Consider the following 57,391-nt stretch of genomic DNA (forward strand, 5'->3'; position numbering starts at 1 on the left):
CCCACCAGGGAGACGTCTGCCTCCACTTGACCTGTAGCCAGACAGAAAATGGTGTCCCCATCATTGGCGGTATGGACGGGAAAGATACTTCTTGCATAGCCATTGTGGGCCATGCCGGCGATTTTTTGGCATTGGGCCTTGTTAAACTTGCCGTTGGTGGCCAGGCAGGCAATGGTTGTATTGCCCCCGATGAAATTTCGCCCCTCTTGGTTAAAGAGGGCCTGGCGGGTGTTGATAAAAGACTTCTTTTCCCGGTCATAGGCTCCGGCAATTTTTTCATTGTTTCTGGCATCGTAGATGTCTCCAAAGGCATTGGTAATAACAAGAGCTCCCACAACTAGGTCGCCTACCTTCATGGAAGCTGTTCCCAGACCGCTTTTCATGGCATAGTCCAGGCCCTTATATTTTCCCACGCTGGCCCCTAGGCCGGCACCAACCAGGCCTTGGGCTGTTTCTTCCTTGGCATTGACTACGGCTTGGTAGCCTTCCTTGGCGCCCGGTCGAATTTTTGGGTCACCAGTGGTCAAGTCAAAAATAACAGCGCCAGCCACAATGGGCACTTGGGCTACGACAACATCCAGACCAATCCCTCTTTCTTCCAGGGCCTTCATAATTCCGTCCCCCACGGCAAGACCATAGGCTGATCCCCCAGATAGGAAGATGGCATTGACTCCCTGGACCGTATTTTCCGGTTTTAAAAGGTCTGTTTCCCGGGTCCCCGGGGCAGCTCCACGCACATCAACACCGGCTACTGTCCCTTCTGGAGGAAGGATAACTGTAACCCCTGTAAGGCCTTCTTTGATTTCGCTGTGGCCTACCTTGATGCCTGGAACATCTGTGATTGATCCTTTAAACATGTCTTTGACTCCTTTTTCTATCTTTTGCTATTATAGCACACTTCTTTTCCATTACAAGCTTTAAATCTAAATTTTAACAAAATATGGCCCTTATTTTGCCCCTGGCTCCCAGTCCCCTTCTTATAAGGAAGAAAAGAATTTTTTTAAGACTTTCCTAATTTTTATAAAATCTCACCAAATCAAGGAATCCATGCTATAATAGAAATGGTATTCTAGATAAATACACCATGAAAGGAAGGTTTCTATGAGTCAACGACCACGCTCAAGGTCAAAATCCCACAAGGGATTTGGATTCCTAGGCGCTTTAAAGGTATTATTTTTATTGGGTTGCATCCTCCTGGTTAGCCTAGGTGGGATCCTGGCAACCTATACCATTTCAACCCTCAAAGATTCTCCGGACATCGACCCCAAGAACTATCGAAAAGTCCTCTCTGAAACCAGTGGAGTTTACGATAAAGACGACCAGCTTGTGGAAAGACTTGTCCAAAACGAATACTTAGAATTCGTCCCCTTGTCCCAAATTCCTGAGTCCATGCAAAAGGCTGCTGTGGCCATTGAGGACGAGCGGTTTTATAAGCACTCCGGTGTGGACTTCCGCCGGGTGGTTTCAGCCATGATCTACGATTTAAAGACCCGGTCCCTGGACCAAGGGGCTTCAACCATTACCATGCAGCTGGCAAAGAACCTCTATACCAGCCACGACAAGACCTTTGGCCGGAAGTTAAAGGATATTTACAATGCCTACCGCTTGGAAAATGAACTTTCTAAACCAGAAATTTTAGAGGGCTACTTAAATTCAGCCTCCTATTCCAAGGGGACTGTAGGTGTTCAAGCGGCCGCCAAGACCTTTTTCAACAAGGACGTATCTGAATTGACCCTGGCGGAATCGGCCCTAATTGCCGGTATTACCCAATACCCTACAAAATACACTCCCTTTACTGTGGAAGCCATTGGTCCAGAAGATGACCTGTCCACTGTTGAATTGAACTTGACCCCCCAAAAGGAACCCCACGATGTCACAGACGAAGAAGCAAGATGGGCCAAGTATTTCTACGAAAATGGAAAGATTGACATCTACGACTATTCGCAAATTCTCTCGGGAGAATACACCATGGGCAAGGCGGTCTTTAATCCCAAGTCCAAGGACCGGCAGGAAGTGGTCCTCTACAAGATGAAGCAACTGGGCTTTATCAGCCCCCAAGAATATGACCAAGCCATGGCCCAACCCATTCAAATTGCCCTAGGAACTCGAAAGACCAAGGGACTTTCTTCCTATTATGTGGACGCTGTCAAGGATGAAGTTTTAGAAATCCTAAAGGCCCAAGGCCACACCAGCGAAGAGGCCAACAACCTCCTCTATAACGGAGGCCTCCACATTGCCACCTCCCTGGATTTGGACATGCAAAATAAACTCCAAGACGTAGTTAGTAAGGACCGCTACTTTGCCGGTAACCACACCGACAAGCACGGCCTTCCCCAACCCCAGGTTGGTTCGGTTATCTTGGACCAATCCACTGGTCAAGTCCGGGCCCTTATTGGCGGCCGGGGCATTGCCGGAAGCAACATCCTAAACCGGGCCAAGAACCCCCGACAACCGGGATCTTCCATCAAGCCCATTTCCGTCTATATGACGGCTTTAAACCATGGAATTACTGCCGGGGATGCCTACAATGACTCCCCCATTTCCAAGAGTCGCAAGACTCCCTATGCTCCTAAAAACTCCACTGGTTACCAAGGTTGGACCACCGTTCGAAAATTGGTTATCAACTCTTCCAACGTAGGCTCCTACCTGGTAGGCCGCAGCATCGGTCGCAATGACGATGACTCTTGGCAAAAGATCGTGGACAATTTAGAAAACATTGGTATTAGCAGCCTGGTCCTTCCGGACAAGGATCCGAAATACAACGACTTTAACCCCTCGGCCCTTTGTCTGGGTGGGATGAAATACGGGATTAGTCCCCTGGAAATGGCTGGTGGCTTTTCCGCCATTGCCAACCAGGGCCAATACATCAAACCCACCTTTGTAGACTCCATTACTTCTAGTATTGGTGAAAAACTCTACGAGGCTGACCGGACTCCCAAGGAGGTTATGAGCAAGCAAAATGCCTATATCCTAACCAGCATCTTGCAAGATGTAGTCCGGCAGGGTACAGGAACCTACGCCAACCTTCCGGGCTTCCATGAAGCTGGAAAAACCGGGACCACCAACCGGAAACGGGACTCCTGGTTCGTGGGTTACACCCCCTACTACACCTGTAGCGTTTGGATTGGAAATGATGACAACACCCCCCTACGGGACTATTCCAGAATGGCTGCCCGGCTATGGAGGGCTATTATGACTGATGTCCACCAAGGTCTGGAGGACAAGGAATTTGAAAAACCCGATGGCCTCTATCGCAAGTACCTTTCCGGTGCCGGCTATACAGAAATCTTTGTTGAGGGAACCTCACCCAAAAACACCAACAAACTCTACCGGCCAAAACCGAAAACAGAAGACGAGGACGGCAATAAGAAGGACAACAACAACAACGACGACAAGAAGGACAGGAAAGAAAGAAAAAGACGGTCCGACAACAATAGCAATGACAACAACAAGGATTCCAGAAAGTCTTCAAAAAAATCTAAGTCTAAAAAAGACGACAACAACAATTAAAAGACAAAAGGCAAGACGCAAGTCTTGCCTTTTTTATGAGAAAAGCCCGGAAGGTCCGGGCTTTCTTTTATGAATTTATTTTTATTTATTTGAAGCTGTTGGCTGCCAAGACGACTTGGACATAGGCCCAGTAGCCTTCCTTGACATCCTTAAAGGTCTTCAGGTCCTTGGCCTCTTTTAGGAGGTCTTTTTGGTCCTTAATCCGACCATCATAGTGGTTGAGGATGGTTACAGCTTCTGCCCTTTGGATTTGACCATTGGGTTTAAAGCTGCCATCGGGATAGCCTACAATGTGGCCATTGCCATAGGCTTGGTTGATGGCTTCTTCAAATTCATGACCCTTGATGTCGGCAAAGGGGGCCTTTTTGTCTGACTTCTTGTCAATTCCTGCCAGGGCCCGGGCAAATTCTCCCCGGGTAATGGGGTCATTGGGGCGGAAATTGCCATCCTTGTCTGCCAGCATGAGGTCTTTTTTCACCATGGCATGGATGGCTGCATTGTACCAGGCGCTAGGGGTGTCCTTAAAGTTGGCCTTGGATTGGTCTGTCAGGTCCAAGCCTGCCAGGTGGGCAATCATGGATGCCGCCTCAGCCCGGCTAATTTTTCCTTCCGGACGGAAACTTTGGTCCTCATAGCCATAGATATATTTTTCATACTTGGCCTTTTCCGCCTTTTGGTCAGATTTTTCCAGACCGGCAAAGACCAGGTCCCCATTTTCAAAATAGGTCTTGTCGGCCAATTTTACCATGACAATGGGCTTGATAAACTTGCAGGCTTCTGGAAGCTTGTGGATGGTAATTTCATAGCCTTGGTCCACAGCCTTGACACTATAGTCCCCAATAGGAAGCTCTTGCTTCTTGTACTTGGGTGTAGAGGAAGATAGGGCGTCTATCTTTTGGTCCTTGTAGTCTTGGTCCTTTACATAGTTGAGCTTCAAGAAGACCTTGTCGCTTTCTCCCATCTTCTTGGCCTCTTTCAAGTTGGTTTTGATCCGGATCTTATTGTCCTTTAAGGTGGTATACTTCTTTTTATTATGGGGGTTTTCTTGGTCCCTGTCTCCTAAAACTTCAAAGTCCACCAGGGCCTTGTGGGTAAAGTCCCTGAAGAGACCGGACTTTTTCCCGTCGACATTCTTAAAGGGAATTTTTTCCATTTCTTCCAACTTGGCCTGGTCTATCTTATCATCAGCCAAGAGGTCCTTGGCCCTTTGAATCGCTGCCTTGACTTGGCCCTTGACCTGGTCATTTTCATAGTGGATGGCCGGGTTGTCCAAAACGGCAGGGTCCAGGGTGTCCATGTATTTTTTCAAGGCCTCCTTGGCCTCCTTGACCCGAACGTCAAAAGACTTCTTGTCTTCCTTGACCTCTGTCATCTTTGCTAAATCCGTCTTGGAACTTGCATAGGCCTGGCCTGGAACAAGACCTGCCACCAGGGTCAACCCTAAAAGACAAGAAACAAAACCAATGGATAATTTCCGCATCCCATACTTGGGCACTTGAGCATCTTTTTTCACTTCTACTCTCCTCCTTGGATTAAATATACTTGGACCCGGTTCAAACCTGGGTCCCAGCTTAAATCATTTCCATTATACCATTTTGGCATAGGCTCTCAATATCTTGAATTACCCTATATTTTTTGAAAATTTTCTCCAATAAAAAAACCACCCTCTTCCAGGATGGCTTCTTGTAAACTTTACTTGTGGAGAATGGGAGACACCCTCTTGTATAAAAGAAGGGTTACCAGGCCGGCCACCACTCCCTTAAATAGGTTAAAGGGAATCATACAGTAGACCATAAGTGACCAAAGGTCTGTCACCTTGTGGCTAACAGCACTTCCTGCTGCAATAATGGCGTCCATGGGCATGAACTTAGAATATAAGGGAAAGATAAAGAAATAATTGCTGATGGTGGAAAAGGCAGTCATCACCAGGATACTGACTAGAAGGCCTATAAGGGCACTCCGGTAGGACTTGTGGTGGTGGTAGATGAGGCTGGATGGGATGACAAAGGCACAACCAACTAGGAAGTTGGATAACTCCCCGACCCCGCCGGTGGTGGTTCCCTTAAAAATCATTTCCAAGATAACCTTGATGCCCTCGATAATCATTCCGGCAAAAGGTCCCATGGCAAAGCCGCCAATAAGGGCCGGGACATCTGAAATGTCCATCTTAATAAAACCCGGCGCCAAAAAGGTAATGGGAAAATCTACATACATTAAAATAAAGGCAATCACCGATAGGACACTGATCTTGGTCATGGTCCTGGTGGCTATTCTCGGTCTTACTGACTTGATGTTTACTTGATTCATTGTAACCTCCTTATATTTAGGCATAAAAAAATGCCCACAACTTCGGGGCTATAAGATCCTTCTTTCATCCGGACTATACCGTCGGTATCGGAATTACACCGATTCAGTCTTGCGACTCGTGGACTATCACCACCGGTGAGGAATTACACCTCGCCCTGAAGATTCTCTTCCTTTTCAGGATAGCAAAATCCCCCGGCCCTGTCAAGGCCTTTTGAGAATTACAATCAAGGCCAGGCATAAAATAAGAGGCCGGATGGCTTGGGAAAATCCCAGGCTACCGACCTCCTATGAGGGAAAGTAATTTATTTCCGATGGTTTACCTCTAAAATCTTCATCTTGGGCAATTTTTCCCGGACCAGGTCCTCAATGCCCCGAGCATCTTCCGGACTAAAGATAAATCGTCGGTTGATGGCCCCCTTGTTAAAGTGGACTTCCACTCTAGGGGCCGACTTCAAGCTGTCCTTGTGGATGGCCTGAATTTCTTCATAGGTCCAAAGGTTTTGAAAGCAATGACCCAAGACCCTGTACTCAATGTCCACACCTTGGTCTGATACCACTTGCTTTCTTTCTGAAAAGCTGGCCAGGATTACCACCAGGCCAAAGGGCATGAAAAACCAATTTTGGTGGACAAGGGCCTGGTAGCTGGATAAGACCCCTAAAATCAGGGCGGCTATTTTGACCCAAAGCTTCCGCTCCGGTAGAATTCCATAGTATTTCATCGCTTTCACTCACTTTTTCTTAAAGACTCTTATAGATTCCTGCTTTTCTTCTTTCAACCAGGGCCTTCATGGCAATTTCATGCGCTTCTTCCGGCGCTCCTGCAGGGCCGCGGCCCTTTTTCAGTTTTCCATAGAAGGTGGTTCTGGACCCATCTGCAAAGAGGATGTTTCCTCCCCAACTTGCCGTAACTAGGGCAAAGATTGGGTTGATTAGGTTCATAAAGCAATAGGGTAGGTAGGACAGGGTGGGGACTCCTAGAACGGATGTATGGTAGGATCCGCAAGAAGACCAGGGTACTAGGGGTGACCAGAGGGTTCCACCGTCTTCCAGGGTTCTGGACAACATGTTCCGGCCCAGGCCCATTTGGTCATAATTATCCTTGTACATAGAGGATGGGATAATTAAACCTAGATATTGGTCACACATGGTGGTAATACAGAAGATGGAAGTTGCAAGAGTGACAAAAACCAATTGGAAGGGGGTCTTGACCTTGTGGATCAAGTGACCCAGGATGGATTCAATGGCTCCAATTTTTTGTAGGATTCCACCAAAGGCCACAGCCACAATAACCAGGTTGTTGGTCCAAAGCATACTGTCCATTCCCCCGCGGTTGACCAGGTTGGAGAACAATTCGTTTTGAGATTCGGCAGAATAACCATAGTGGAGCATCCGGATACAATCGGCAATTCCGGCCCCTTGGAGGACAGCTGCAAAACCGCACCCTACCAAGGACAAGAGAACAATGGATGGAATGGCCGGCATCTTAATAACGGCAACGATGATAATCATCAAGATGGGGATCAAGAGCAAGGGGCTCATATAGTCATAGTGGTTTACAATTTCTGCAGAAAGTTGATTGGCTAGACTTGGGTCATAGCTATTGACACTGGAGAATGAGAAAAAGGCATAGAGGATAATGGCCATCACCAAACTTGGGAAGGTTGTGGTTACCATGGCCCCAACGTGGTCGAAAAGACCTGTTTGGGAGGCTCCAGCTGCCAGGTTGGTGGAGTCGGATAGGGGAGAAAATTTATCTCCACAGCAGGCTCCGGACAAGATGGCTCCGGCAATCAGGGCTGGGTTTAAGCCCATGGTCTTACCAATGGCCATAAAGGCAATTCCCAAAGTCGCCGATACTGTCCAGGCAGATCCCAGGGCAATCCCTACAACGGCACACATCAAGGTGATAAAGGGTAGGAAAATTCCCGGAGATAAGAGTTTCAAGCCATAGTAGACAACGGCGGGAATGGTTCCACAAGCGGTAAAGGACCCAATAAGGCAACCCACCAATAAAATGATGATAATGGCCTCCAGGGATTGGTTGACTGCTTCCAAGCCTGCAGCCAACATGTCCTTGTATGTATAGCCACAGCGGTAGCCGATGATCATGGCAACACCGCAAGACAGGGTTACCGGAATGTGGGGGTCTTGACCCCAGCCAAAGACGTAGTTGGAGATCATAACGGCCAATAAAAAGATAATGGGTATTAAGGCTTCAAGTTTATTTGGCAGCCTAGCTACTTTTGCATTTTCGTTCATGCTATTTCCTCCTTAAATTATTTTACTACTTTAAGGATAGTCTAGCAGGGTCCTTGTCAATGAAGTGTCAATACCGGTAGAAATTTTAAAAATAATATTTTTCCTGCTCCAGAAGTGAGTTCACTTCTTCGGCCCAGGAGTATTGGGCCATGTACTCTCCATGGTAGAGGTCTGCCCCGGCTTCTTTATCTTCCAGCCAGCTAAAGTAGTCGCACTGGATCCAGTCTGGATGAGCCAGGCTCATATAGCCCCTTTCCGTGTAGATTAGGTCCTGGCAGGCCAGGTCCTGGAGGCAGTCTCTCAGGTCTTTTTTCAGCATGCGAAAATAGGAATCGTGGCCCTCATCCTCCCAGAGGTGGGCCATAATTTCCCGGTTGCTAGTCCGGGCTCCCCGCCGGTGGACCAAAAAGGCCAGGAGCTCCTTGGTCTTGTCAAATTTAAACTTCACCGGCCTTCCGTCAATGAGGATGTCAAAATTTCCAAAACAGGTAATCTTGACTCGTTTTTCCGAATCTTCTTTTATGTCTTCCGGCTGGTATCTCAGGTTTTGAATAGCATGGCCCACCTGGTCCGAGCTGGCCGGCTTCATAATATAGTCGCTGGCATCCAGGTCAAAGGCATTTCTCATATAGTCGTCGTAGCCTGTAACAAAGATAAAATTGCTTCTGGGATAGATTTTTTTCAGCTCCTTGGCAAAGTCCACCCCATTGAGGCCAGGCATTTGGATGTCAATAAAGTAGACATGAAACTCTTCCCTCTTGGCCAGGTCCAGCCCCTTCAAGGGGTTGGTTTCCACCGTCACCTCTGCCTTGGGGTCATTTTCCCTAACCAGGTCTGCCAGGTAGTTGGCAGCCAAAGGCTCATCGTCCAATACTATGTATTTCACGACGTTCTCCCTCCAGTCTCTGTATTTTTTCCCTTTCTCCGGGAATCAGAATGCGAACCTTGGTGCCAAAACCCGGCATGGATTCAATGTCCATTTGGGCCTTGGCGGTATTTTTTAACCTTTCATAGGCATTGGCAATCCCTATGTGTTTTTTCCCATCCAGGTGGACCCTTTCCGGGTCAAAGCCCTCTCCGTCATCTATAATGGTGATGATGTGGTCCCGGCCAATCTTTTGACTCTTGATTTCCACCGTTCCCCCTTCCAACCTTTTGCAAATCCCATGCTTGACTGCATTTTCCACAATGGGCTGCAGGGTCAAAACAGGCACGTCAAAGTCCGTGGACTGGATGTCGTAGACAATGTTTAATCGGGAGCCAAACCTGAGTTTTTCAATATCTAGGTAGATCTTGATATGGTCCAACTCCTGGCTAAAGGGGTGGACCTCCCTGGAGTCTACCCCGTACATGTTCTCCCTGAGGTACTTGGAAAACTTCACAGTGGTTTCCTCTGCCAATTTGGGATTAGTCCGACAAAGGGCTGTAATGGTATTGAGGGTGTTGTATAAAAAGTGGGGCTGGATTTGAGACAGCATCATGGACAACCTTTGTTCCCTAAGCTTGATGTCCTTTTCCCTGTTGACTTGTTGGGAAATGTAGACGTGGATCATAAGATAGTAGAGCAAAAAGCTAATGGCATAGGTCTTGACTAAAATTCCCGGGCGAATCCCTGCAGAGTCCAAAATATTAGCTGTCATTAAAACAGAAATAAAGCAAAAGGCCCCTAGGGGGTTTTTGTTGGATACCTTGTATAATTTCATATTTAAGACAAAGAGGAAGATAATCCAATAGACCCACTCTGTAATGGTACAGGTGTATTGGGCCAAAAAGTCCGCCAGGTTTTGGCTCATGCCTAGGGCTCCTTGAAGCCTTTGGGAAAAACAGGTCAAGTAGACCAGGGCATTGAGCCCGGCAGGAATGTAGTTGGCCGCCTTTTTCTTGTCCACCATCCTAATCATGGCCACCATGGGCAGGGGCCTTAGGGCATAGAAGAAAAAGCTGGCCAGGACCCAGGCTACAGAAGAAATCCCCCGGTCATTTAAGTAGCCCAGATAAAAGGCGTTGATGGAAATAAGGAGCAGTAGGGTCATATTGATCGTCATCCTGACCTTGATGTCCCGGTCCACCGAGGACTTGACGGAAACGACAAAATAGGTGCTAAAGACGATAATTAGAAAAATAAAATTCTCCACCAGGTAGTTTTGGATTGGGTTCATGGGTCCCCTCCTTATAAAGAAAGGAGACAAGGCGCCCCCGTCTTGTCTCTTCCCTTCATGTTATTAGTCTACGAGTTTTTGAATGGCTGACTTGTAAATTTCCTTGGCCAGGACTAGGTCCTCAATAAGGATGTTTTCATCGGGCATGTGTTCTGTGGCTTCCCGACCCGGCAGCATGGGACCAAAGGCCACAATTCCGTCCATGGCCCGGGCATAGGTTCCTCCCCCAATGACCTTGGCGGGAGATTGGTCCCCTGTTTTTTCCCGGTAGGCTTCCAAGAGCTTGGTCATAACAGGTCCTTCTTGGTCCAAGTGGACAAAGGCTTCGTCCCGGATTAGGTCAATTTTTACAGCCCCTAGGCCCTTTTCTTCCAAGGCCTTCTCTATATTTTGGATAATGTCTTGGATTTTTCCTGTAATGGGATAGCGGATGTCCACATAGAGTCTGATTTGGTCCTGGTCACTTTCAATAATTCCATAATTGTAGGAAATTTCCCCACTTTCCTCATCGGACCAGTAGCCTCCCAGGCTCTTTCCATTGTTTTCTCCCTTGACACAGTCTTGGAAGAAACGAGTTAAGAGGCAATCTTCTTCCTCCACTTCCTTAAAGAGCTTGACAATGGCATTGTCCCCATCCCAGGGGGTAGACCCGTGGGCAGACTTTCCTTGGGCTTTAAGGGTCTTTCCGTTTTTCAGCTGGGCCTTACAGGAGTCCGCCACCATGTTGGTGGCATTGCCCCCTTGGATGCTATCAAAGGCCGTTTGGTCCTTGGGAAAGGAAATCTTTAAATTGGCAATGCCCTTTTCACAATAGATGGCAGGAAATTCTGCATCTGGTGTAAAACCATAGTCCACATGGTCTTCATGGGCCAGGTAGTAGTCCATGTCCTTCCAGTCTCCAGTTTCTTCAGCTTGGCCGAAAATCAAACGAACCCGGTGGTTAAAGGGAACTTTTTCTTCAATAAGCTCTTTCATGGCATGGATAGCCGCCATGGCCGGCCCCTTGTCGTCGGTAACCCCACGGCCGTAGATCTTGTCCCCCTTGATGGTGACCTTAAAAGGGTCTGAAGACCAGCCATCTCCTGCCGGTACCACATCCAGGTGGCAGAGGATACCAATGAGGTCCCCCTTGTCCCCATAGTCGGCATAGCCCACCATGTGGTTGCAATTTTTTGCCTTCATCCCATACTTTTCGCAAAGGGCCAGGGTTTTTTCCAGGGCCTCAGCGGCTCCCTTGCCAAAGGGGGCTTGGGGGTCATCCGATTCTATGGATACACTATTTATAGATACAATTTCATCTAAATCTTTTAATAAGTCTTGTGTTGCTTTGTCCATTTCCATATTTTCACAACCTTTCTTTCTTTCATTGTAGTGAAAAAGTCTTTTCCCGTCAATAAAAAGAGGTTCTATAATAAATGTTGGGGTCCCCCTAGACTCCAACATTTATTTTTTGCCATAAAAAATGCACTTATCTCTTTTTTCCTTTACAATAAAGTTACCACAACAAAATGAAAGGGTGAGATAAGTGCAAAACTATACTAACACAAATCTATTGAATTTAAAAGGTGTCTCTATTGACGAGGTGGTCTCTTTTGATGATCACATTGATGTAAAACTCCATTCTTTATACAAGGAGGGACTTTGTCCTGTTTGTGGGCATAAGACCTCTCGCATCCATGATTATCGTCTGCAAAGGATCCAACATACGCCCATTGGCTTGCGGAAGGTCTTTCTTTTTCTTCGGAAGAAGCGCTTTGTTTGTCCTCATTGTCAGAAGCGTTTTTATGAGTCTTTGGATTTCTTAGCTCCTTATTCTAGACGGACTAAGGATCTCCACTTCTTTATCCAAGACCAATTAAAACAGGTCCGGTCTTTATCTTCTATTGCCAAGGACTTGGGTTTATCTTCCTCTTGTCTCACAAGCTATCTAAAGTTGGCTCCAAGGAGGCGGCCAAATCTTCCTCGGGTCTTAAGTATGGATGAGTTTAAGGGAAATGCTGGTGGGGATAAATACCAATGTATTTTAGTGGATCCAATCCATCACCAGGTACTGGATATTTTACCCTCTCGACGAAAAAAGGCTTTAATGGACTACTTTTCTTCTTNAAAAGACCTCTTGGAATTTTTTTATAAAGGGTCCCAATAAAAATACCAGAGAAAATATAAATTCTCTCTGGTATTTGATCCAACTTTATGGGGTCACCACAATTCGAAGTCCTCTTTTTCTTATTCTCTATATTCTGTCCCATCCACTTTGTAGCCAATGGAGGATTGGCTACAGATAAAGTCTTTTTCCTCTTGGCTATAGTAGCTAAGTCCCTTAAAGAGTTCTTTTTCTTTGTCCTTTAAAATTTTTTCTCTTAGCTCTGTCAGTTCTTTTCCTTGTTTTCCTTGTAAGTCATCCATCTTTTCTAATTCATCTGTTAGTCGCCAAGAAAGAACCTCTGATTCTTCTATGGTAAATTCTGGGATTTTACTTTGAATTTTTTCAAAGGGGAAGTCTGCATAGACATGAAAGCCCTCTTCTTCTTTTTGGTCTTGGTCTGCCTTTTGTTCTTGGGCTCTTTGTAAATCTTCTTTACTGACTTCCAGTTTATGGTGGCCCTTTTCGGTATAGGAAACATTATCCATCACATAGCCCAAGTAAGATTCCTTGGCAATAGCATCCATCTCTTCTTGACTAAAGTTATAGCCCTTAAAAATTTCCTCTTGCTTTTCCTTAAAGAGTTCTTCTCTTATCTTGGTTAACTCTTTGCCCTCTTTGCTTTCTAGGTCTTTTACTTTAGAGGCTTCTTCTGTCAACCGACTCGAAATTAGGGCAGCATCTTGTGGTGTAAAATCAGGAATCGACTGTTTAATATAGTCTTGGTTTACTCCCGCAGAAACATAGGGCCCCGCTTCCTCTGATTTTTTATCTCCTCCCTTACAGGAAACAAGACCAAGCATTAAAAGAAAACAGAGAATCCATGAATATTTTTTCATATCAATCTTTCCTTTCAACTTCCACTCCATTTCATCTTTAGAATATAAATGATTTTTACAACAAGATCTCCTAAAGATATGCTATTACTTCTGTAAAAAGCCTTACTCCTAGCTAATGAATTTTTTGCTCTTATTCTCTTTTTGGCTAGTAATTTTCTCATTCAATATCAAAAGATATTCAATAAAATCAACCACCTCTCCTTTTCTAGCTATTGAAATATTAAAAAGAGAAAAGCAAAACTCCTATTAAGAAGGATTTTAACTTTATGAAACCTTCTCTAGCTTTTGATGCAAATGACATCTTTCTAGTTTTATTATAACCCCTTCCATATTAAAATCAACAATCAATCTTTTCTTGAAAAGGCCAGAAAAAAATACCAGAGAAAATATAAATTCTCTCTGGTATTTGATCCAACTTTATGGGGTCGCCACAATCAGGGATCTTTTCTTTAGGACTTGTAAACCACCACTGGGGTTCCATAGTCGATGTTTTCATACACTTTTGGCATATTCTTGGGGGGCGTATTGACACAGCCATGACTTCCCCCGACTTGGTAAATTTTACCCCCATAATTGGACCGCCAGGAGCTGTCGTGGATGCCCACACCTACCCAGGTGTAGGGGATCCAATAGTGGACATAGCTCTTGTAATTGTCCCCTGTTAAATAGCGGTCTCTTTCCTTGGACCAAACCCGACCAACCCCGGTTGGAGTGGCATTTCCCTTGCTGGGATTCCCCGTAACAATGGGGGTATCCACCATGAGTTGGGCGTTTTTATAGACCCACATGTGTTGCCGGGTCAGGTCAATTTCCACATAGTTGGACCCAATGTCGTTTTGGGTCCGGCTCATGGCCTCTTGGCTATAGACGGGTTTTAGGGTCTTGGATTGGCCTTCATTTAAAAGCTTCAGCAGTTCTTCCCCTGTCTTGGCCTGGTTTGTCCGCCAACCGTAGATACCCCCTTGGACGGTAACCGTTTGACCTCCTGTTGCGTAGAAGGTCCGGGTCCCCCGGTAGGTGTCGTATTTTTTGGCCAAGTCAGCTACATAGGCCTTGACTTTTTCTGGGTCTGGATTTAAGTTTCCTTGGCCATCATCTGTATAGAGGGCCAGGAGCTTTTCTCCATTTAATTCTTCCTTCCGGTCCTCAAAGTCATAGACCACATTGATGGAAGAAATCTTGGCCAGGGAGGCCAATTGGTTTTTTAAATAGGGAGAGTCCTTGGTGACCTTGGGGTCGTGGTAGACATTTTCCTTGTTTAAGTCCAACTTGGTCTTTTCATTTTTCAGGGCCCTTAAGACCTCATGTTTTAATTTTTCCGGAGCCACCTTAGTACCTTGGACTTCGGGTTCAATGACAAAGCCCTTGCCCTGCTTGTAGGTGACATAGGCATCCTTGGGGTCTGTGGCTGTGGGGTCTGTCATAAAGGGTGATGAAGCAATTCTTTGGTCTAGGACCTGGGCATTGTAAATGAGCTTGGACTCTAGCTTGTAGTCCTTGTGGGAAAAGAAGAGAATTGGCCAGGCCCAGGGGTTTTGTCCCAGGTCCACCTTGCCCCTTAATTCTTCATAGTAGCCAATATCTTGGGCCTTAAAGACATCTTTTAGGTCATGCCGGCCTTGGACGGTGACTTGGAGCTTTTTCATCTTTTCTTCGTATTGGTCTTTTATTTGGTCTTTTTTGACAAAGGAAAAATCTTTATTGTTGATATAGGTATTGGCCAGGGTGTATTGGTTAAAGACCCAAACCCCTGCAAAATAAAGGCCTGCAAAAATTACCAGCAGGACGATAAAAAATATCTTAAAAAACTTTCTCACTTCTGGTCCCCCTTTTTCTCGTTACCTTTTGTAGTATACCATAGTTTTCTACTTTACCCAAGGTCTTAGCAGGGGAATTCCTCTGAATTTTCATGGTCTTTTTGCCAGAAAAACTGGTATAATTGTATTTTAGGATAGAAAAGTTTTGAATGATTTTAGAAAGGACCCCTATGAAAAATAAGAAGGGCCGGTTTTTACTCTTTCCCGGCCATAAAATAGATTATCTTTTGCTGGCAACCATCCTGGGCCTCTGCATTTTTGGCCTGGTGGTCTTATCCTCTGCCACCCTAAATATTGACCCTGTGTCCTATGTGAGAAAGCAGGCCCTGGCCAGTGTTTTGGGTTTTGTCTGCCTCTTTATCCTCATGCGGATTGACTTTCGCATCTTTAAAAAATACTACCTGCTGATCTATATCTTGGGAAATATCCTCCTCTTAGCCACCCTGGTCTTTGGCCACGGGGATACATCCTGGGGGAGCCGGTCTTGGTTGAAGCTTGGTCCCATTAACTTTCAGCCTGCGGAATTTATCAAGCTTGGCCTGGTTTACTCCCTCAGTGTCTTTTTAGAAAAAAAAGACGACATCAACCAGCCCTTGCAACTCATCAGCGTCCTGGCCTTTGCCATGGTCCCCATTGGCTTGATTTTACTCCAACCGGACTTTGGAACGGCCATGGTCTTTATCTTTATCATCGCCTCTATGCTTTTTTTTGCCAATGTATCCTGGAAGTACATCCTGGGAGCCCTCTTGGCTGGGATCTTAATCCTCCCCATTTCCTATCCCTTTTTAGATGACTTTCAAAAGGACCGGATCTTGAATTTTTTAAATCCTTCTGCCAACACCCAGGGGTCGGGCTACCAGGCCAACGAGGCCCAAATCGCCATTGGGTCGGGAAAATTTATGGGCAAGGGCCTCTACCAAGGGTCCCAAACCCAGTATAATTTTATCCCCACCAAGCAAACCGACTCCATCTTCCCGGTTTTAGTAGAAGAATTGGGTTTTATTGGCGGTGCCGGCCTTTTAATCCTCTACGCCATCATGCTCTACCGGCTCATGGACATTGCCCGAACCAGCCGGGACCTCTGCGGTCGCTATTTAACCATTGGCTATACGGCCATGTTTTTCATCCATATTTGGGAAAATGTAGGCATGAACATGGGGCTTATGCCCATTACGGGAATCCCCCTGCCCTTCCTCTCCTATGGGGGGACCTTCCAGCTGGTCAACCTCATTGCCCTAGGCCTGGTCCTTAGTGTCCACTACCACAAGAGGGAGGCCCATTAAAATCCTTTAAAGAAAAAAATCCTTGGCCCAAGACTTTACCGTCTGGGGACCAAGGATTTTTTATTGGTCTTATTTATTTAATTTTGCCATTTGGCAGGCCACTTGGGCACCAATTTTTGCATTGTTTTCTACCAGGGCAATGTTGGCCTTGAGGCTGTTGCCACCAGTTACTTCCACAACCTTGGACAAGAGGAAGGGGGTTGCTTCTTTTCCGTGGATGCCTTTTTCCTTGGCTTCAACTAGGGCTTCTTCAATGGCCTTGTTGATGACTTTTTCATCCATGGCATCTTTTGCCGGAATGGGGTTGGTTAAAAGGACCCCGCCATCCAGGCCCAGGTTCCATTTTGCATGGACCAGGGAAGCCACTTCTTGGGGGCTTTCCATGGCATAGTCTACCTTGAAGCCTGAGCGTTCGGTAAAGAAGGCTGGCATGTCTTTTGTTTGGTAGCCCAAAACTGGAACTCCGAAAGTTTCCAGGTATTCCAGGGTCAATCCAATATCCAGGATGGACTTGCAACCTGCACAGACAACCACGATATCTGTTGTGGCTAATTCTTGAAGGTCTCTGGAAATATCAAATGTTTCTTGGGCTCCCCTATGGACCCCGCCGATTCCTCCAGTTACTAAAAGTTTAATCCCTGCCAGCTTGGCTGTCAGGATGGAGGTTGCTACAGTTGTGGCTCCGTTTAAGCCCTTGGCCACCATCATGGGGTAGTCCCGAGTAGAACACTTGATGATAGTCTTGTCTGTGGCCATGAATTCCAATTCTTCTTCTGTCAGGCCCACCTTGATCCGACCATTGATAATGGCTGTAGTGGCTGGAACGGCTCCATTTTCCCGGACAATTTCTTCACAGCGCTTGGCTGTTTCTAAATTTTGGGGATAGGGCATGCCGTGGCTGATAATGGTGGATTCCAAGGCCACAACAGCTTGGCCTTTTTCCAAGGCTTCTTTCACTTCTGGGCTGATGTCCATATGGACTTGTAAAAATTCTTTATTTAACATTCAAATACCTCCTCGATTTCTCTTTTGATTTTTTCCGTTGACATTTCTTCTGTATTGGTTTTTTCTGACTTTAAGGCCAGACGACTGGCTCCCATGGCAAAGTAAAGACTTTCCTTAAGAGACTTGTCTTGACCCAGGCCATGGGCCAGGCCTGCTGTAAAGGCATCTCCTGCCCCTGTAGCATTTTTTACCTCCAGGTCCTTGCCCTTTAAGTGGATGACTTGGTCCTTGTGGAAGGCCCAGGCTCCTTCCTTGCCGGCAGTAATGACCAGGTAGTCCAGGCCCCGGTCCAAAAGGGTCCGAGCCAGTTTTGGATAGTCTTTAGCCGATTGGACTTCCAAACCGGCCAAGGCTGCTGCCTCGTATTGGTTGACCTTTAAGAGGTAGACCTTGTCCAAATAATCCTGGATCTTCATAACCTTGATGCCGCTAACCCCGTCAATAATATATTTTTGGGGGACCTTTTTTAGCAAATAGGCCAAGCTTGCCTGGGGCAAGTTGGTGTCCAAGACCACATAGCTGGCATTTTCGATAAACTTCCTATGCTGGGTCAATTTTCGAACAGTGAGTTCCTCTACCAGGGCCATGTCGTTAATGGCTGTCAGCATGTCCTTGTTTTCATCCAAGATTTCCAAGTAGACGGGACTCTTCCGTCCCGGCATGATATAGGATTTTTCATAGGACAGCTGGCCTCCCAAGTGGCCTTGGTCCATGATGACCCGGCCCCAATGGTCGTCTCCCAACATGCAAATCATGTAGACCTGGTTGGATAGTCGGGCCAGGTTTTCAGCAATGTTGCGTCCGACTCCTCCGGGAGAAGACTGGATGAAGCCCAGGTTGGAATCCTTCATCTTTAAAACCGACTGGGGAATCCCCCTTAGGTCTATGTTGGCTCCTCCAATAACTACAATGTAGGGATCTTGGCGGAACAAGTAACCCCGTCCCAGGATATAGCCTTTTTTCATTAAATTGTTGATATGGGCAGCGACGGATGAACGTTCAATATTTAATCGCTGGGCAATTTCTTTTTGACTCATTCTGGGATTTTTTTTAATTAATTCCATGACTTCTTCTTCTCTTGGTGTCATTTGTCGCCTCCTTATAACTTATGTTTATATTATAATCTTTTGTTTAAACTAAGTCAAGAAAAATCCCCAACTTCTTGCACTGACCCCCAAAAGTTGGACCAAGAAATCCAACCTTTGGGGGTCTTTTAATGGCAAAATACAGTTACGAATTGAAGAAGAAAATCGTCGAGGAGTACTTGTGTGGTAAAACAAGTTATCAAGCCTTAGCAATGAAATACCAAATCGAGAAGTCCGTTCTCAGGCTATGGATTAGCAATTACAAAAATTATGGCGATGAAGGCTTAATGCGCTCTAGAAATAATCGTGCGTATAGTGTAGAGTTTAAGTTAGAAGCCATTACACGCTATGAAACGAGCGAATGCAGCTACCGACAACTTGCCCTCGAACTCGGTTTGACGAATCCGTCCATGATTGTCAATTGGCGAAGACAGTACCGAGAGAAGGGCATCGAGGGGCTGCTCCCGCACAAGCGAGGGAGACCTGTGACAAAGAAAAATGACCACAACCAACCACCAAAAACTGTAAAGAAAAGCGAATCCATCGACGCCTCCACACGCGAGGCATTGGAAAATCGCATCAAAGAATTAGAGGCAGAAAATCGGAAACTTACCATTCAAAAGATGTTCTGGGAACAGCTCAGGAGTTTGGAGAAAGAAGAAGCAATGAACAAAAGGCGAAGATTGTCTCCAAACTCCGAGAACAATTCCAACTAACAGAGATTCTTGCCGCCATCCATTTCCCAAAGTCCACCTTTATGTATTGGCAGAAAAAATGGTCCGAAGAAGACAAGAATCAATCCTTAAAAGACGAAATCCTTGCCATTCGGAGCCAACACAAAGACTATGGTTATCGCCGCATTCATCTGGAATTAAAGAACCAGGGTCGGGTGGTGAACAAAAAGAAAGTACAACGACTAGTTCAAATCATGGGCCTTCAAGTCCACTCCTATGGCAGGAAATACAAAAAATACAACTCCTACAAAGGAGTCGTGGGCAAAATCAAGAAGAACCGAATCAACCGCCGGTTCAATACCTGCATCCCCTTGCAAAAAATCACCACCGACACCACGGAATTCAAATACTATGAAGAAGATAAGACCGGGAAACTTCAAACAAAGAAACTCTATCTCGATCCCTACATGGACATGTACAACCTGGAAATCATCAGTTACGTCCTATCCGATCAGCCCAATGGAGTCACCATGCTGCAAGGTTTAGAAGTAGCCATTGAGCGAACAAAGGCCTGTCCTTATCGACGGACCTTTCACTCCGATCGTGGTTGGGGATACCAAATGACCACATACCAAGCCATGTTAGAAAAACATCATATTTTCCAAAGTATGTCAAGAAAAGGCAACTGCTATGACAATGCACCTATGGAAAACTTCTTTAGCTTATTGAAAAGAGAAATCTACTATGGCCACAATTACCGTAGTCGTAAAGAACTGGTGCAGGCAATTGAGCAATATATCCGTTATTACAACGAAGATCGAATCAAAGAAAAGTTAGGAGGTCTAAGTCCAAAACAATACCGTGAACGCATGCAATCCGCATAGAACGAATATTATGTAAAAACAAAATCGAGCAAGCGAAATGCTTACTCGATTAGGTCCAACTTTATGGGGTCACTCTATCTTATTGGGGATTTAAACTTTATTGCTTATGAACTTGGTCGTAGTTGTGGTAGCGCCGGTAGAGAAGGTGGGCCAGGCAAAATAGGATCCCTCCCACTAAAAGGGCACCAAGATATTCAATGCCCACCCGGGCAAAGGACATCATAAGAGGGGTCCGGATATGGGAGAAAGTGTTGGTAATGTCTACCATGCCAATGGCTGCCAGCATAAAGCAGATAAAGGCGTAGACCTTGCCCAGGTTCTTGTGGGCCCCATAAACCAAGAGGACAATGGCCGGGAAGCCAATAAAGACTGCCTTGGTTCTAGGCCGGGCATAAAAGAGATTTTCAAAGAGGTTTCTCACAAGCAATTCCACACCGGGCACCTTGGAAGAGGTATTGCCCCCTCTTAAGAGAAAGATGCCCAGGACAATAACTCCCATCCCTGCCAGGCAGGCCTGCCAAATTTTTACATCCGACAAGAGCAGGTCCCTGCACAGGGGGTAGCCCATTTTTTGACCCTTTTCCAGGTAGATTTTTCTAGCAAAAATCAATAGGGCCAGGGCCAGGGGTAGGACTTGGGAAATTTTTACCCCCCGGAAGATGTTGATTTCCATCATATAGTCTGTTGAGGCTAAAAAGACCACTTCATTTAGGGCCCCAATCATGGAAATACCTACAGCCAGGGCCAGGGTCCAGGCCCCTTGGCCGTAAATTTTTGCCAATCCATCTTGAGGTCTTGCCTCCTTAATCCGATCATAGGTCCCGGCTAAAAAGGCCAGGGCCAGGGAGGGGAAGACGATGATGTTGGCCAGGTTAAAAATCAAGTCTCCAAAAGAAGTGGCCTTGTTGAGGCCAAAAATTCCAAAGGCCAGGCCGGATCCCAGGATGAAAATTCCTATTTTCAAGAATTTTTTCAAGCCAAAAATTTGGTCTAGGAGGAGGATCCCCCCAAGAACAGTTAAGATAGAGGGTAAAATCTTATAGACCTCTGCCACCTTGAAATTATCCATGCCTTGGACTTGGCCCTTTTGGTAGTGCATATTTTCCAGGCGTTGGTTGAGAGACCCCAAGACATGGGCATAAACTTGGCTGTCAGGAAGGGTCAGGTTATTTTTCATAAAGGGCTTGGTCATGACCATGGCCATATTTCTTTCAGAAATGGCCCGGTAGTAGACATTGGTCAGCTCTTCCCCATGGTGGTGGAAGGGGATTTCATAGTCATAGTGCTTTTGTAAAAAGTCCCAGGTAATGAGGCAGCGGGCCTTTTTTACATCGCTACGCTTGATAAAATCCTCTCCCCCCTTCAGGGGCATGTTTCCTCTTTGGGTAATGTCTTCCATCAAGACTAGGGCCAGGTTTTTTTCAGCCAAAAATTGGGCAAAGCGGTCTTGGAGGTCTTGGGGTTTGTCCAGGCCGGCCCCATAGAGGGTGTTGCCGGGAAAGAGGACAAAGTGTTGGCCACGGCTTAAATCTTCCAGGCTGGCCATAAAGCGGTCCATGGATTTTTCATCATCTTGGACTCCGGCAATAAAGGTTGGGGTCAAGTTGACATTTAAATTTGGAATGGCCTTGAGGCTTTCCACCAGGTCCTTTTGGTAACCAAGACCTACATATTCTAGGATGGAAGTCTTTTCTCCCCGGTCCGACATCTTGTCCTTGATCAGGTTTGTGGCTTCTTTCCGGACTAGGACCAGGTCCTTGGCCTTGCCTTGGATTTCAATTTCTCCTGGACCCAGGTCCTTAATTTCCCTTTCCTCTTTCAGGCACTTGAGGCCCTCCTTGATAAAGGCCAATTCTTCATTGGACCCCTTGACCCGGAGATTGATTCCATTCATAGACGTTTCTATGGTGGATTCGGGGTCCACCTTAAGGGAGTTAATGGTGGCTTCCCCTACCGTTACTGTTGTTGCTCCGGCCTGGGCCAACTCCTTGAAATAGTCTTGAACAGACTGGCCCTGGGCAAAGGCCTGGGACTTAAAATCCTCGTAGTTCACCAGGGTTTCATAGGCCCTATAGTTTTTTTCCACAGCCATCCTCTGGCCCAGGATGGGTAAAACAAAAGCCAACCATAGGCACAAGAGCAAGGCTCCGGCTATTTTTTCTTTTTTCATGTCTTCTCCTTTTCACAAGTCACTTTAAACCTAAGTCCTATTATAGCAAAATCTCCAGGCTCTTGCTAAAAAACTTTCCCTTCCGGTCTTTTCCATAAAAAAACCCCGGTCCGGGGTTTTATTCCTTGGTCTTCATTTTTTCATAGCAGGCCCTGCAAAGGGGTTCGTATTCGTCAATGGCCCCCAGGACTACCCGGCTGGTCTTGCTGCTTTTCCGGTGGCTGACCCAGGCATCGGACCCGCAACAGGTACAAACGGCATGGTGCTTGTAGACGTAGTCGGCCCGGGGCATGAGTTCCTTGATAATTTCAAAGGGGACTTTTTGGTAGTCCATATCCAAGCCCGCTACAATAATGGTAATTCCCCGGTCCAGGATCTTGAATAAGACCTCCACCACCCTTTGGGGGTCCGGGTCTATAAATTGGATTTCGTCAATTCCCACGACATCCAGACCCTTTTCTTGGACCATGGCCTCTAGATCGTCAATGGTATCCAGGGGGTAAGCATGGGTGGCCTCTTGGTCGTGGCTCATAATCTCATTTTCCCCACAACGACTGTCCATCCTGGGTTTAAAAGCACAGACCTTGTAACCCGCTATGGAAAACCGCTTTAAGTCTTTTTCTAAACTTGATGTCTTTCCGGAAAACATAGATCCCGTATGGACGATTAACCTTCCCTTGTACTGGTGCATTCTAACCTCCCTGCAAGAAAAGACTTGCCCCTAAGGCAAGTCCTATTTCATATTTGCAAAACGTTCCACGGCCTTGGTGAATTTTTCCACCGTTAAATCCACATCTCCATGGGTCAAACCATCCTTGACGCAGTGTTTAATATGGCCTTCCAGGATGAGCTTCCCGGCCCCATGAAGGGCGGATTTAGCCGCATTAATTTGTGCCAAAATATCCTCACAAGGCACATCTTCATCCACCATCCGGTTGATGGCTTGCACTTGGCCTACAATCTTATTCAACCGCCGGTGTAAATTGTCCGAATCCATGCATTGCTTCATGACTTCCCTCCTAGCTCTTGTCTAATCTCCTCCAAGTCCTAATCAAGGACTATGGTAAAAAAGCTCTAAACACATGGCCTGCATTTAGAGCTTATCTTTGGTGCCGGAGGCGGGATTTGAACCCGCACGGTGTTGCCACCGCTGGATTTTGAGTCCAGTACGTCTGCCAATTCCATCACTCCGGCAAGTACCATAGTAGTATATCATACCACCATGGTCTTTGCAATATATTTATCTTTTCTGTGCCCTTAGAAAAAATGAATTATAATTTGTTAATTTCCTTCACCTTGAAACAGGCTACATAGTGGTTTTCTTTAACCTCTTCCATAACAGGGTCCTTGCCCCGACATTGGTCGTCACTGTAGGGACACCTGTCTACAAACCGGCAGCCCGGCTTGGGATCAATGGGACTGGGAACATCCCCATCCAGCTTAATTCTTTCCCTAGACCGTTGAAGTTCGGGGTCTGCCACAGGAATGGCAGAAAGTAAGGCCTTGGTATAGGGGTGGAGGGGACCTTCATAGAGGTCTTCACTGCTGGCCAACTCCATCATTTGTCCCAGGTACATTACCCCTACCCGGTCGGAAATATAGCGAACCATGGACAGGTCATGGGCAATGAATAAAAGAGTCAGGCCCAATTCCTTTTGCAGGTCCTTTAAGAGGTTGACAATTTGAGCCTGGATACTTACGTCCAGGGCGGAAATAGGTTCATCACAGATGATGAACTTGGGTCTCAAGGCAAGAGCCCGGGCAATCCCGATTCTTTGCCTTTGCCCACCGGAAAACTCATGAGGAAACCTTTGGGCGTGTTCTTCAGAAAGCCCAACCAGTTCCAAGAGGTCAACAATTCTTTGATAACGGTCCTTGCCCTTAAGGGTCCCATAGATATCCAGGGGTTCCCCAATAATGTCCTCTACAGTCATCCGAGGATCCAAAGAGGCATAGGGGTCTTGGAAAATCATCTGCATGTCCTTACGGACTTCATGGAGGTTCCTTCCCTTAAGCTCGTAGATGTTGACCCCGTTAAACTTAACCTCTCCCTCTGTAGGTTCATAGAGACGGAGGATGGTCCGGCCTGCTGTGGATTTCCCACAACCAGACTCCCCTACCAAGCCGAAGGTTTCCCCTTCATAGATAAAGAAGTTAATTCCATCCACTGCCTTGAGGTTTCCCCCGCCAACATGGAAGTATTTTTTTAAGTTTGAAATTTCAACAATCTTGTTATCCTTCAACTTTAGCACCTCCTTGTGGACAGTCCGGGTGGTTTAACCAACAGCGACTGCAGTGTTGTCCATAGTGGTTTTCAAGTTCAGGCAGTTGGTCCCGACAAATGACCATAGCTTGGTCACAGCGGTCGTAAAAAGAACAGCCCTTGGGTGGTTTATAAAGATCCGGAGGAGTCCCTTCAATGGAATGAAGAACTTCCGATTTTTCCATGTTAATCTTAGGAACAGCCGCCAACAATTTTCTTGTATAGGGGTGCTTGGGGTCTTTAAAGATTTCTTCCACAGTTCCCTTTTCCAAAATTTGGCCTGCATACATAACGATGACCTCATCCGCCATGTCTGCCACAACCCCCAGGTCGTGGGTAATGAGGATGATGGAAGTCCCGAGTTCATCGTTTAATTTTTTCATCAGGTCCAAAATTTGGGCTTGGACCGTTACGTCCAAGGCCGTTGTCGGTTCATCGGCAATTAAAAGTTCCGGTTTGGATGCCATGGCCAGGGCAATCATAACCCTTTGCCGCATCCCACCAGAGAATTCATGGGGATATTGTTGGATCCTCCGTTCCGGTTGGGGAACGGCAACAAGTTCCAACATTTCAATGGCCAACTTTTCTGCCTCCTTGGCAGAAATTTTCTTGTGGCGACGGACCCCTTCCACGATTTGCTTACCCACCTTCATGGTTGGGTTTAAAGAAGTCATGGGGTCTTGGAAGACCATGGAAATCTTATTTCCACGAATATCCATCATTTGCTTGTTGCTATACTTTAAAAGGTCTTCCCCCTTAAAGAGGATTTCCCCAGCCTTGTATAGGACCGGAGGCTTGGGTAAAAGTTGGACAATGGAGTTGGCCGTAACACTTTTCCCGCAGCCAGACTCCCCTACAATGGCCAGCTTAGAGCCTTTTTTCAAGTTAAAAGAAATATCTCGAACAGCCTCAACTTCTCCGAAAAAAGTTTGGAAAGAGACAGCCAAGTTTTTAACTTCTAAAATATTTTCGAAATTTTCCTTGTTTTCTACCATGGCAATCCTACTTTCTCAATCTTGGGTCTAAAGCATCTTGTAGACCGTCACCGAAGACGTTAAAACTAAACATAATCAGTGAAATAAACAGGGCTGGCAACAACATTTGATAGAAGAGGCCAATCCCCATTACTTCCAAACCATCTGTAGCCAAAACCCCTAGGGATGGTTGGGGTGGTTGCAGACCCAGACCCATAAAGGACAGGGTTGCTTCGGCAAAGATAGCCCGGGGAACACTTAGGGTGATGTTAACCAGGATGGGGCCCAGGGTATTGGGGATGATGTGCTTGGTTAAAATATGCTTTTTACTTCCCCCCAAGGACTGGCTGGCCAGGCAGTATTCATTTTCCCTTAATTGGAGAACCTGACCCCGGACCATAATGGCCATGGGAACCCAACCTGTAATGGACATGGCTAAAACCAGGGTGTACAAACTAGCCCCTTGGTCTTTCCCCATGGTTACAGAAATCAAAATAACAATCAACATATAGGGGATGGCATAGGCAATTTCAGCAATCCGCATCATAAGCGTATCGACTTTTGAAGAAGCCATACCGGCAATCCCACCGTAGCTAACCCCAATGACAAAGTCCATGGCAGCTGCCAGGATCCCAATTAAGAGGGAGTAGCGAATCCCGAAGCAAATCCGGGTAAAGAGGTCCCGACCCAGGGTATCTGTCCCAAACCAATATTGGCCGTTAGGCTCAATATTCATGTGGGTCAGCTCTTGTTGGAAGTAGCTGTAGCCGGAAATTTGTGGCCCTAAAAAGGCCATAATCAACATCACAACAATTAAGAAGAAGCCAAACATGGCCAGCTTGTTTTGTAAAAGGCGGCGCAAGACATCCTTCCAAAAACCAATGGTTGGACGGGTAATCTTGTCGGCGTCATCTTTGCGATCTGCCGGAGCAAAAAGTTCTGCAGGTATTGGTTTATTCGTCATCATGAACTTTTCCCTCCTAGCTTAATTCTCGGGTCTACCACAACATATAGAACATCCACAATTAACAGCATTAAGATTAAAATAGCTGAATAGAAGATTGTGGTCCCCATAATCAGGGTGTAGTCCCGGTTGATAATAGAGGTAACAAAGAAGTTACCAAGGCCGGGAATCCCAAAAATCTTTTCAATAACAAAAGATCCTGTCAAGAGGCCGGAAATAGTGGTCCCCATTTGAGAGACAATGGGTAAAATGGCATTACGAACAGCGTGTCCCATAATGACACGGAAGTTGTGCAGACCTTTTGACTTGGCCGTTTTAATATAGTCTTGACCCAGAACCTCCAACATGGATGACCGCATCATCCGGGCGGAAGAAGCCATGGGCATAAAGGACAGGGCTATACTGGGTAGGATGGTATGGGCCCAGGTCCCCCAGCCTGCAATGGGCAAGAAAGAAACCTTAGACGCCACAAACTGGATAAAGAGGGTCCCTAAAACAAAAGAGGGTACACTAATCCCGATAATAGCCAAAATCATCATCAAATAGTCTGGAAACTTATTTTGGTAGAGGGCCGCAATAGAACCCAGGGCCGGTCCAATAATAATGGAAATGACAAAGGCCTGAAGGCCCAATTGTCCCGATACCGGAGCCCCTCTGGCAATCATTTGATTTACATTTTCTGCCTTGGACTTCATGGATTCCCCAAAGTCTAATTTACAGACATTCTTTAAGTAAATTACATACTGTTCACTTAGGGGGCGATCAAGTCCGTACCGTGCACGCAAGTTGTTATAAACCGTTACAGGCATCCGACCGTCCTTGGCAAAGGGGTCGCCTGGAATGGTGTGCATCAGTAAAAAAGTAATGGTGATAATCACCCACAGTGTTACAAGAGAGATTAAAAACCTCTTCAACACAAATTTCTTCATTATCTATCCTTTCTCTAAGGGCTTGTGTGTCAACTTTAAATGTAAAGTAGAGAATCGGTAAGCGATTCTCTACTTTATCTTTACAATGAAATTCGGATTTTATTTTGCGTCCGTTATTTCTGCATAAGTTAAGAATGGTTGATTCATCATGGTCGTGTAGATTCCCTTAACATTTGGTTTTGTTACATATGGTGCAGTATAGAAGTATACTGGAATAACCGGTTTGTCTCTCATTAAGATTTTTTCAGCTTCCTTCATGGAATCCATACGTTCCTTAGAATCAAGAGCTGTCTTTGCAGTCTTGATTAACTTGTCAAATTCAGGATCTCCCCATCTGGAGTTGTTTTGTGGGTTTCCTGTAGTGAATAAGTCAAGCATAGTCATTGGGTCTGCATAGTCTCCAACCCAACCTGCACGAGCAATTGTGAAGTCTCCTTGACGACGACGGTCAATTAGAGTTTGGAATTCCATGTTTTCAAGTTTCATAGAAATACCAAGTTTGGAGTTCCACATTTCTTGAATTGCTTGGGCGATTTTCTTGTGGTTTTCATCGGTGTTGTAAACAATAACCAGACCATTCAAGTCGTCCTTGGTCATATTTTCTTCTGCCAGACCTTCTTCAAGAAGTTTTACTGCTTCTTTGTCATCCATCTTAATTAGGTTGCCGTTGGCTTCACGGAAGTCCTTGTCAGCATCATCTTTTAAACCATAGGGTACCATTCCTTCAGCAGGAACTTGGCCAGATTGGGTGATGTTTTCAACAATGGACTTACGGTCAATAGCTAGAGATAGAGCTTCACGAACCTTTGCATTGTTCAAGGGTTTTTTCTCTGTATTGATTTCATAGTAGTAGGTTGCCAATTGGTCTGCAATTGTTAATTCAGGATTCTTTTCTTGTTTTAACTTATGAACAATGGTAGTTGGCGGATTGTATAGGAAGTCATATTCGCCACCTTCATATCTTTGCCAAGCTGTGTTTTGGTCTTCAATGACATCAAAGTGGATTCCAGCTAACTTAACCTTGTCTGCATCGTAGTATTGGTCGTTTTTAACAAGTTCAATGGCTTCGTTATGTTTCCAATCAACACACTTGAAGGCACCATTGGATACCAATAAACCGTTCTTGGGATCTTTTGCCCAATCCGGATTTGCTTCAACTGTTTTCTTTTGTACTGGATAGTAGGTGTAGAAAGCAGTTAGGCTTGGGAAGTATTCAGTTGGTGATTCAAGAGTTACTTCCAGGGTCTTGTCGTCAAGAGCCTTAACCCCAACTTGGTCAACAGTAGCTTTTCCATTGTTGTAGGCTTCCCCATTCTTTAAATAATAAAGTTGGTAGGAATATTCACTAGCTGTTTCTGGATTTAAAACCCTCTTCCAAGCAAATTCAAAGTCTTGGGCAGTTACAGGGTCTCCATCGGACCATTTTGCATCGTCCCGAAGGGTAAAGGTGTAAGTTAAACCGTCGTCAGAAACCTTCATTTCTTTGGCAACGCCTTGAACAATTTCACCTTTTTCGTTGTACTTCATAAGACCTTCATACATATGTTGCATTGGGAAGGAGTCGTGAGTACCTGTTGCTAAAGCCGGGTCTAGGGTTCCCGGTTCAGAAGAGTTGTTTGTACGTAAAATTTTTCCTTCTGCAGCCTTATCGCCTGCAGCTTCTCCACCTGCGTTGTTGGCTTTACCGCCGCCTCCGCAAGCTGTTACAAGCATTACTAGTGCCAATAACATGGTGACAATTCTCAAATTGCGTTTCTTCATAGTTTTCCCCCTTTTTTCTTTAACATACTAAAAGATCTATCTTCTAGTAGGTGTTTTTACTATTATACCTAAATTCTAAAATTAAGTAAAGACTTTTCAAGGATTTCTGGGATACTTTTTTCTGTTATTCTGATAAAGCGTTGTCATCCTTGAAAAATCATCTTTTCCAGGGCATCAATGTCTAGGGCTTCCTCTAAACCATCCGCTAATTTGTCGAATTGTTCCTCCTTATAGGCGGCAAAATCGAAACTTTCTTTGCCGGGATCTAAATTTTTTTCCTTTAAAAGGGCTTCCACCAAGTTTTGAATAATTTCTCCTTGGTCTAAAAATCCATGGACATAGGTTCCTGCAACGGCCCCTTGGCAGGCCCCCTGACTTTCTGAAGAATTTGTATGGAGGCTTTGGCCCTCCCTTAAATCCGATTGGCCCATGTGGATTTCATAGCCCTTAAAGTCCAGTCCCGACCAGCAGGAGTAAAAACCTTCCAGGTCCTTGATCCTTCCATGGCATTGGACGGTGGTTTTTTCCTTGGAAAAAACAGTGGTCATGGGCAAGAGGCCCAGGCCTCTTAATTGACCTCCAGATTCCACCCCATAGGGGTCTTCCATCCAATCTCCCAGCATTTGATAGCCTCCACAGATGCCAAAAATCGGCACCCCTGCTGTCTTTCTTTGGAGGATCTTGCTATCCAATCCCCTTTCCTTCATCCACTTGAAGTCATCCATGGTGGACTTGGATCCCGGAATGATAATCATGTCTGCCTCTTCCAATTCTTGGGGGCTGGTTACATAGGTCAGGTCCACATCTGGGTGGAGAGACAGGGCGTGAAAGTCTGTAGCATTGGATATTCTTGGAATCCGAACCACGGCAATTTGGACCCGGCCCCTTTTTCTAAAGCGGTTCATGTGGTCTGAAAGAGAATCTTCATCTTCAATATCAATGTCTAAATAGGGCAGGACTCCCAAAACCGGCACCTTGGTAATATCCTCCAACTGTCTCAGGCCCGGTTCTAAAATCGATGGATCTCCCCGAAACTTATTGATGATAAAGCCCCGGGTCAGGTCTCTTTCCTCCTGGTCAAATAAGAGCATGGTCCCTGCCAGGGAGGCAAAGACTCCCCCTCGGTCAATGTCCCCTACAATGACAAAGGGGGTTTGGGTCTTTTTGGCAAAACCCGTGTTGACCATGTCTTGGTCTTTTAAGTTGATTTCCGACGGACTCCCGGCCCCCTCGCAAAGGATGAGGTCGTAGTCTTCTTTTAAGGATTCAAAGGCCTCTATAATTTTTGGAAAGAGCTTGTCCTTTTCCTTATAGTAGTCTCGAGCCGCCAGGGTCTTGTAGACCTTGCCCATGACAATGACCTGGCTCTTACGGTCGCTGGAGGGTTTTAAGAGGACGGGGTTCATCCGGACATCCGGCTCAATGCCTGCAGCTTCAGCCTGGACCACCTGGGCCCGGCCCATTTCAAATCCGTCCTTGGTTATAAAAGAATTTAGGGCCATGTTTTGGGCCTTAAAGGGGGCCACCCTGTAGCCCCTTCTCTTAAAAACCCTAGCCAGGCCGGCGGTTACAATACTCTTTCCTGCATTGGATGTGGTTCCTAAAATCATCAGTGCCTTGGTCATTGCTTCATCTCCTTATATTTTTCCATGGCTTCCACAAAGCGGTGGGCCGCCTTGGGGTTGGCCATCAAGTGGATATGGGGGTAGCCTGCGCAGAGGTTGCCATCTTGGACCATGGCGGACCAGCCCCTTTGACTTTGGGGCTTTTTGCCCTGGAAGACTTCCCCAGGATTGGTGGATTTGGAATAGTGAAATTCATGGGCCCGGATGTGGTCTCCCTTTTGGGCCAGGAGGTTGTCTTCCTGGGCCACCAGGTCAATATAACCAAAATTTTGTAGCTTGCCCGTCATTTGACTGGTGCCCGGAATTAGGCCGGCCAGTTGGTAGGTCCGGTCTCCCTCTTGAAAACCCTCCAAGAGGGTCATGTAACCACCACACTCTGCAAAAATCGGCATCCCCTTCTTGTGGCAGTCTCGAAGACTTTCTAAAAAGACTTGGTTTTTTTCCAAGTCCTCCATATAGAGTTCCGGATAACCTCCCCCTAGGTAGATTCCCTGGACATCTTGGGGGACGGCTTGGTTGGCCAGGGGAGAAAATTCTACAATATCCGCCCCCAGGTCTCTCAAGTAGTCTAGGGCGTCATTATAATAGAAGGAAAAGGCCCGGTCTCGAGCCAGGGCCAAGCGAACTTGGCCTATTTTTTTTACTTCCGGATAGGTGTCTGTTAAGTCTCCAGCCCCTTGACCCAGGGCCATAAGACCTTCCAGGTCTATACTTTCCAAGGCCTGGTCCCCGTAAGTTCCCACCAGGTCTTGGAGGTTTTCAATTTCATCAGCTGTAATGAGGCCCAGGTGGCGACTTTCCAAGCCCTCTTCAAAAAGGGGCAGGTAGCCGTAAACCCGGATGCCTGTATTGTCTTCTACAATCTTCTTATAATAGGCCGCCATCATGGGAGACACTCCATTGAGTAAAACCCCCTGGATGTTGGCATCCTTGCGAAAATTTTGCACCCCTTGGACCAGGGCTGCCAGGGTGGCTGCCAGGCCCTTGGGCTTGACCACCAAAACCACAGGAGTCTTGGTCCTCCGGGCCAGGTCGTAGGATGAAGAGGAAAACCCGGTTGAAATTCCATCATAATAGCCCATGACCCCTTCAATAATGGACAGGTCTCCGGCATTTTTGGTCAAGAGGTGGATCAAAAGATCGTCTTCCATCATATAGGGGTCCAGGTTGCTGGAAGTCAAGCCCAAGATCTTTTCATGGAACATGGGGTCAATGTAGTCCGGACCGGTTTTAAAGCTTCGAATATCCACCTGCATTTTTTTATAGGCTGCCAAAAGGGCCATGGTCATGGTGGTTTTTCCACTGTTTGAATTCATGGCCGCCAACATAAATCGACTCATCTTTACCTCAATTCTTTTTCAAATCCGTCCCGGTCCGTTCCATCAGCTACTTGGATGACGCCGGCATAGCGGTAGTTTCTTTTCTTCAATATCCTCTGCATGGCCTTGTTTTCCCTATGGGTATCAATCCGAACCAGGGACAACTTTTGGGCAAAATAGGATTCAATATCCTGGAAGATGCCATTGGAAAGTCCCCGGCCCTGGCCGGCATCTCCAATGGCCAGCCGGTGGATGGTGACATAGGACCCTTTAAAAGTCCAGGCCCCTTGAATTTTTTCATAATTTTTTTCTTGGCCCAGGACACAGGCCACCACGGCAATAACTTGGCCCCCATCCTCCCAGACATAGGCTTGGTCCTCTTCCAGGTCCTTCAAAAAATCAAGACCAGAAGGATAGGCCCCCTGCCACTGGTCCAGGCCTTCTGCCGCCATCCGGGCCTTGGCCTCTTGGTAAATTTTTTCTACAGCTTCCAAGTCTTGGATCTTTCCCTTACGCATAAAAATCAACTCCTAGCTGGATGGGCACTTCCCTATTTAAATGGATTTCCCCAGGACCGACCTTGCAGTCATAGGCGTGGACCCCCAGGCCCTTATCCATGGCCTCTTCCAGGGTCTTGGCGAAAAAGGGATCCATGGCCTGGTTGGGACTAAAGAGGTCAACTCCTTCCATTTGGATGACAAAAATCAAGTGGGCCTTCTTGCCCAGGTCTAGGGCCCGGACCAATTCTTGGATGTGGCGAGCCCCTCTTTCTGTTACGGCATCGGGAAAGGCCGCCCGGTTTTTTCGCTCCAGGGTCACCCCCTTGACTTCAAAGTAACTGTCCTTGTCAGCAAAGTCTAAACGACTATGGCCGAAAGTCACCTCACTTTTTAGGCTGGCCGGGTCCATAAAGGGAATTTTCCCGGCCAGGCCTGCCTCCTTAACCAGCTTGTTGGGGGCTCCCGAATCCAGGTTAATGAGGCGACCAGCCTTGTTAATGGCAATAAGGCTGTACTTGGTTTTCCGCTTAGAGTTTTGACTTTCCAAGAGGTAACAAGTCTCCCCCTTAAGCAACAATTCCTGGCAGCGACCAGTGTTGGGTACATGGACCACCACCTCCTGGCCTCCTAAAAGGCAGCGGGCAATAAAGCGGTTGTCCCGGTGGATAAAGGAGGCTTCTAAGACATTTCCTTCATAAAACATAGTCCAGTCCTCCCTGGTCAATGGCCTCTTGGAAGAGGGCCACTTCTTTTAAGATATCCCGAGGAAAATACTCCAGGCTCAAGGGTACATTGAGCCCGTGCCTTTGGAAGAGGGACAAAATTTCAATCCTCTCCTCAGGACCGGGTGGCATGTGCTGGTCTATCTCCCCATTGTTCCAATGGACATGACTGTAGCGGATCCGGTCTCCTAGGATGTCAAACCACTGGTCCAGGGAAAATTTTTTAGACAGTCGGGCGTGGCCCAGGTCCAGGTTGACCTGGACCCTGGGATGGTCAATGGCATCCACCAGGTCCCGGAGCCGTCTGGGATCGTCTTCGTAGACATTTTCTAAAAGCAGGTAGCCCTTAAAGGATGAAAATTCCTCCATCAGGGTATGAAAGACCCTCTTGTTTTCCTTCCGGTCCAGGTCCATCAAAAGAGAACTTTGGACAAAGGGGTTGATTTGGGAATGAAAAACCAAGTAGTCCGCCCCCAGCAAGACCGCCATATTTAGGCTCATCCGATACTTAAACATGGACGCCTCCTGGATGGCCCGGTCATAGGAATAGGGTTTTAAGTCAATAAAGGCCCCGTGGATGGCAAAGGGCCCCCTAATTTTTTCCCTCACCTGTAAATAATAATTGAGACTGTCGGCAAAGTTTTCTTGGAAGAGGTTGACTTCTGTAAAGTCTTGAATTTCCAAACCTATATTTTCTTTATTGCATACATCCGGAGAAAAAGTCTCCTTGGATTGGATGGCTTGTAAAATGGTTAATTGCTTCATAAATCCTCCATGGATTCATTATATCACAGACCTTGGGGTCTGAAAATAATCATGTAGTTAAAACTCATTCCTGTTTATTTTTCTCCTGTAAATAATATGAGTATTTGTTTATATGTTGATATTATCATATTATTTAGAATTTATCTTAAAGATTTTTTTCTTATATTTTTAATTATTGCAATTCATTCCTATATATTCTCTTGACTTTTCTTTCTTCAATGGTACAATAGGTTCGTTGACCAAATATATATACTATTAATATACTATTAAAGGAGATGTTTTTTTATGTTAAAAAAATCCATCCGTTTTCTTCTAGTCTTAACGGTCTTTGCCCTGGCTGCCTGCCAAAAGGCTCCGGCCAATAATCCAGGAGAAATGGATACCACCAGCAAGGAAGTTAAACAAGTTGTCTATACATCCTTTTTCCCCATTTACGATTTAACCCAAAGCCTGGCCGGCCCGGACTTTGACGTTCGGTCCTTTATGCCCCTGGAAGCGGAAGCCCACGACTGGGAACCCTCTGCCAAGGACATTAAGGAATTGTCCCAAGCCGACCTTTTAGTTGTCAACGGGGCAGGAATGGAAGCTTGGCTACCCAAGGTTCAAGAAGCCCTGCCAGACTTGAAGGTTCTTGACCTGAGCCAAGGTTTGGATTTAATTAAGGCAAGTCACCACCATGACGACGCTGACGAAGACCATGATCATGACCATGACGATGCTGAAGAAGCCCATGACCATGACCACGACGAGGCTGAAGAAGCCCACCACCACGACGAAGCAGAAGAAGACCACGACCATGAAGAAGACCACGAAGGCCACCACCATCACCATCATGGTCCCAACGACCCCCACAGCTTTTTATCTTTAAGCAACGCCATCCAATATGTGGACAAGATTAACCAGGCCCTGGGAGAATTGAACCCCGACAAGAAGGCTGCTGTTAATGACCGGGCCCAAGCCCTTTCCAAGGACTTCAAGGACCTTCTTGACCAATACAAGGAAGTCTTTGCCCAAAAGAAAAACAAGACCTTTATCGTTCCCCACCAAGCCTTTGGCTACCTGGCCCGGGACTTTGGTCTGGAACAATACCCCCTTCAAGGCCTTACCTCTGTTTCCGAACCAGACTTGAAAACCATCCAAGAAGCCATTGCAACCTGTAAGACACTTGGCATCAAAACAGTCTTCTACGAATTTGGCGGCCCCTCCAAGGGAGCAGAAGCCATTGCCAAAGAAGCCAAGATTGAAGCTGCCCCCCTGGCTACCATGGAAATGAAGGTGCCAGGAAAAGACGGCCAAGACCTCCACTACAAGGACTTAATGGAAATGAACCTGAAAAACATTGCTGAAAGCCTAGGCCAATGACAGCCCTCAGCATAAAAAACTTAACTTTTTCCTATGGGGACCAGGACCTTTTAAAAGACCTATCTATGGAGGTTCAAAAGGGAGACCTGGCTCTGCTCCTGGGAGAAAACGGGTCCGGGAAGTCCACCCTCTTAAAGTGCATCCTGGGCCTCTTGCCCTACCAGGGGCAAATAAAAATTTTTGACCGGGAAGTCACAAAAAATATGGACCTTTCCTCCATTTCCTATGTTCCCCAACAGGGAGATCAAATCAACCTCTCCTTCCCCATCAATGTTTTGGAGTATGTCCTCTTGGGCCTCTACCAATCCTTTAATTTTTTTAAGCAACCCAGCAGGACCAACAAGGCCCGGGCCATGGACCTTTTAGAGGATCTGGGCCTGGCCTCCCTGGCTAGCCAACCAGTCCAAACCCTATCCGGCGGCCAGAGGCAGAGGGTCTTTATTGCCCAGGCCCTGGTGAAAAATCCCCGACTTTTAATTTTAGACGAGCCTACAGTGGGGATTGATTCCCACCACTTGGCTTCCTTTAAGGAACTTTTGGCCCAGCTGCTAGGGGACCGGGACCTGACCATCCTAATGGTCACCCATGACCCGGACTTTAAAAACCTGCCGGATGCTCAAGTTTACATGCTAAGTAGGGGGGTCTTAAGCCATGGTTGAAATGCTACAATTTTCCTATATGCGCCAGGCCCTTTATGTGGGCATCCTCCTGTCCATTATGATCCCCTCTCTGGGGGTGATTATGGTCCACCGGAAGACTTCCATGATTGGCGACGCCCTGTCCCATTCCTCCCTGGCCGGTGTGGCCCTGGGTTTGATTTTAAATATTGATCCGGTCATTGGGGCCCTTTGCCTTTGTGTCTTTGCTGGCCTGTCCATGAACGCCATCCGGAAAAGATTCCCCCAATTTGGCGACATGGCCACAGCCATTGTCATGTCCACAGGCCTGGCCCTGGCTTCTGTCCTTTCAGACTTTGCTAAGGGTGGGTCTTCCTTTGACGCCTACCTCTTTGGGTCCATTACTGTGGTTTCTTCCCTGGACACCCTCTTAATCAGCATCTGTTTTGTCCTGGTGGTTTTTTCTTGTATCTACTACTACCAGGCCCTTTTATCCCTGGCCATTGACCCTATCCTGGCCCGGATTAACGGAGTCAAGGAAGGACAAATTGACACCCTCTTTACCATCCTGTCGGCAGCCACCATTGCCATTTCCTGTAAGGTAGTGGGGGCCTTGATGATTTCTTCTCTCATTGTCCTGCCCACAGCTACGGCTCTTTTATTTGCCAAGTCCTACAAGCAGGTCTACCTGACCTCGGTCCTTTTAGGCTCCCTCTATATGTTGGTGGGGCTCTTGTCCTCCTATTTTTACGGGATTAAACCTGGAGGAAGTGTCGTCTTAATAGCCCTGGCGGCCTTCCTGGTCCTGGGACTTTTTGGAAAAATAAAAAAATGGATGCAAAAAAAATGACAGTCTCACGACTGTCATTTTTCTTTTTCCAGACTAACCACCACCAGGTCCGGAGGGTTGTTGATCCGGATGGGAAAGGATGAATTTCCCAAGCCCCGGCTGGTGATTTGTCTGGTTTCTTTTAATTTTTGCATCCCCTGGGCCCCCTGGGGAAAAAATTCTCCATAGGGGCTTAAAAGAGGTCCCAGGATGGGCAGACGGATTTGCCCTCCATGGAGGTGGCCCGCAAGGACCAGGTCCAGAGGGTAGGAGGCAAAGAGACTCAAAAAGTCTGGCCTGTGGACCAGAAGGACCTGGTAGGCCTGGGGGTCAAAAGAGGCCTGGTCCAAAAGCTTCCTGTAGTAGTCTTCCATATCCTTTTTGGACAGGCCCCTTCCCTGGCTCCGGGGATCTTGGAAACCGTGAAGCTCTAACCCTTCTTCCAGGACCAGGGACTCATTGTCCAGGATGTGGATGCCCAAGTCTCGGTAGGCCTGGTGGATTTTTTCCAGGTCTTTGATCCGGTGTTCATGGTTACCAGTTACATAATAGCAGGGGTAGTGGACCACCAGTCTTTTTAAGAAATTCAGAGTAACTTCTGGCTTGGTCTTCCGGCTGTCCACCAGGTCTCCTGTCAAAAAAATATAGTCTGGATCTTCCTGGCAGATGGCCCGGTAGACTTTTTCTTGAAAGCCCCTGTGGTCATGGTTGTGGAAGTCCGATATCTGGCAAATCTTAAGAGACCGGCTAATTTTTTTACTTTTTATTTGATAGCGGCTTAGGGCCAGGGACTGGTTCTCCCGATAGATGAGAAGCCCTGCCAGGACCAGGGCCAAAAGAATGAAATACAAGACGACCTCCAAAACTTTTACCAGATCCTTGTCTGGTAATTTTTATCTTCATGTTGGATTGAAAAAAGTGGGACCTTGATCCCACTTTTTTAGCAACCTCCTTGGGCCCTTAAATAGGCTTCAAGGAGCCGGTAGGTATTTTCTAGTCCCCTTTTGTGGGTTCTTTCATAGCCATGGCTGGCAGAAACTCCGGGACCAATAAGGGCAAAACGGGCATCTAAACCGGAAGACCGGGCTGCCGATGCATCAGACCCGTAAAAGGGAAAGACATCTGTGGCAAAGTCCAGGCCCTCTTTCTTGGCCAGGTCAATGAGGTCCTTGGTCAAGTCATAGTCATAGGGCCCGCTGGAATCCTTGCGACAAATACTGACGTCGGTTTCCTTGGCCTCCAACTTTTCCCCAATGACTCCCATGTCTACAGCGATAAAGTCCTCCACATCCAGGTCCAAGCCGCAAGCCCCGTGGCCCACTTCCTCATAGCAGGAAAAAACCATGGTTACAGGGGGATGATCAAAGTCCTCCCAATGGTCTATTAGGGTCAATAGGATGGCGGCAGAGGCCTTGTCGTCCAGGTGGCGACTTTTAATGTAGCCATCTCCGGCCAGGCGAAACCTGGGGTCCAGGGAAATATAGTCCCCGTTGCAAATCCCCAGGTCTTGGACAGCCTTCTTGTCCTCAACAAGATAGTCCAAAACCACTTCCATGGATTGGGCATCCCTTTTTGCCGATTCAGCATCCTTACTGGCATGAACAGCGGGGTCCTTTAAGCGGACCGTTCCCTCATAGGTCTTGCCTTCCAGGGTATGGACCAGGACATTTTCCTGCTCCACATAGTTGAGAGGAAAGCCTCCCAAAGTGGTAACTTCCAAACGGCCATTGTCCTTGATTTTTTGCACCATCAAACCCAGGGTGTCAATGTGACAGGCCAGGGCAATCTTTTTTCCCTTCCCCGGCAGTTGCCCCAGGAGGGTCCCCTTCCGGGTCCTGGACCAGGCTACTTGGGGGTAGCGGTCTTGGATCCCCTGGAGGATTTCCCGGGTCATGCCTGTAGGGCTGGGGGTCTGGCAAAGCCATTGTAATTTTTCGAGAATTTTTTCCATATCTTCCTTACTTTCTATATTGGTCAAATTGGTTTAATTCGTAGAGCTTGATGCCGTCTTTTAGGGTTTCTTCCTGCAAAATTTCAATCAGGCTCTTGGCCTTGTCTACATTGCTTAAGAGTTCCACATCAGATTCAATGGCTGCCCTTCGGATCATAAAGCCATCTCTTTTGGCATCGCCCCCCTTGGTTGGGGTGTTGATGACAAGGTCAAATTTTCCTTCCTTGACTTCGTCCAAGATGGTGGGGTAGTCTTCCCCAATCTTACGAACATGCTCTGCCTTGATACCCAAGTCTTCCAGGAAGTTCTTGGTGTTTTCTGTTGCGGCAAAGCTGTAGCCCAGGTCCTTCATAATGAGGATAGAGTCCTTCAACTCTTCCTTGTCCTTGTCTCCCAGGGTTACCAAAACCCGTCTGGGGTGGCTGGTCAGGTCAATGCCCGATGCGATAAAGCCCTTGGCCAAGGCTTCCTTGCGGCTTAAGCCCACTCCCAGGTCTTCCCCGGTGGACCGCATTTCAGGCCCAAGACCTGCTTCTACTTGTTGTAACTTGTCTGTTGAAAAGACGGGGATCTTGGCACAGACCAAGTCGCCTTCTGGATAGAGGCCTGTTCCATAGCCCATATCCTTGAGCTTCTTGCCCAGGATCAATTCCGTAGCTACATCCACCATGGGGATGGTGGTTACCTTGGACAGGTAGGGAACCGTCCGAGAAGATCTTGGGTTGACTTCGATGATATAGAGTTGGTGGTCTTTTAAGATGTATTGGATGTTGACCAGGCCCAGGACCCCTAGGCTCAAGGCAATTTTTTTGGTTACTTGGACAATTTCTTCTTTTTTATCTTGGGGAATGTGGTCTGTGGGATAGATGGAGATGGAGTCTCCAGAGTGGATTCCGGCCCTTTCCAAGTGCTCCATAATTCCTGGAACCAAAATGTCCTCTCCGTCACAGAGAGCATCTACTTCGATTTCCATACCGTCAATGTATTGGTCAATGAGGATGGGATTTTTGGGATCTTTTTGGAAACCCCGGTCGCAATAGTAGCGAAGTTGAGTTTCCCCGTAGCAAATTTCCATTCCTTGGCCCCCTAGGACATAGGAGGGTCGAACCAGGACAGGATAGCCCAGGTTCTTGGCTATGCCCACAGCTTCTTCTGTGGTCCAAACCCCGTGGCCCTTGGGACGTTGGATGCCCAATTCTTCCAGCAATTCATCAAAGCGCTCCCGGTCTTCTGCCCGGTCAATGGCGTCGGGGTCTGTCCCCCAAATGGGGATTTCAGAATTCTTAAAGAAGTCTGCCAGTTTAATGGCTGTTTGGCCACCAAATTGCAGGATAACTCCATCGGGCTTTTCCCGGTCGATAACATTTAGGGTATCTTCAATGGTCAGGGGCTCAAAGTAGAGCTTGTCTGCCAGGTCAAAGTCCGTGGATACAGTTTCCGGATTGTTGTTCATCAAGATTGTTTCATAGCCCAGCTTGTTTAGGGTTTGAACACAGTGGACACAGCAGTAGTCAAATTCAATCCCTTGGCCAATCCGGATGGGACCAGACCCAATAACCAGGACCTTTTTGCCAGTTTTTTCCAGGGCCTTTTCTTCCGATTCCAGGTCATAGGTGGAGTAGAGATAGGGTGAATCCACCTTTAGGGACCCGGCACAGGTGTCCACCCCCTTAAAAGAGGCGGTGATCTTGTAGAGTTTTCTTAATTCATAGATAAACTTGGGCGATTCCCCAATAAAGTTCCCAATGGCCACATCGGAAAATCCACGTTTTTTCAAGTCTCTCAGGACATTTTCCGTCAAATCGTCCTTGGTCATTTCCTTGAGCTTGCTTTCCCTTTGAACAATGTCGGCAATTTCATAGAGGAAGAATTCGTCAATTCCCGTTTCCAGACCTAGTCGTTTAATGGAGTAGCCCCGTCTTAAGAGTTCAGCCAGGACAAAGAGTCTTTCATCAGAGGGAGATAGGACTTCCTTTTTCAATTCTTGGAGGGACTTTTCAGCTAGACCAGGATGCTCCAGACTGAATTTCCCAATTTCCAAGGACCGGAGGCCCTTTAAAAGAGCACTTTGGAAGGAAGACCCAATGGCCATGACTTCCCCTGTGGCCATCATCTTGGTTCCCAGTTGCCGTTTGGCATTGTAGAACTTGTCAAAGGGCCATTTTGGAATCTTAACAACTACATAGTCAATAACCGGTTCAAAGGCTGCCGAAGTCTTTTTGGTAATCCGATTTTCAATTTCGTCTAGGCGGTAGCCCAGGGCAATGTTGGTAGCCACCCGGGCAATGGGGTAGCCTGTGGCCTTGGAGGCCAGGGCCGAAGACCGGCTAACCCGGGGATTGATTTCAATAACGGCATACTTAGTAGATGTTGGGTGGAGGGCAAATTGTACATTGCAGCCTCCTTCAATGCCTACTGCATCGATAATCTTAAAGGCAGACCTTTGTAGGATGCCATATTCTAGAGGACTCAGGGTTTGGGTAGGAGCTACCACAATAGAATCCCCAGTATGGACCCCAACAGGGTCGATATTTTCCATAGAGCAGACCACAATCTTGTTGCCGGCGTGGTCCCTTATAACTTCAAATTCAATTTCCTTCCAACCGGTAATACACTTTTCAATAAGGACTTGGTGGACCCGGGACCGGTGGAGACCACCTGTGGCGATTTCCGTCAATTCTTCCTTGTTCTTGGCAATTCCGCCCCCGGTGCCTCCCAGGGTAAAGGCCGGCCGGACTACTACAGGGTAGCCCAGGTAGTCGGCGTATTCCAGGGCTTCATCCAGACCTGTTACCGTCTTGGATGGAATCAGGGGTTCGTCAATTTCTTCCATGAGTTCTCGGAAGAGTTCCCGGTCTTCCCCCTTCTTGATGCCGGAAATGGGCGTTCCCAAAACTTTTACATTGTACTTGTCCAAGATTCCCTTTTCATAAAGGTCCATACCCAGGTTCAGGCCAGTTTGTCCCCCCATACCGGGAATCAGGTGGTCGGGTCTTTCTTTTTCAATAATCTTTTCCACCACATCCAGGGTCATGGGCTCAATGTAGATCTTATCAGCCATGCCCCGGTCGGTCATAATGGTGGCGGGGTTGGAGTTAATTAGGACAACTTCGATCCCGTTATCTTTCAGGGTTTGACAGGCTTGGTTTCCTGAATAGTCAAATTCAGCTCCTTGCCCAATGACAATGGGGCCTGACCCCAAAACCAATACTTTTTTTACGCCTTCAAATTTGCCCATGTCTTCACTCTCCAATTCTTTCATCTAAAACAAAGTTACATTCGCCATGATAGGGGTCTTCTTCGGCTTGGAAGAGGAAGCCCCAGGCCCGGTAGTCCTTGGCCTTAAAAGCTGCCGTTGTTTGGTCCAGCAGGTTGATAAAGCTAGGCTCAATAGGCTTTTCATCAATTAAACCATACTGGTAGTTTTGGTGGCTGTGGTAGATTTTTTTGGTCTTTAAATCCATGATGGGTTGGGACCCCTTGTGGCCGGGAAGAAACTTGATTCCGCAGCCCAATGCTCTTGCCAGCATTTGTGCTCCCAGGCCAATGCCCATAAGGTCAATCTTGCCAAGAATTTGCTCAATGTCTGAAATAATATCTTGGACCATGGTGGGGTTTCCTGGACCAGAAGATAGGATTAAGAGGTCGTGCTTGGCATCTAGAATTTTTTCAAAACTTGTTTGGGCCGGATACTGGGTAATGGAACAATCCCTGGCCTTGAGATAGTCAATCAAGCTCTTTCTTAAGCCAAAGTCCCAAACAGCTACGTCCTTGCCCTTGCCGGGATAGTAAATTTTTTCCTGGCAGGTTACATCAAAGACCCCATGGCTTAAGTCCATATCATCCAGGAGGGTTTTTAACTCACTTTCCGTCTTGGGCTTGCGGGTAATAATCCCCCGGAAGGAATGGTGGTCTAAGAGGTAGCGGGAAAGGGCCCGGGTGTCAATGCCGCAAATTCCCGGAATTTTGTGGTAGTTTAAGTAGTTGTCAATGTTAATTTCATAGCGGAAGTTGTTGGGATGGTCAATTTTTTCCCGGCAAATGACCCCCTTGAGTTGGATGTCCGGGCTTTGTTCGTCCGTTAGGTTAAAACCATAGGTCCCAATTAAGGGGTAGGTAAAGACCAGGAGTTGGCCGTAATAGGCCGGGTCTGTAATTAACTCTTGCTGGCCCACCATGGCGGTATTGTAGGTGAGTTCCCCTACAACATCCTTGCCCTTGTAGCCAAAGGCTGTTCCCTCAAAAAGACTTCCATCTTCTAATTGTAAATATGTTTTCATCTTTCCCCTCACTTTATACAAGCTATTATTTCCGATATATTTTCTAAGTGGTTTTCTTGACAATAATCTTCCAGGTCCTGGAGAATTTTAGGTACCAGGAAGGGATCATGGAAGTTCATGGTCCCAATTTGAACAGCAGATGCTCCCACCATGAGCATGGCCAGAACATCTTCCGCCGAGGCAATTCCTCCCAATCCCACAACGGGAATATCCACCGCCTTGGCCACCTGGTGGACCATCCTCAGGGCCAGTGGAAAAATACAGGGCCCCGACAGGCCAGCATAAACATTGTCAAAAACAGGCTTGCGATGGGCAATGTCCACTGCCATGCCCTGGACCGTGTTAATGAGACTTACAGCAGCTGCCCCGGCCTCTTGGACACCCTGGGCCAGGTCTGCCACCGGGTCCCCGTTGGGAGATAACTTCACCATAACCGGGTGGCGGGACAGGTCCACCACCTCCCGGGTAATGGAGGCTGCCGAGTCACACTTGAGACCAAAAAGCAGGCCCCCTTCCTTGACATTGGGACAGGAGATGTTCAATTCAATGAGGTCAATGTCCAGGTCGTTTAACCTTTCTGCCCCTCTTAAATAATCATCCCGACTGTTTCCACCCAGGTTGACAATGATCCCCGTATCCAGGCTCCGCATCTCTTGGTATTCTTCCTGGCAAAAATGTTCAATACCTGGGTTTTCCAGGCCAATGGAATTTAAAATCCCCGAAGGCGTTTCCCAAATCCGGATGCCGGAATTGCCAGCCTTGCCGGCATAGGTCAGCCCCTTGGAAGAAATGGCCCCCACTATGGAGGGGTCATAAAACCTCCGGTATTCTTCCCCGTAGCCATAGGTCCCTGAAGCCATAATCAGGGGATTTTTTAATTTTAGCTTGCCAATCCTCGTCTCAAGCATGGTCCAACTCCTCTTTTGCAAATACTGGTCCATCCAGGCAGACCTTCTTACGACCCTCCTTGCCCTGGCAGCTACAGGCCAGACAGGCTCCAAAACCGCAACCCATTCTCTCTTCCAGGGACAATTCCAGGTCCTTGTCCTCCTGGCGGCAGCGGTCCAAAACTGCATTCATCATGACCCGGGGGCCACAAGTGTAAAATTGGTCATAGGCCTGGAAGTCCACAGCCTCTGTAATGTAACCCCCCTCTTGGATTTTCAAATCCAGGGGATAGTCCTTTAAGTAGTCCCCAAAGCCCTGGGCATCCCTGGTACCGAAGTAGACCCTGGTAGTTCCCTTGAGAAAACGACTCAGGTAGATAAAGGGAGCCAGGCCAACCCCACCTGCAATACAGGCCACCTTCTTGTCCGGATAGGGAGTAAAGCCCCGGCCATAGGGCCCTAGGATCCTCAGGTCCTCTCCCGCCTCCAACTTGGAAAATTCTTCCGTTCCCCCACCTACGACTTCATAGAGGAGGCCCAGCTGGCCCTCATGGTAGTCGAAAACGCTAATGGGTCGGCCCAGGAGCTTGGCCCCGTCCTTGGGATAGACCATGTAAAACTGGCCGGGCTTGGGAACAGATTTCTCTTCCAACCAAAGGACATAGGTATGGGGATTGATTTGGTCTTGTCGAATAATTTTAGCCACGATGCAACTCCATTACTTGGTCACAATAACAACAGCGGTAGCTTACTGGGTCCTCCCCTGCCAGGTCAAACATTTCTTCCAGGTCTTGGTGGTTGCTAACACAGGCCGGGTTCTTGCAGGTTAAAACCCCTCGGACATGTTTGGGCAGGCGGATTTTTTCCTTGTTGACCACCTGGCCATTTTCAATGACATTCACCGTACCAGAAGGAGCCATAAGCCCCACCAGGTCCATGTTTAAGTCAAAGTCTGTTTCAATCTTAATCAGGTCCTTTTTTCCCATTTTACTACTGGGAATCCCCGTCATTAAAACCACAACCCCCTGGACATTTTCCAGTTCCAGGCCGTGGTAGAGCTTGATCCCCTCCCCGGCCTTGATGTGGTCAATAACAACTCCCTTGCGAATCTTCGATACATTAATCATTGGCAACCCCCAGCAAGATCATCATCAGCGCCATTCTTACATACATGCCCAGGTGGGCCTGGTTAAAGTATACCATTCTCGGGTCCGAATCCAGGGACTTTTCAATTTCCAGCACCCTGGGGAGGGGGTGCATGACAATCATGTCCTCCTTGGCCAGGGCCATTTTTTCTTGGTCCAGGATATAGAAGTCCTTGAGGCGTTCATACTCTCGCTCAGAGACAAAGCGTTCCTTTTGGACCCGGGTCATGTAGAGGACATCCAGGTCCCCCATGACCTGGGACAAGTCTTCCACATAGGTCACATGACCCTTTTGGATTTTTTCCTTGACATAGGAAGGCAGGGCCAGGTCCTCAGGAGCGATGCAGACATAGTCACAACCCCCCAAAATTTCCAGGGCCTCAATGAGAGAGTGGATGGTCCGGCCAAACTTCAAGTCCCCGCAAAGGCCAATGGTCAACTTCCTATTTAACTTCCCATAGCGGTGGAGGGTGTAGAGGTCAGTCAGGGTTTGGGTGGGGTGCTGGTGGGACCCGTCACCGGCATTGATAATGGGCGTCTTTGTCAGGACTTGAGCTCCTAAAAAAGCGGCTCCTTCTAAAAAGTGCCGCATAACAATTAAATCCGCATAGCCTTCAATAATACGCAAGGTATCTGCAAGACTTTCGCCCTTTGCTGTTGATGTATTCCCTTGGTCTGAAAAACCAATAACCCGACCTCCCAGTCGGTTAAAAGCAGCCTCAAAAGATAGGCGGGTCCGGGTAGACGGCTCAAAAAAAAGACTAGCCAAGACCTTACCTTCACAGGAATGGGAAAACCCCTCCGGCTTTTGTAAAATAAGATCTGCTAGTCGAAATGCTTCTTGGTATTCAGTTGTAGACCAGTCCGACGGTCTAATAAAATTGGATTGACGAATCATTTTGTCCTCCTGTTTTATTCCTCAACTTTTTCTAAACTATTTTAATCTATCCACACCCTAAAGTCAAGATAAGATTTTTATTTTGAAAAAAGTTATTTTTTCTTATCTTCCCCTTAAATTCTTTCCGTCTTCCCCCTACTTCCTTGCTATTTTCAGTAAATCATTGTATAATATTTGTAAAGAAGCTCTACGGTGTTCGATGGACTTCATCTTAATTCAACCGACAAATCAGACACGGGAATCTGTGTTTAGCCGGTAAGGGCAAGCCCCCTTGAGGGGACGTTTAAACCGGTTAGTAAGATACCCACCTTAACAACAGGGCGGGTCTGAATTAAATGAAGAAACGGCATTGTGGAGTCTACATAGGTCGGGCAAATCCCGACAAAAAACCAGGATGGTTTTTGGCCTATCCTGGTTTTTTTCTTTCCTTCTTGGTCCTTAGAAAACGGACACATAGTCCTTCATTTCTTCAAACTTTTTGTCCCCAATCCCCGGTAAGTTTTTCAGGTCTTCAATTTTTTGATAGGGGGATTCCTGTCTTTGGTCCAGGATCCTCTGGGCGGTTTTTTCTCCCACACCGGGAATTTTTTGCAGGTCTTCCAGGCTGGCGGTGTTGATATTGATCTTGTCCTGGTTTTGGGCGCTGGATTGGCCCTGGACCTGCTGGGTCTTTTCATTCTTACTGGGAACATGGATCCTGGCCTCGTCTTGGACCTTGGCAGCCAGGTTGAGTTGGTCGGGGTCGGCCTGGTCGGTAAAGCCTCCAGCTGTATTGACTACATCTATGACCCGGACGGCTTCTGAAAATTCATAGAGGCCTGGTTTTTTCACAGCTCCTGTAATGTGAACATAGGTCCCACCAGCTGTTTTTTCTATGGGCTGGTCCTGGCTGGTGTCCATTTCCAGGGCCTGGGCCGGGTCAAAGTCCTCTTGGTCCTTGGGGCCCTGGCGGGAATTTTTTGCATAAAAGGCCAAAAGAAAGAGAACCAGGGCCAAAAAAACCGCCAGTTTCTTTTCTCTTGGGCTAAAGGGCTTGTTCCACATAACTAGTCCAGAGCAATGGCTTCAATTTCCAAACAGGCCCCCTTGGGCAGGCTTTTGACTTCCACGCAGGACCGGGCCGGTTTGTGGTCTGTAAAATAGGCCCCGTAAGCTTCATTTACCAGGGAAAAGTCCTCCATATTGCTGATGAAGATGGTGGTTTTTACCACCCGGTCCAGGCCGGACCCAGCTTCTTCTAGGATGGCCTTGATGTTTTCCAGGCTTTGCTTGGTGGCCTCCCGGATGTCTTTTTTCAGTTCTCCCGTCTCAGGGTCCAGGGGGAGTTGGCCGGAAACAAAAATCAAATTTCCCCCAAGGATGCCTTGGCTATAGGGGCCAATGGCTCCTGGGGCTTTTTTTGTCTCAATCTTCTTCATGGTCTTCCTCCCGGTCTTTTTTCCAGAGTCTTTCCAGACCATAATAGTCTCTTTCTTCCCGGTGAAAGATATGGACAATGACATCGCCAAAGTCCAGGACGATCCACCGGGCTTCTCTTTGCCCTTGGCGGTGGCTGGGTTCAATGCCCAGGTCCTCCATCTTCTCAATAACGGCGTCGGCAATGGCATCCACTTGGGCTGTGGAATTTCCACTGGCCAAGACAAAGTATTCTGTCAAAGATGTCATCTTTCCAACAGGTAAAACATCAATATCGCTTGCCTTTTTATCTTGGCAAGCCTGGGTGATTGCTTGAATTTGTTCTTGTAAGTTTGCCATAGTTACCTCCTGCTTTTATTATACTAAAGTTTTTCTTTTTTATAAAGGAAAAGACACCCTCCAGGGTGCCTATAAGATTCCTTGTGCGGCCAAAAGATTTCTGGCCTGGTCTTCATCTAGGATAAAGTAGGATAGGTGGTCAATCATCTTGGGACTACCGGGCAGGGTAGCGGATTGGAGACCATCTTCTCCCATTTGGGCCAGGATGGGGCTCATTTGAATCAGGGCCGATAAGGGAATGGTGGAATCGGCATTGTCTTGGTATTTTGCCAAGAAAACCGGGGCCTTGACCCATTGTTCTGGTTTTTTCAATTCCCTTAAAAAGGCGCCGATAAATTGTTGTTGGGCTTGGACCCGACCCAGGTCGGCATTCTTGTAGCCCTTGCGGAAGCGTAAAAACTTCACTGCGTCCTCCCCGTTTAGGGTTTGGAGGCCGGGTTTAAAGTGGATAATCAAGGAATTTCCCACTGTGGTGTCTTCATAGTTCATCTCCATGGGAATATCCACTTGGACTCCCCCCATGGTATCCACCATGTCCTTGACAAATTCATAGTCAATCAGCATATAGTAGGGAATTTGGGTCCCTAAAAGTTGGTTGACAGTCTTAAGGGACAGGTCCGGTCCCCCATAGGCAAAGGCATGGTTGATTTTTTCCTTGTGCTTTCTCCCCTCAATCTTGGTCCGGGTATCCCGGGGGATGGAGATCAGGGAGATGGACTTGTTGGTCTTGTTTAGGTGGACCAGCATCATGACGTCTGACCGGGGTTTGCCCTGGCTCTTGTCCTTGGAATCAACCCCAATGAGTAAAAAGTCCAAACTATCTCTCTTGTTGCTGGTTAAGTCTGCCACCAGGTCCAAGGGGTCTTGGTGGTGGACCGAGGCCCCGACATAAAAGACCCCCACCAGGGAGGCCAGGACCAGGACCACCAGGGTCAGGAGAAAGGCCTTAATAAATTTTCCCATGGTTCACCTTCTTTAAAAAATCATTTCTCGCCTCTAGGCTCTTTATGGTTATATAGCTGTTTTTTTCAATTAAGTATTGGATGGTGCGGTTTAATGCTTGGTACATAGCTTGGTCTAAGTCTTCCTTTATTTCTTTTCGAACCTGGTCTACACCGTCAAAGTCCCGCATGGGTTCGGCATAGTCGGCCAGGTAGATAATCTTTTCCAAATCAGTCATGCCGGCCCTTCCTGTGGTGTGGTAGGCTATAGCATTTAAAATATCTCGGTCCCGGACCCCGTACATTTTTTCCGCCGCCAGGGCCCCTAGGAGGCCATGGACCACTTGAGGGGCCTGGTCAAATTCTTCTGTCCATTCCAGTCCCAGGTCCCGGGCTGCTTTTTTTAAGAGGTCCAGGTCTCGGATCTTCATACAGTCGTGGTAAAAACCAGCCAGGTAGGCCTTTTCCGGATCCAGGCCATAGTGGACGGCCAGGTCCTTGGCATAGTCCGCCACCCGAAGGACATGGTCCATGCGTTTTTGGCCAATCCGGCTTTGAATTTCTTCTTTATCCCTTGTAATATCCATTTTCTTGAATCCTCTGTCTAATTTCTTCCTTGACCAGGTAGCGGATGGACTTGCCCTCCTGGATCCTCCTGCGGATGTCCGTGGAAGAAATCTCGTAAAGGGGCGTTTCCACCACCACAATTTCCGCCTGGAATTGCTCTTTCAAGGTGTTGATTTCCCAAACCATTTTTTCCTTGTTCATGCTGTCAAAACCCGGCCGAATGGCCAGGGCAAATTCTAGCTCCTTGGCCAATTCGTCAAAACGCTCCCAGCCCCTTAGGTCGGGTAAAATATCTAAACCAATTAGGAAGTAAAATTCATCCTGGGGGTAGGCTTCCTTTAGGGCCTGGACAGTATCCACAGAATAGCTGATGCCCCTTCTTCGAATTTCCATGTCCGATACAGAAAAGTGGGGGTTGTCCCTGGTGGCCATCTTGACCATGTCCAACCGGTCCCGGGCATCCAAAAGCCCCTTTTGCTTGTGGGGCGGGTTCCCCGTAGGGATAAAGATAATTTCATCCAGGTCCAATTCCACCCGGACATACTCACTCATCATGAGGTGGCCCATGTGGATGGGGTTAAAGGACCCGCCCATGATCCCATAGCGTTTGGTCATGGCAGGACAATGGTGGGTTTTTCCGAAGAGGGCCGGTAGATAACCAACTTGTTGCCCAGTTGGCTGACAAATTCCGCCCCGGTTTGGGCTAAAATTTCCTCTTGGATTTCCCGGGCTTGGACCGGGGCATTTTTCAAGACATTGATTTTTACCAATTCTTCATTTTCCAAAAGGACCTCTAATTGGCTGTAAAATTCCGGACTCAAGCCTCCCTTGCCCACCTGCATCTTGGCTTTTAAACCGTTGGCCAGGCCCTTTAAATACGATCTCTGTTTTCCTTTCATGGGTCCTCCTATTCAAAAAATTCAAATTCGTAGTCGTTGATAAAGACGGATTCTCCCTCTTGGATCCCCAGGTCTCTCAGCTTGTCTACCACTCCGTTCTTCCGGAGGTTTTCTTGGAAATACCGCAAGGATTCCCGATCATCAAAGTAGGTGGACCTTAAGAGCTTGTCGATATAGGGCCCTTGAACTAGAAAACGTCCATTTTCCTTCTTGACTTCAATTCCCGGAGCCTTTTCCTTTTCTTCTTCCACATATTCTTGGTCAAAGGTCAGGCTTTCATAGGGCAGGTCCTTTAGGGCCTCTTGGATCCCATAAAGGAGCTGGGTCAAATCCTTGGTGGTGGCTGCCGACCCGGCAAAGACTTTCAGGTCCGGGTACTTGGCCTTAAAGCGGTCTAAATTTTCCTGGCTCCCTGGCAGGTCCATCTTGTTGGCAAAAACCAATTGGGGCCTTTGGGCCAATTTTTCATGGTAGTTGGCCAACTCTTCATTGATTTTTACATAGTCGTCCAGGGGGTCTCGGCCCTCTTGGCCACTCATGTCTAAAACATGGACCAAGATCCGGGTCCGTTCAATATGACGTAAAAAGTCATGGCCCAGGCCCACGCCCTGGCTGGCTCCCTCAATTAAACCGGGAATGTCTGCCACGACAAAAGACTGGCCTTGGCCCATGGCCACCACGCCCAGGTTAGGTTGGAGGGTGGTAAAGTGGTAGTTGGCAATTTTGGGTCGGGCTGCAGAAACCACAGATAGGAGGGTGGACTTGCCCACATTGGGAAAACCAATCAAGCCCACATCGGCTAGGACTTTCAGCTCCAGGCAAATTTCCCTTTCCTCCCCCATAGATCCAGCTTGGGCAAAGGAAGGCGCCTGTCTGGTAGATGTGGTAAACTTGGCATTGCCCCTGCCTCCCCGGCCTCCTTGGGCAATGGTGTAGGCCTTGCCGGCCTCATTTAAGTCGGCAATGACATGACCGGTTTTTTCATCCTTAATCAAGGTTCCCACGGGAACCTTTAAAATAATGTCTTCCCCATCTTTTCCAAACTGCTTTTTACTCCGGCCATTTTCACCATTCTTGGCCCGGTATTCTTTTTGATAGCGAAAGTCCATAAGGGTGTGTAGTCCCGTGTCGGTTTCTAAAATTACACTTCCCCCGTTTCCTCCGTCGCCACCAGCAGGTCCTCCCGCCGGTTCATATTTTTCTCTACGCCAGGCCACGGCTCCGTCTCCGCCCTTGCCGGCAATCACCTTAATATGTGCAACATCGATAAACAAGATTTCCACCTCTCTTTCTATTTCCTCAATTATAACATAGGTCCCTTAAAGAATGCTTATCTTGCGTCTAAGTTTTGTCTAAGAATTTTGCAAGAAAAAAGGCCAGGTCTAGGCAGACTCTCCTGTCCACCCTCTGGCTCAAAGTAAATAATCCCTTATAGGCTCATTTTATTTTATAGAAATTTCTTGAAAATTTCAAGCTTTTTCTTCTAATGCTAAAAGAAAAGGACCGGCAAGGGCCAGTCCTTTCAAGTCTTAAATTTCTTGACCCACTTGGTCCTTTTGTTGGGATTTTTCATAAACCCTTCCTAAAAGACTTGCCAGGGTCACAGCAAGAAGGCTGGGAAGAACCCAGGAAAGTCCTTGCTCATAAAGGGGAAGAGACTTTACCAGGTCGGTTAAAAATGGCAGGGCCAGCTTAAATGTCTTATCCAGCATTTCCACTAGGGGAAGGGCCAGGGAGAAGAAGGCTCCAAAACCGTAAGCTAGCTTGCTGTAGCCAAACCATCCTTGGGTCATCCCCATGACGATTAAAACCAAGGCCACAGGATAGATCATGGTCAAGAGGGGGACAGAAAAGGCCAGGAGGGTATTTAAACCAAAGTTGGCCATGACAAAGGAGAAGAAGGTCCAGATACAAACCCAGGCATGATAGGAAAGTTTTCTCTTAAAGAGAACATGGAAGTATTCTCCCCCACTGGTAATAAGGCCAACACAGGTGGTTAAACAAGCCAGGGTAAAGATGGCTGCCAAGAGGTAGAGGCCGGTTTTTCCAAAAAGGACTTGGACAGTTTGACTTAAAACTTGGGCCCCATTTTCCACTCCTGGGAAGAGGCCAGAAGTAGCCATACCTACATAACTTAACATGGCGTAGACTAGCAAGAGAAGGGCTCCAGCCACTAGACCGGCCTTGACGGTATAACGAGTTCTTTCTGCCTTGTCTGTAACGCCAAAGCGCTTGATGGCCAAGGCGACAACATAACCGAAGTTCAAGGCAGCTACGGCATCCATGGTGTCATAACCTGACAAGAAGCCCTTGGTCAAGGGAGATGTTTGATAGTCCCCTAGGGCCGGAGCCACTTGGGGGTTTAGGAAAATAATGCGGACAAAAAGGAGCAGGATCATGACCAAGAGGGCCGGAGTCAAATACTTCCCAACCCTCCTAACCAGCTTGGTGGGCTTGAGGCAGATCCAAAGAGCCAGGCCGAAAAAGCAAAAAGTATAAACCAGGCGGGCCAGGCTTAAACTGGTGGTTTCAGGAAGCAAGGGGGCAATGGCCAATTCAAAAGGCACACTGCCGGCCCGGGGAATCCCAAGGCCAGGCCCTATGGATAAATAGATGGCCGTGGTAAAGAAAATGGAGAAAAGAGCCCCCACCCGGTTGGACAGGTTGGACAAGCCATCGGTCTTACCTACTAAAATGGCTCCTAATACCGGGAACAAAACAGCCGTTACGGCAAAACTGGCCAGGGCCACCCAGGTTTGGTTCCCTGCCTGGTTACCCAAGAGGGGTGGAAAAATTAAATTTCCTGCCCCGAAAAACAATCCGAACAACATGATACTGACTTGGCTAAATTCACTTCTGCTTAATTTTTTCATAAATCCTCCTATTTTTTTCAAACAATTAAATTTTATCCCATAAAAAAACGTCCTCAGTCTAAAATTAGACCAAGGACGAAAAATATTCCGCGTTACCACCTTTATTCCTATCGATAAAACGATAGACTCTCAAGCATCCATCAATGCCGGGTATTGATAACGCCTACCAAGGCGACAAGTCTTACTCTGGTTCAGACCTGCAATAAGAAAAATGATTTTCACCCAACTTCCACTATAAGCTTCCACCAACCGCTTACTCTCTGTAAATATCCATGAGGCTAGTCTTTTTTTCCAAATTTTTACTATAAAATTTAACTGTGATATTGAAATTATTCTACCCCAGCTTTAGACCCCTGTCAAGAGAAATTTTTCTCTCTTTTTAAAAAAATTTTCCGACTTATCCGGGGCCCCTTCCCTCTTCCCAAGGCCGGAATTTTCTTTTTCTCCTTTTCTTCCTCCTTTTTCTCCTGGCTTATGGTATGATATATTTGAACATTATTAAAAAAATAAAGGAGAATGCAGTTATGAAAAAACAGCTGAAGAAATTCTATGGTCTTTTGGCCATGACTCTTGTTTTTATCCTGGTCTTGTCCCCCCTTGTCCAAGGGGCCGACTATGCCGACATCCAGGGCCACTGGGCCCAAGGCTACCTTTTAAAGGGCCTGGAAAAAGGTTGGATCAAGGGCTATGAAGATGGGACTCTCAAGCCGGACCAAGATATTAGCCGGGCAGAATTCATCGCCCTGGTCCAAAGAATCCTGTCCCTAGATTCCTTCAACTTAGCAAAAACTACTTCCTACCAAGACCTGGACAGCCAGGCCTGGGCCAAGGATGCCATTGACCAAGCCTATGCCGCCGGTCTTTTATCCTTTACTTTTCCGGGAGCCAATTTAAATCCCGGCCAGGCCATCCAAAGGCAAGAAGCCGCCAGCCTCCTCCACCAGGCCCTGGCCGTCAAGGCCCTAATGGACAAGGGAGAAAAACTAGACCAGGCAAGTCTCAATGAACTTACGGCCATCCTGGCCAGTCAAGGAAAAAGTAAAACAGACCCCACCATCCTTAGTTTTAGGGACCGGGACAAAATTACTCCCCGCTTTATTTTTTCCATTGAAAACCTAACTGGGTCCAAGGTTATCTCCGGCCAAGGAGATAATAGCTTCAACCCCCAAGGCCCCCTAAGCCGGGCCCAAGCCATGACCCTCCTGGTTCGGGGCCTTAAGGAAGAACCCATCCAGGGTCAAAAAACCCCCGTCAAAACTCCCTCCCCCAATCCGGTAAGTCTTGGTGAAATCCAAGTGGTCCAAGAAAATGGAGCCTTCTACCTCCAAGACTCCTCTACTGGCCAAAAAATCACCTGGCCCCAAAGCCAAAAGGGACTGGTGGAAAAGGGCGACCAAGTCTACCTTTTGAATCCCGACGGGTCCCTCAAGGCCGACTTCTATAGCAAGGACGGAAAAACCTACTATGTAGACAAGGAAAAAGGCCGGGTCCGAGGCTGGAAAAAAATCAACGGTAGCCTCTACTACTTCTCCCCGGCCAACTACCGCATGTACCGCAAGGGCATGTTCTCCACCGGCGAAGGCGTCTACTGGTTTGGCCCCGACGGAAAATTAAAAACCGGCAACCGCCCCGGTGGTATCAAGGGACGGGTCATCTACTGGGCTGGTCCCACAGATAAGGAAGTGGAAAACAACTGGCTCCAAGGTCCCGACCAAGACCTCCGCTTCCGGGGGCAAGAAATTGCCAACTATGCCGCCGCCTTTGAGGGAATCCCCTTTAAATGGTACGGCTTTGACCTTTCCCAAAACGGTGGCGTCTACTGCGTAGGCAATGCCTATGCAGCCCACAAGGCCTTTGGCATTACCATCCCCGGACCCAAGGATGCCAACCTCCGCCTCCACAAGGGCTACGAACTCACCCGGGTCCAATACCAAGCCGCAGAAAAATTCGGTGGCATCCGCTATCCGGCAGACTTTTCCAAGGCCTGGCCCGGAGACTTGATCTTTAACTACAGCCCCAACTTCTACCTGGGCTACAACCACGTAGGCATCTACATGGGCATGAACAATAACCGTCCCATCTATGTCCACGCCACCTTGAAAGACGGCCTCATGATCAGCGACACCAGAGAAATGAACTGGAACATTGGACGACGCTTTAACAAGGAATTTATCCGTTACAACACCCGGCAAAACAAGGGCAACGGTCAAATCCCTGACGTCCCCACCCGATAAACTTAAAACAGGGAGAGCCTACTTCTCCCTGTTTTTTTATTGGCTAGCCCTCTTCCCTATTGAAAAAATCCCCTCCTTCTACTATGATTTAAGTAAGTAAGAAGAAATAAAAAACAGATTGGAGGATCCCATGGACCGAAAATTTTTACACTGGCTTACCGGCCTTAGGAGCAAACCCATGAACCGGATTATGATCTTTATCACCCACCTGGGAACCGGAGGCATGGTCTGGCTCCTCTTTAGCCTGGTCTTTTTTATCCAGGGGCAAAAAAACCTAAGCTACCGAGTCCTCCTGGCCCTGGTGGTCAATGGACTCATCTGTAACCTCACCCTGAAGCCCCTCTTGAAACGGAGCCGGCCCTCTTGGATTGACAAGATCGACCTCTTAATTAAAAACCCCACAGACTTTTCCTTCCCCTCCGGCCACGCCAGCTCCTCCTTTGCAGCTGCCATCACCATATTCTTTCAAAACCAAGGCCTGGGGACCCTTTGCCTGGTCCTGGCAGGCCTCATTGCCTTTTCCCGTCTCTACCACTTTGTCCACTACCCCTCCGATGTGGTCCTTGGCTCCCTTTTAGGCATTGCCATGGCCCATCTCAGCCGGTTTATCTTTAACAACTACCTTCTTTTCCTAATTTGATAAAATTTTTTAATAAAAACCTAAAAAAATTCCCGGCAATCCTGCTGGGAATTTTTCTGCCTGGACCTGGAAAAGTCCTTACTTATTTATTTTTTCTCTTTCGATCTTCCAAATCCGCCATGAATCCACTTGCTAGGCCGGCCCCTTTTGGTAAAAAAGCTAATTCCATGGATTCGATTTTATATTGTCCCAATATCTATTGACAGTCCTCTCTTTCATGGGCTAAAGTAGACTATAAGGGAAGATTATGTAAAATACAAAGGAGAATTCTATGAAAAAATGCTACAAAGTACTCGCAAGCCTGGCTCTGGCAAGCGTCTTTTTCCTGCCAGCCACCAGCTACGCCGCAGGCCGGGACCAAAAAATTGCCGACTTGAAAAGCGAGGGCCTGGTCACTGGCTACCCCGACGGCAGCCTGGGCCTGGATAAGCCCATCAGTCGTGCAGAAGTCTCTGTCCTTTTAACCCACATGACCGGCAACCGGGTCAAGGGACCTGGAAAGCAAATTTTTAAGGATGTCCCCTCCAGCCACTGGGCCAGCGGCTATGTCCAAACTGCCAACCGCCTGAAAAACCCCCAAGGCGTTCGGACCATTGTAGGCTATCCCGATGGTAGCTTTCGCCCGGAAAATCCCGTCAGCAATGCCGAGATCATCAAGATGATGACAGTGTCGGCCAAGAAAAACCTCACACCAGCAGATGTAAAGACCGCCTCCTGGCCCAGCTCCTGGATTGATTGGGCCAAGGACCTGGGCATCATCGGGCCAGGAAGTGACGTCGGTAACTTGGATCCCCAGGCCCCAGCTAGCCGAGGCGATGTTTTCGTCATGATTTACAATGCCGGCCAAAGTGTCAAACCTCGTGGAGAAAATAAGCCATCTCCCCAGGAAAACAAACCATCGACTCCTGTAAGGCCTGCCGTAAGTGGAGGCTTTGAATTTGCCGCCTTTAACAGTGGAAAAAGCTTTAACCACGAAAAATTCAAGCAAGAATTTTTAGCCTTAATCAATGCAGACCGTGCCAAACAAGGCCTGGTCCCCTTACAATGGGACGACGACTTGAGCCAAGGTGCCATCGTCCGGGTTGAAGAACTTTTAAAAAATGGGTCCATCGATGTCAATGGCCAAGACCACGTTCGGTTGGACGGACGTCCCTGGGATACAGCCTTTGACTATATCCGTCCCCAATTGTCCACTACCATTTTCGGCGAAAATTTAGCCGAAATCATCCATATGTCCAATGAAAGAATCGGCAAAAAAAGCCGCCTCTATATGACAGATGAAGCAGTCCTGGCCAAGAATCTTTATCAGATGTGGTGGAATTCCCCCGGCCACCGGGCCAATATGATGGAACCCAAGTACCGCTATCTGAACCTCCAAGTCCGGGTGGGCAACTACGCCCAACTGGGAAAACCGGGCAAAAATACCGTCTATTTTGTCGGAACCACTCATTTTAGAGGAGACTACCAATAAAGGGACTCCACTTAAAAAGTCTTGGTGGAGTCAGTTTTATAAGTCTTTTTAAGGAAAATGCCCATTAAAAAGGACCCCAAGAAAA

53 protein-coding genes, 1 tRNA gene, 1 other RNA gene, 1 riboswitch and 1 other annotated feature (1 of these 57 cut by a window edge) are annotated in these 57,391 nt (G+C 47.3%); of the genes, 12 read left to right on the forward strand and 43 right to left on the reverse strand.

What is annotated here, in order from left to right:
- Window positions 1-857, reverse strand: partial view of a P1 family peptidase gene (locus tag BQ7400_RS03810; protein WP_034440973.1) — the 5' portion only. 94 nt of this gene lie to the left of the window's left edge; 857 of the gene's 951 nt are visible here — the first part of the coding sequence; the start codon lies at window positions 855-857; its stop codon lies off the left edge, out of view.
- A gap of 244 nt (window positions 858-1,101) precedes the next feature.
- Between BQ7400_RS03810 and BQ7400_RS03815 the strand changes: the two genes are divergently transcribed.
- Window positions 1,102-3,510 carry a transglycosylase domain-containing protein gene (locus BQ7400_RS03815; protein WP_072469532.1) on the forward strand — a complete coding sequence of 803 codons (2,409 nt, stop codon included), beginning with the start codon at window positions 1,102-1,104 and terminating at the stop codon, window positions 3,508-3,510.
- Window positions 3,511-3,595: 85 nt separating this feature from the next.
- Here BQ7400_RS03815 and BQ7400_RS10800 read toward each other — a convergent pair whose 3' ends face one another.
- The 7 genes from BQ7400_RS10800 to BQ7400_RS03850 all read right to left on the reverse strand — a co-directional run bounded on the left by BQ7400_RS10800 (window position 3,596) and on the right by BQ7400_RS03850 (window position 11,678).
- On the reverse strand, window positions 3,596-5,023 hold the full coding sequence (locus tag BQ7400_RS10800; RefSeq protein ID WP_180371948.1) for an S-layer homology domain-containing protein: 1,428 nt from the start codon (window positions 5,021-5,023) through the stop codon (window positions 3,596-3,598).
- A 179-nt stretch (window positions 5,024-5,202) separates the two neighbouring features.
- Window positions 5,203-5,817: an ECF transporter S component gene (locus BQ7400_RS03825; protein ID WP_072469533.1), complete on the reverse strand. Its 615-nt coding sequence runs from the start codon at window positions 5,815-5,817 to the stop codon at window positions 5,203-5,205.
- A gap of 52 nt (window positions 5,818-5,869) precedes the next feature.
- Window positions 5,870-5,984, reverse strand: a riboswitch (FMN riboswitch).
- A gap of 135 nt (window positions 5,985-6,119) precedes the next feature.
- Window positions 6,120-6,536, reverse strand: a complete 417-nt coding sequence (locus BQ7400_RS03830) for a hypothetical protein (RefSeq protein ID WP_072469534.1) — start codon at window positions 6,534-6,536, stop codon at window positions 6,120-6,122.
- A 19-nt stretch (window positions 6,537-6,555) separates the two neighbouring features.
- Window positions 6,556-8,076, reverse strand: a complete 1,521-nt coding sequence (gene nhaC / locus BQ7400_RS03835; RefSeq protein ID WP_072469535.1) for a Na+/H+ antiporter NhaC — start codon at window positions 8,074-8,076, stop codon at window positions 6,556-6,558.
- A gap of 85 nt (window positions 8,077-8,161) precedes the next feature.
- On the reverse strand, window positions 8,162-8,962 hold the full coding sequence (locus BQ7400_RS03840) for a response regulator transcription factor (RefSeq protein ID WP_034440978.1): 801 nt from the start codon (window positions 8,960-8,962) through the stop codon (window positions 8,162-8,164).
- A complete protein-coding gene (locus BQ7400_RS03845; protein WP_072469536.1) occupies window positions 8,937-10,235 on the reverse strand; it encodes a sensor histidine kinase in 1,299 nt (432 codons plus the stop codon). The genes BQ7400_RS03840 and BQ7400_RS03845 overlap by 26 nt, the downstream gene beginning before the upstream one ends.
- 63 nt (window positions 10,236-10,298) lie before the next feature.
- Window positions 10,299-11,678, reverse strand: coding sequence for a Sapep family Mn(2+)-dependent dipeptidase (locus BQ7400_RS03850; RefSeq protein ID WP_072469537.1), 1,380 nt, complete (start codon window positions 11,676-11,678; stop codon window positions 10,299-10,301).
- A gap of 139 nt (window positions 11,679-11,817) precedes the next feature.
- Between BQ7400_RS03850 and BQ7400_RS03855 the strand changes: the two genes are divergently transcribed.
- Window positions 11,818-12,381 carry a transposase family protein gene (locus BQ7400_RS03855; RefSeq protein ID WP_425445223.1) on the forward strand — a complete coding sequence of 188 codons (564 nt, stop codon included), beginning with the start codon at window positions 11,818-11,820 and terminating at the stop codon, window positions 12,379-12,381.
- A gap of 80 nt (window positions 12,382-12,461) precedes the next feature.
- Here the strand turns inward: BQ7400_RS03855 and BQ7400_RS03860 are convergent, their stop codons facing one another.
- Together BQ7400_RS03860 and BQ7400_RS03865 are read right to left on the reverse strand one after the other, a co-directional pair.
- A complete protein-coding gene (locus BQ7400_RS03860; protein WP_144019919.1) occupies window positions 12,462-13,217 on the reverse strand; it encodes a hypothetical protein in 756 nt (251 codons plus the stop codon).
- Window positions 13,218-13,666: 449 nt separating this feature from the next.
- The gene (locus BQ7400_RS03865; RefSeq protein WP_072469540.1) at window positions 13,667-15,034 is read right to left on the reverse strand and encodes a L,D-transpeptidase family protein; all 1,368 of its coding nucleotides are present in this window, start codon (window positions 15,032-15,034) and stop codon (window positions 13,667-13,669) included.
- 170 nt (window positions 15,035-15,204) lie between these two features.
- Between BQ7400_RS03865 and rodA the strand changes: the two genes are divergently transcribed.
- Complete coding sequence (gene rodA, locus BQ7400_RS03870) at window positions 15,205-16,317, forward strand: rod shape-determining protein RodA (protein ID WP_072469661.1); 1,113 nt, start codon at window positions 15,205-15,207, stop codon at window positions 16,315-16,317.
- 69 nt (window positions 16,318-16,386) lie between these two features.
- Here the strand turns inward: rodA and BQ7400_RS03875 are convergent, their stop codons facing one another.
- Both BQ7400_RS03875 and BQ7400_RS03880 read right to left on the reverse strand, forming a co-directional pair.
- Window positions 16,387-17,322, reverse strand: coding sequence for a pseudouridine-5'-phosphate glycosidase (locus BQ7400_RS03875; RefSeq protein ID WP_072469541.1), 936 nt, complete (start codon window positions 17,320-17,322; stop codon window positions 16,387-16,389).
- Window positions 17,316-18,410, reverse strand: coding sequence for a carbohydrate kinase (locus tag BQ7400_RS03880; RefSeq protein ID WP_072469542.1), 1,095 nt, complete (start codon window positions 18,408-18,410; stop codon window positions 17,316-17,318). The genes BQ7400_RS03875 and BQ7400_RS03880 overlap by 7 nt, the downstream gene beginning before the upstream one ends.
- A 128-nt stretch (window positions 18,411-18,538) precedes the next feature.
- Between BQ7400_RS03880 and BQ7400_RS10805 the strand changes: the two genes are divergently transcribed.
- Window positions 18,539-19,123 (forward strand): helix-turn-helix domain-containing protein, encoded by a 585-nt coding sequence (locus tag BQ7400_RS10805; RefSeq protein WP_009431028.1) that lies wholly within the window; start codon window positions 18,539-18,541, stop codon window positions 19,121-19,123.
- Window positions 19,036-19,965 (forward strand): IS3 family transposase, encoded by a 930-nt coding sequence (locus tag BQ7400_RS10315; RefSeq protein ID WP_245759391.1) that lies wholly within the window; start codon window positions 19,036-19,038, stop codon window positions 19,963-19,965. The genes BQ7400_RS10805 and BQ7400_RS10315 overlap by 88 nt, the downstream gene beginning before the upstream one ends.
- Before the next feature lie 97 nt (window positions 19,966-20,062).
- Here BQ7400_RS10315 and BQ7400_RS03895 read toward each other — a convergent pair whose 3' ends face one another.
- The 14 genes from BQ7400_RS03895 to BQ7400_RS03960 form a co-directional block, all read right to left on the reverse strand.
- Window positions 20,063-22,135, reverse strand: a complete 2,073-nt coding sequence (locus BQ7400_RS03895) for a DUF5693 family protein (RefSeq protein WP_072469543.1) — start codon at window positions 22,133-22,135, stop codon at window positions 20,063-20,065.
- Between the two features lie 118 nt (window positions 22,136-22,253).
- Complete coding sequence (locus BQ7400_RS03900) at window positions 22,254-22,826, reverse strand: thymidine kinase (protein ID WP_034438786.1); 573 nt, start codon at window positions 22,824-22,826, stop codon at window positions 22,254-22,256.
- Between the two features lie 42 nt (window positions 22,827-22,868).
- Window positions 22,869-23,144, reverse strand: a complete 276-nt coding sequence (locus BQ7400_RS03905) for a metal-sensing transcriptional repressor (protein ID WP_034438788.1) — start codon at window positions 23,142-23,144, stop codon at window positions 22,869-22,871.
- Between the two features lie 98 nt (window positions 23,145-23,242).
- Window positions 23,243-23,329 (reverse strand) — tRNA-Leu (locus BQ7400_RS03910).
- 77 nt (window positions 23,330-23,406) lie between these two features.
- Window positions 23,407-24,378, reverse strand: a complete 972-nt coding sequence (locus BQ7400_RS03915; RefSeq protein ID WP_034438790.1) for an ABC transporter ATP-binding protein — start codon at window positions 24,376-24,378, stop codon at window positions 23,407-23,409.
- Window positions 24,368-25,393 (reverse strand): ABC transporter ATP-binding protein, encoded by a 1,026-nt coding sequence (locus BQ7400_RS03920; protein WP_034438792.1) that lies wholly within the window; start codon window positions 25,391-25,393, stop codon window positions 24,368-24,370. The genes BQ7400_RS03915 and BQ7400_RS03920 overlap by 11 nt, the downstream gene beginning before the upstream one ends.
- Before the next feature lie 7 nt (window positions 25,394-25,400).
- The gene (locus tag BQ7400_RS03925) at window positions 25,401-26,336 is read right to left on the reverse strand and encodes an ABC transporter permease (protein ID WP_245759407.1); all 936 of its coding nucleotides are present in this window, start codon (window positions 26,334-26,336) and stop codon (window positions 25,401-25,403) included.
- On the reverse strand, window positions 26,336-27,265 hold the full coding sequence (locus BQ7400_RS03930) for an ABC transporter permease (protein WP_034438796.1): 930 nt from the start codon (window positions 27,263-27,265) through the stop codon (window positions 26,336-26,338). Before BQ7400_RS03930 ends, BQ7400_RS03925 begins: the two co-directional genes overlap by 1 nt.
- A gap of 99 nt (window positions 27,266-27,364) precedes the next feature.
- On the reverse strand, window positions 27,365-29,026 hold the full coding sequence (locus BQ7400_RS03935; RefSeq protein WP_034438798.1) for a peptide ABC transporter substrate-binding protein: 1,662 nt from the start codon (window positions 29,024-29,026) through the stop codon (window positions 27,365-27,367).
- A 143-nt stretch (window positions 29,027-29,169) separates the two neighbouring features.
- On the reverse strand, window positions 29,170-30,651 hold the full coding sequence (locus BQ7400_RS03940) for a cobyric acid synthase (protein WP_072469544.1): 1,482 nt from the start codon (window positions 30,649-30,651) through the stop codon (window positions 29,170-29,172).
- Window positions 30,648-31,991, reverse strand: a complete 1,344-nt coding sequence (locus tag BQ7400_RS03945) for a cobyrinic acid a,c-diamide synthase CobB (protein ID WP_083553265.1) — start codon at window positions 31,989-31,991, stop codon at window positions 30,648-30,650. Before BQ7400_RS03945 ends, BQ7400_RS03940 begins: the two co-directional genes overlap by 4 nt.
- A gap of 2 nt (window positions 31,992-31,993) precedes the next feature.
- Window positions 31,994-32,488: a GNAT family N-acetyltransferase gene (locus BQ7400_RS03950; RefSeq protein ID WP_072469546.1), complete on the reverse strand. Its 495-nt coding sequence runs from the start codon at window positions 32,486-32,488 to the stop codon at window positions 31,994-31,996.
- Complete coding sequence (gene sfsA, locus BQ7400_RS03955; protein WP_072469547.1) at window positions 32,481-33,173, reverse strand: DNA/RNA nuclease SfsA; 693 nt, start codon at window positions 33,171-33,173, stop codon at window positions 32,481-32,483. The genes BQ7400_RS03950 and sfsA overlap by 8 nt, the downstream gene beginning before the upstream one ends.
- Window positions 33,163-33,957, reverse strand: a complete 795-nt coding sequence (locus tag BQ7400_RS03960; protein ID WP_072469548.1) for a sugar phosphate isomerase/epimerase family protein — start codon at window positions 33,955-33,957, stop codon at window positions 33,163-33,165. The genes sfsA and BQ7400_RS03960 overlap by 11 nt, the downstream gene beginning before the upstream one ends.
- Before the next feature lie 285 nt (window positions 33,958-34,242).
- Between BQ7400_RS03960 and BQ7400_RS03965 the strand changes: the two genes are divergently transcribed.
- The 3 genes from BQ7400_RS03965 to BQ7400_RS03975 are packed head-to-tail and all read left to right on the forward strand — an operon-like array spanning window position 34,243 to window position 36,786.
- Entirely contained in the window at window positions 34,243-35,319 is a 1,077-nt protein-coding gene (locus BQ7400_RS03965; RefSeq protein WP_072469549.1) for a metal ABC transporter substrate-binding protein, read from the forward strand.
- A complete protein-coding gene (locus BQ7400_RS03970) occupies window positions 35,316-35,978 on the forward strand; it encodes a metal ABC transporter ATP-binding protein (protein ID WP_072469550.1) in 663 nt (220 codons plus the stop codon). Before BQ7400_RS03965 ends, BQ7400_RS03970 begins: the two co-directional genes overlap by 4 nt.
- Window position 35,979: 1 nt before the next feature.
- Window positions 35,980-36,786 carry a metal ABC transporter permease gene (locus tag BQ7400_RS03975; RefSeq protein WP_072469662.1) on the forward strand — a complete coding sequence of 269 codons (807 nt, stop codon included), beginning with the start codon at window positions 35,980-35,982 and terminating at the stop codon, window positions 36,784-36,786.
- Window positions 36,787-36,800: 14 nt separating this feature from the next.
- Here the strand turns inward: BQ7400_RS03975 and BQ7400_RS03980 are convergent, their stop codons facing one another.
- From BQ7400_RS03980 to pyrB, 8 genes are all read right to left on the reverse strand, one after another.
- Window positions 36,801-37,616, reverse strand: coding sequence for a metallophosphoesterase (locus BQ7400_RS03980; protein ID WP_072469551.1), 816 nt, complete (start codon window positions 37,614-37,616; stop codon window positions 36,801-36,803).
- A gap of 89 nt (window positions 37,617-37,705) precedes the next feature.
- Window positions 37,706-38,716 carry a M42 family metallopeptidase gene (locus BQ7400_RS03985; RefSeq protein WP_072469552.1) on the reverse strand — a complete coding sequence of 337 codons (1,011 nt, stop codon included), beginning with the start codon at window positions 38,714-38,716 and terminating at the stop codon, window positions 37,706-37,708.
- A 7-nt stretch (window positions 38,717-38,723) separates the two neighbouring features.
- Complete coding sequence (gene carB / locus BQ7400_RS03990) at window positions 38,724-41,954, reverse strand: carbamoyl-phosphate synthase large subunit (protein ID WP_072469663.1); 3,231 nt, start codon at window positions 41,952-41,954, stop codon at window positions 38,724-38,726.
- A 4-nt stretch (window positions 41,955-41,958) separates the two neighbouring features.
- Window positions 41,959-42,996 (reverse strand): carbamoyl phosphate synthase small subunit, encoded by a 1,038-nt coding sequence (locus BQ7400_RS03995; protein ID WP_072469553.1) that lies wholly within the window; start codon window positions 42,994-42,996, stop codon window positions 41,959-41,961.
- A gap of 8 nt (window positions 42,997-43,004) precedes the next feature.
- Entirely contained in the window at window positions 43,005-43,904 is a 900-nt protein-coding gene (locus tag BQ7400_RS04000; protein WP_072469554.1) for a dihydroorotate dehydrogenase, read from the reverse strand.
- A complete protein-coding gene (locus tag BQ7400_RS04005) occupies window positions 43,897-44,589 on the reverse strand; it encodes an iron-sulfur cluster-binding protein (protein ID WP_072469555.1) in 693 nt (230 codons plus the stop codon). The genes BQ7400_RS04000 and BQ7400_RS04005 overlap by 8 nt, the downstream gene beginning before the upstream one ends.
- Window positions 44,582-45,010, reverse strand: a complete 429-nt coding sequence (locus BQ7400_RS04010) for an aspartate carbamoyltransferase regulatory subunit (RefSeq protein WP_034438819.1) — start codon at window positions 45,008-45,010, stop codon at window positions 44,582-44,584. Before BQ7400_RS04010 ends, BQ7400_RS04005 begins: the two co-directional genes overlap by 8 nt.
- On the reverse strand, window positions 45,003-45,926 hold the full coding sequence (pyrB, locus tag BQ7400_RS04015; RefSeq protein ID WP_072469556.1) for an aspartate carbamoyltransferase: 924 nt from the start codon (window positions 45,924-45,926) through the stop codon (window positions 45,003-45,005). Before pyrB ends, BQ7400_RS04010 begins: the two co-directional genes overlap by 8 nt.
- A gap of 181 nt (window positions 45,927-46,107) precedes the next feature.
- Between pyrB and ssrS the strand changes: the two genes are divergently transcribed.
- A non-coding RNA gene (gene ssrS, locus BQ7400_RS04020) (6S RNA) lies at window positions 46,108-46,288 on the forward strand.
- A 76-nt stretch (window positions 46,289-46,364) separates the two neighbouring features.
- Here the strand turns inward: ssrS and BQ7400_RS04025 are convergent.
- The 9 genes from BQ7400_RS04025 to brnQ form a co-directional block, all read right to left on the reverse strand.
- Entirely contained in the window at window positions 46,365-46,970 is a 606-nt protein-coding gene (locus BQ7400_RS04025; RefSeq protein ID WP_072469557.1) for a ComEA family DNA-binding protein, read from the reverse strand.
- Window positions 46,971-46,972: 2 nt separating this feature from the next.
- Window positions 46,973-47,344, reverse strand: coding sequence for a RidA family protein (locus tag BQ7400_RS04030; RefSeq protein WP_072469558.1), 372 nt, complete (start codon window positions 47,342-47,344; stop codon window positions 46,973-46,975).
- A complete protein-coding gene (rsfS, locus tag BQ7400_RS04035) occupies window positions 47,331-47,681 on the reverse strand; it encodes a ribosome silencing factor (protein ID WP_034438825.1) in 351 nt (116 codons plus the stop codon). Before rsfS ends, BQ7400_RS04030 begins: the two co-directional genes overlap by 14 nt.
- Before the next feature lie 69 nt (window positions 47,682-47,750).
- A complete protein-coding gene (locus tag BQ7400_RS04040; protein WP_072469559.1) occupies window positions 47,751-48,644 on the reverse strand; it encodes an LCP family protein in 894 nt (297 codons plus the stop codon).
- Window positions 48,628-49,209: a bis(5'-nucleosyl)-tetraphosphatase (symmetrical) YqeK gene (yqeK, locus tag BQ7400_RS04045; RefSeq protein ID WP_072469560.1), complete on the reverse strand. Its 582-nt coding sequence runs from the start codon at window positions 49,207-49,209 to the stop codon at window positions 48,628-48,630. Before yqeK ends, BQ7400_RS04040 begins: the two co-directional genes overlap by 17 nt.
- Window positions 49,190-49,804, reverse strand: coding sequence for a nicotinate-nucleotide adenylyltransferase (gene nadD / locus BQ7400_RS04050; RefSeq protein WP_072469561.1), 615 nt, complete (start codon window positions 49,802-49,804; stop codon window positions 49,190-49,192). Before nadD ends, yqeK begins: the two co-directional genes overlap by 20 nt.
- Window positions 49,801-50,088 (reverse strand): YhbY family RNA-binding protein, encoded by a 288-nt coding sequence (locus tag BQ7400_RS04055; RefSeq protein WP_034438833.1) that lies wholly within the window; start codon window positions 50,086-50,088, stop codon window positions 49,801-49,803. Before BQ7400_RS04055 ends, nadD begins: the two co-directional genes overlap by 4 nt.
- A gap of 8 nt (window positions 50,089-50,096) precedes the next feature.
- Window positions 50,097-51,362: a GTPase ObgE gene (gene obgE, locus BQ7400_RS04060; protein WP_072469562.1), complete on the reverse strand. Its 1,266-nt coding sequence runs from the start codon at window positions 51,360-51,362 to the stop codon at window positions 50,097-50,099.
- Between the two features lie 255 nt (window positions 51,363-51,617).
- The gene (gene brnQ, locus BQ7400_RS04065) at window positions 51,618-52,961 is read right to left on the reverse strand and encodes a branched-chain amino acid transport system II carrier protein (RefSeq protein WP_072469563.1); all 1,344 of its coding nucleotides are present in this window, start codon (window positions 52,959-52,961) and stop codon (window positions 51,618-51,620) included.
- A gap of 68 nt (window positions 52,962-53,029) precedes the next feature.
- Window positions 53,030-53,264, reverse strand: a binding site (T-box leader).
- Between the two features lie 221 nt (window positions 53,265-53,485).
- On the opposite strand from brnQ, the gene BQ7400_RS04070 reads away from it, so the two are divergent.
- The 3 genes from BQ7400_RS04070 (at window position 53,486) to BQ7400_RS04080 (ending at window position 57,306) form a co-directional block, all read left to right on the forward strand.
- Window positions 53,486-55,195 (forward strand): S-layer homology domain-containing protein, encoded by a 1,710-nt coding sequence (locus BQ7400_RS04070; RefSeq protein WP_072469564.1) that lies wholly within the window; start codon window positions 53,486-53,488, stop codon window positions 55,193-55,195.
- A 130-nt stretch (window positions 55,196-55,325) separates the two neighbouring features.
- The gene (locus BQ7400_RS04075; protein WP_072469565.1) at window positions 55,326-55,835 is read left to right on the forward strand and encodes a phosphatase PAP2 family protein; all 510 of its coding nucleotides are present in this window, start codon (window positions 55,326-55,328) and stop codon (window positions 55,833-55,835) included.
- Window positions 55,836-56,106: 271 nt separating this feature from the next.
- Entirely contained in the window at window positions 56,107-57,306 is a 1,200-nt protein-coding gene (locus BQ7400_RS04080; RefSeq protein WP_072469566.1) for a CAP and S-layer homology domain-containing protein, read from the forward strand.
- Window positions 57,307-57,391 lie beyond the last annotated feature (85 nt).

The organism is Urinicoccus massiliensis (assembly GCF_900120405.1).
In the GTDB taxonomy this organism is placed as follows: Bacteria; Bacillota; Clostridia; order Tissierellales; family Peptoniphilaceae; genus Urinicoccus; species Urinicoccus massiliensis.

Coding starts and splice junctions, on each gene's coding strand:
- BQ7400_RS03815 (WP_072469532.1), top strand. CDS start 1,102: ATGAGTCAACGACCACGCTCAAGGTCAAAATCCCACAAGGGATTTGGA.
- BQ7400_RS03825 (WP_072469533.1), bottom strand. CDS start 5,817: ATGAATCAAGTAAACATCAAGTCAGTAAGACCGAGAATAGCCACCAGG.
- BQ7400_RS03830 (WP_072469534.1), bottom strand. CDS start 6,536: ATGAAATACTATGGAATTCTACCGGAGCGGAAGCTTTGGGTCAAAATA.
- nhaC (WP_072469535.1), bottom strand. CDS start 8,076: ATGAACGAAAATGCAAAAGTAGCTAGGCTGCCAAATAAACTTGAAGCC.
- BQ7400_RS03845 (WP_072469536.1), bottom strand. CDS start 10,235: ATGAACCCAATCCAAAACTACCTGGTGGAGAATTTTATTTTTCTAATT.
- BQ7400_RS03850 (WP_072469537.1), bottom strand. CDS start 11,678: ATGTTGGAGTCTAGGGGGACCCCAACATTTATTATAGAACCTCTTTTT.
- BQ7400_RS03860 (WP_144019919.1), bottom strand. CDS start 13,217: ATGAAAAAATATTCATGGATTCTCTGTTTTCTTTTAATGCTTGGTCTT.
- rodA (WP_072469661.1), top strand. CDS start 15,205: ATGAAAAATAAGAAGGGCCGGTTTTTACTCTTTCCCGGCCATAAAATA.
- BQ7400_RS03875 (WP_072469541.1), bottom strand. CDS start 17,322: ATGTTAAATAAAGAATTTTTACAAGTCCATATGGACATCAGCCCAGAA.
- BQ7400_RS03880 (WP_072469542.1), bottom strand. CDS start 18,410: ATGACACCAAGAGAAGAAGAAGTCATGGAATTAATTAAAAAAAATCCC.
- BQ7400_RS10805 (WP_009431028.1), top strand. CDS start 18,539: ATGGCAAAATACAGTTACGAATTGAAGAAGAAAATCGTCGAGGAGTAC.
- BQ7400_RS03895 (WP_072469543.1), bottom strand. CDS start 22,135: ATGAAAAAAGAAAAAATAGCCGGAGCCTTGCTCTTGTGCCTATGGTTG.
- BQ7400_RS03900 (WP_034438786.1), bottom strand. CDS start 22,826: ATGCACCAGTACAAGGGAAGGTTAATCGTCCATACGGGATCTATGTTT.
- BQ7400_RS03905 (WP_034438788.1), bottom strand. CDS start 23,144: ATGAAGCAATGCATGGATTCGGACAATTTACACCGGCGGTTGAATAAG.
- BQ7400_RS03920 (WP_034438792.1), bottom strand. CDS start 25,393: ATGGTAGAAAACAAGGAAAATTTCGAAAATATTTTAGAAGTTAAAAAC.
- BQ7400_RS03925 (WP_245759407.1), bottom strand. CDS start 26,336: ATGACGAATAAACCAATACCTGCAGAACTTTTTGCTCCGGCAGATCGC.
- BQ7400_RS03930 (WP_034438796.1), bottom strand. CDS start 27,265: ATGAAGAAATTTGTGTTGAAGAGGTTTTTAATCTCTCTTGTAACACTG.
- BQ7400_RS03935 (WP_034438798.1), bottom strand. CDS start 29,026: ATGAAGAAACGCAATTTGAGAATTGTCACCATGTTATTGGCACTAGTA.
- BQ7400_RS03940 (WP_072469544.1), bottom strand. CDS start 30,651: ATGACCAAGGCACTGATGATTTTAGGAACCACATCCAATGCAGGAAAG.
- BQ7400_RS03945 (WP_083553265.1), bottom strand. CDS start 31,991: ATGAGTCGATTTATGTTGGCGGCCATGAATTCAAACAGTGGAAAAACC.
- BQ7400_RS03950 (WP_072469546.1), bottom strand. CDS start 32,488: ATGCGTAAGGGAAAGATCCAAGACTTGGAAGCTGTAGAAAAAATTTAC.
- sfsA (WP_072469547.1), bottom strand. CDS start 33,173: ATGTTTTATGAAGGAAATGTCTTAGAAGCCTCCTTTATCCACCGGGAC.
- BQ7400_RS03960 (WP_072469548.1), bottom strand. CDS start 33,957: ATGAAGCAATTAACCATTTTACAAGCCATCCAATCCAAGGAGACTTTT.
- BQ7400_RS03965 (WP_072469549.1), top strand. CDS start 34,243: ATGTTAAAAAAATCCATCCGTTTTCTTCTAGTCTTAACGGTCTTTGCC.
- BQ7400_RS03970 (WP_072469550.1), top strand. CDS start 35,316: ATGACAGCCCTCAGCATAAAAAACTTAACTTTTTCCTATGGGGACCAG.
- BQ7400_RS03975 (WP_072469662.1), top strand. CDS start 35,980: ATGCTACAATTTTCCTATATGCGCCAGGCCCTTTATGTGGGCATCCTC.
- BQ7400_RS03985 (WP_072469552.1), bottom strand. CDS start 38,716: ATGGAAAAAATTCTCGAAAAATTACAATGGCTTTGCCAGACCCCCAGC.
- carB (WP_072469663.1), bottom strand. CDS start 41,954: ATGGGCAAATTTGAAGGCGTAAAAAAAGTATTGGTTTTGGGGTCAGGC.
- BQ7400_RS03995 (WP_072469553.1), bottom strand. CDS start 42,996: ATGAAAACATATTTACAATTAGAAGATGGAAGTCTTTTTGAGGGAACA.
- BQ7400_RS04000 (WP_072469554.1), bottom strand. CDS start 43,904: ATGCTTGAGACGAGGATTGGCAAGCTAAAATTAAAAAATCCCCTGATT.
- BQ7400_RS04010 (WP_034438819.1), bottom strand. CDS start 45,010: ATGATTAATGTATCGAAGATTCGCAAGGGAGTTGTTATTGACCACATC.
- pyrB (WP_072469556.1), bottom strand. CDS start 45,926: ATGATTCGTCAATCCAATTTTATTAGACCGTCGGACTGGTCTACAACT.
- BQ7400_RS04025 (WP_072469557.1), bottom strand. CDS start 46,970: ATGTGGAACAAGCCCTTTAGCCCAAGAGAAAAGAAACTGGCGGTTTTT.
- BQ7400_RS04030 (WP_072469558.1), bottom strand. CDS start 47,344: ATGAAGAAGATTGAGACAAAAAAAGCCCCAGGAGCCATTGGCCCCTAT.
- rsfS (WP_034438825.1), bottom strand. CDS start 47,681: ATGGCAAACTTACAAGAACAAATTCAAGCAATCACCCAGGCTTGCCAA.
- BQ7400_RS04040 (WP_072469559.1), bottom strand. CDS start 48,644: ATGGGAAAATTTATTAAGGCCTTTCTCCTGACCCTGGTGGTCCTGGTC.
- yqeK (WP_072469560.1), bottom strand. CDS start 49,209: ATGGATATTACAAGGGATAAAGAAGAAATTCAAAGCCGGATTGGCCAA.
- nadD (WP_072469561.1), bottom strand. CDS start 49,804: ATGACCAAACGCTATGGGATCATGGGCGGGTCCTTTAACCCCATCCAC.
- BQ7400_RS04055 (WP_034438833.1), bottom strand. CDS start 50,088: ATGAAAGGAAAACAGAGATCGTATTTAAAGGGCCTGGCCAACGGTTTA.
- brnQ (WP_072469563.1), bottom strand. CDS start 52,961: ATGAAAAAATTAAGCAGAAGTGAATTTAGCCAAGTCAGTATCATGTTG.
- BQ7400_RS04070 (WP_072469564.1), top strand. CDS start 53,486: ATGAAAAAACAGCTGAAGAAATTCTATGGTCTTTTGGCCATGACTCTT.
- BQ7400_RS04075 (WP_072469565.1), top strand. CDS start 55,326: ATGGACCGAAAATTTTTACACTGGCTTACCGGCCTTAGGAGCAAACCC.
- BQ7400_RS04080 (WP_072469566.1), top strand. CDS start 56,107: ATGAAAAAATGCTACAAAGTACTCGCAAGCCTGGCTCTGGCAAGCGTC.